We start from the raw sequence: 57,671 nt of genomic DNA, 5'->3' as shown, positions 1-57,671 counted from the left end.
CTATCGCTGCAAACCTCAACGACTCTATTCACTTTTCGTTCCCTGGTTATTTACCAATCAAACTAAAGGTAACCAATGACTGGTTGAACAACGATAATCTTAAACTGTACCTGACAGAGCAGTCTATTGAATTAGCTGAAATCTTCATAAAGAAATACGACTTAACTGGAATTCTAGAAGTCGATACCAAATTAATTGAGCTCAATGATAAGCTACAGGTTGACTTTTACAGACGCACAAGTATGCCAACATATAACATTGCGGTAGGTAGCTACTTTAGCCCTGTAGATGCGGTATACAACTTATTCAAAGGAAAAGCCAAAGAACTGAAAAAGATTGAGGACATCCGAGAGGATCAAAACATGATTGCCTTGATGCAAACACGCTATGACCGTGAAATTGTTTGTGGTTTATTGGGTATCACACAAGAAGATATCATAAAAACACTAAAAAACTGCAACCAATCAGATCGCTTCATTTATACGGCTACTGATTTTCAAATTTATCAAGCGTTAAATGAATGTTTTGAGAATTCGAAAATATTAGTGAAAAAACAAAATAATACATCCAGATAAGGGGTGTATTTTTTTTGTTCTTTTCTTCGGATACTTCCTCGCAAAACCAAAAAATAAAAAGTATTTTTGTACGCAATAACTACACATAACTAATTTTAATTCTCGCACTAAAATGAATATCATTTTAAAATCTGCAAAAGTCATAGATTCAACAAGTCCTTTCAACAATCAAGTTGTGGATATACACGTAAAACAGGGAAAAATTGAAAAAATAGGAGCTTCAATTACAGATACTGATGCTACTGTTGTTCAATTGGATCATTTATGTGTTTCTCCAGGTTGGTTTGATACTTCTGTTTCCTTTGGTGAACCAGGATATGAAGAGAGAGAAACCTTGGTTCATGGTTTAGAGGTCGCTGCAAAAAGTGGTTTTACACAAGTGGCTATTGAATCCAACAACAACCCAATCACAGACAATCAAAGTATTGTGAGTTTTATCAAGCAAAAGGCATTCGGACAAACAACGGAAGCTTTCCCGATTGGTGCACTAACAGTAAAAAGTGAAGGAACGGATCTAGCAGAATTATACGATATGAAAAACGCTGGTACTGTAGCATTCGGCGATTATAAAAAAGCGATTGACAATGCAAACGTCTTAAAGATTGCGTTGCAATATGTACAGGATTTTGATGGATTAATTCTTGCCTTTTCTCAAGATAAGAGTATCAAAGGAAAAGGAGTAGCACACGAAGGAGTAACGAGTACTACCTTAGGTTTAAAAGGAATTCCTCCTTTAGCTGAGGAGTTGCAAGTAGCACGTAATTTATTCTTGTTGGAATACACTGGTGGAAAAATGCATATTCCAACTATTTCAACTGCTAAATCAGTGGAACTAATCCGAGAAGCTAAAGCAAAAGGACTACAGGTTACTTGTAGTGTAACAGTACATCAATTGGTATTAACGGATGCTAAATTAACAGCATTTGATAGCCGTCATAAAGTATCTCCTCCTTTGCGAGATGAGGCAACAAGACAAGCGTTATTACAGGGTGTATTAGACCATACAATCGACTGTATTACTACAGATCACACCCCATTAGATATTGAGCATAAAAAGCTGGAATTTGATTTGGCTACGTCAGGAACTATTGGATTGGAATCTGCTTTTGGAGCCTTGAATACCGTGTTGCCTATTGAGATTATCATTCAAAAATTAACAGCAGGCCGCGCTATTTATGGCGTACCAATGGCTAGTATCCAAGAAGGAAATGAGGCCAACCTTAGCTTATTCTCTACGGAAGGTACCTGGACGTTCGAAAAGGAAAACATCCTGTCAAAATCTAAAAACTCAGCGTTTTTAGGAACAGCAATGCAAGGAACAGTATATGGTGCTATTCGCCTTGACAAGCAAACATTTAATTTTTAGTTGAACTAAAAAAACAACTTATATTACTCAAGTATTATGATTAAAACTTTTACGGCCAAAGAAATTGAAAGCGGAAAGAATATGGCACTTGCCTCACACCTTACTATTTTAGGGTGTATGATTGTCATCTTTATGAATATTGAGCCGAAGAACAAATACGCTGGATTCTACATCAAGCAAACATTTGGATTGCATTTGATGTTTTATGTTTTTGGGTATTTTGTATCCAATGTGGACTCCCTAATTGCAACAGTTCCCTTTTATCTTTGTTTTGTTGTCTTGTGGTTCTATAGCTTTTTAGGTTCTATTCAAGGCGATGTACGTGTACTACCTGGAATAGGGGGTTATTTTCAAAAATGGTTTGACAAATTATCTGCATAAATATGGAAACATCGTTATCAATCAATTACTTGATTCAAGAACCTAAAGTAAAAAAGGATAAAAATCCTTTAATTCTATTGCTTCATGGTTATGGTAGCAATGAGGAGGATTTATTTTCATTTGCAAGTGAACTGCCTGAAGACTATTATATTGTATCTGCTCAAGCGCCCTACCCTGTTCCACCGTATGGATATGCTTGGTATGCGATTCACTTTGATGCTGATGCTAATAAATTTTCTGATGATCAACAAGCAATTGAATCCCGCGATTTAATCGTAAAATTCATCGATGAATTAACAGCAAAATACGCGATTGATTCAAACAATATCAACTTAGTTGGATTTAGTCAAGGAGCTATTTTAAGCTATGCGATTGCTTTATCTTATCCAGAAAAAATCAATAAAGTGGTTGCGCTAAGTGGTTACTTCAATGCTAATATCATCACACCTGGATTTGAACAACACGATTTCAGCCAGCTGCGCTTATTTGCCTCTCATGGTACGGTAGATCAGGTCATCCCGGTTGAATGGGCTAGAAAAACATCGCCTATTTTGGATGCCCTACACGTTAAACACCAATACAAAGAGTACCCTGTAGGCCATGGCGTTCATCCGTTGAACTTTGCAGACTTTAAGAAATTTTTGATCGAGTCCTAAAAACGAATTGTCATTCATTTGATTCTAGGAATATTCAAAATACAGTATAGATAAAAAAAGCTTGAGTTTAAAACTCAAGCTTTTTTATTGGATGAGGGGTGTTGTTTGTGAAATCGTGGATTTTGTCGATTAAAGAAGGAACTCTATTTTAATTAGAAAATTTACTTCTCTCCCTTTTCCTCTCTCCAGTTTCTGGTTTGTGAGGTCTGTTGTAAGAAGTTTTTTGCTTTTTTGTGAGAGGCTTTTTTGCAAATTCTCTTTAATCGTTAAATCTTACGACCTCACAAAAAACAAAAAAGCAACCTACCTATCATATAAGTTAAAAGATAATCTTTTTCTTAGCAGATAATAGAAAACCAATTTACTTAAAAGCAAAAAACACCTTTAAAAAGAAAGCTAAAAAATGGAAAGAGAGCCAATCCTTGAGATAGGATTGGCTTTTTAATTTCAGCATATCTTCTTAACCATTAACCATTAACCATTAACCATTAACCATTAACCATTAACCATTAACCATTAACCCAATTAATAATTCAATTGAATCCAACCTGTTCTCAATTTTCCATGGGAAACTAATACATAATAGTACGTACCTGCAGGTAATTTATTCCCTGATTTGTCTTGTCCTTCCCATTGGTTGGTATAGCCTAGACCATGGGTATATACTTCTGTTCCACTGCGGTTAAAAATCTGAATTTTTGCAATGCCATATTCGCTCAAATCGAGCGTATCATTCAGTCCGTCTCCATTGGGTGAAATCCCTCTTGGGATAGGGCAATCTTGAAAACTAATGGTAAAACTACTTTCATCCCAACAAAACGTATTGCTCCCTCCTCGTTTGGCATAGATATACAACGTAGTGGGTTCTATGATCACCTCTCCTTCTTTTAATTCTACTCCTTTTCCCTGAGGCTCGGTATGATATGAATTACCTGGAGATAAGGAAGGAAGCACGTAATTTGCACAATATACTACTTGATGATGCAAGCGATCGGCTACAATAGGTTCATAGATGGTGAGTTGGAAGGAACTTTCTCCATCACAGCCGCGCTCCCCTACTTTATAGATGTAAAGCGTTGAGTCGCCTTTAACGGTATAAACCTCCCCTGGTTGGTAGCGAGTTCCTTGTCCCTCTTCTTCTGCATAATACCCCTCTCCTTCTTTTAATTCAGGTAGTACATAGCTTTCGCAAGCCTGCACGGCATTTAATTTGGTTACTTGAATAGGAGCTGTTCGAATCGCTTCAAATGTTCCCACCTTGACACATTTTGTTTTTAAATTCGTCACCTTAACATAAACCGTCGTACTGCGTTTTACTTCAATGCTATCGGGCATCTCTTGGGTAAGTGCCTCATCTTCATAATACGCAATCGCATACTTACGTGTACTTTCTTCTCCTAAGGCCTCAAAAATACGATCTTTATGCTCAGCGATATTTATACTTACTTGCCCTTGTGGATCTTTTACACTCCCACAAACAACATAATTTGGTAGATCATTCACTTGAAAATCATCTTTTACGAAATGGAATGAACGTTCCATAACAAATTCTTCTCCTTCACAATTTTGATAAATCGCTATAGCCGTATAATTAACGTCTTCGGTAATGACTACATCGATGACTTCTTCTCTTGAAAACGGCATGCCATTTTTATACCATTGAAAGTTGACTGATGATTCTCCGTCGGGAATGAAACGCCACGCTTCATTTGTGGTGGTCCATGTTCCTGTATTACGCCCTGGAGGTACTTGAAATTGTGTTCTTGTTCCTCCTTGGATTCCAATCAGTCCATTTCCGCTATTGTGATTGCGATTGACGGGTCTATTTTTAACGTAGACATCAATGATATTTGTTCCTTCATATAAAACGATTTGGGAAGTTTGTGTACTCCCCTCAATATCATTTGGGTTAAAGGGCACATTAAACAACCCCATATGATACATATTGACTACCAACGCTCGACAAGGGTATGTACCCAAAACCTGGTAATTAAATGAATAGTCTTCTGGAGAAGTAGCGGGATACAAATCTTGATATACGCCAAATACAGCTTGAACAAAAGGCCCCGATAAAGTTCCTGTCGGTAAAGAAGGAAGCGCTTGATTGAATTGCCATGCACTAAATGTATTGGGTGTATACATCCCCCCAGGCACTTCATTTTTAATACTAAATGAAAGTGCTCCATTAGTAGAGACTAGTGCTTTGTTGTATTGCTTGTCATAAAAACAAAAATCAAAGCCTAGATGAATGATATCCGACCAAATATCATCTGCTGTTAAGGCAATCCCATTTCCTCCAAAAAAAGGAAAAGGAGGATTGTAGTCAATAGCTTCGACGCGATACTTATCTGTTTTTTTAATGTCCACATATTGAACCGCTAATCGATGAGTTACAGGCCCTTCTTCGCATATGTAATAGGTATCTGTTGCTGAAGGAGGCAATCCTTCTACTCCACCATCTAAATTAGCACACATCGGAGGGATGAAGTAAGAATACGGCAAGGGGCCTCTCCACTTCGTTTTGGTTTGCCCTGATTCATCTTGACAAATCGCTCGGACATAAAATTCAAAAAAGGCCCCTTCTTCTACCTCTTCCACTACGAGTGTTGGTGTATTTTCTACCAGGATTCCTCTTGTCGTATCGGAAGGAGCTGCTTGTCCTTGCACAGTTGTGTATACTTCCCAAGCGCGTTCTTCTCCACGGGGAGTCCACGATAAGCGCACATCGGAGGTTCTACCGATAAATTCGGCTTGCAGGTTTGTGGGAGCAAAACAGGTCACTTGTTCGCCAAAAGTCAGTTTAACATTGGGTCTATTCGAACTCGAACTTAGATAGTCTGTCGGAATAGCATTATCTCGAGAAGCTGTAAAATGCATCGCTGCAATAGCTGTAGCTGCGATTCTAACTCCATCGACTCCATCTCCATTTCCACTGCCCCCAGCATTTGCCTCTACTAGAACCAATAAGCTTTTGGTACGGTCTAAAAAGGGAAAGGATTCATCAAATGCGATAGAGTTAAACCCCAAACCTGCAGAGGTAAATGGGCCATCATACATCAGCGTAGCTCCTTCTATGAAGGTATTCCAATTGGCTGCAGCAAGCGAAGTTGCATCTACCGCTTTCAAGTAGATTTTAATGGGCCTTGTCGGTTTGGTTGCTCCAATAGACCAAGCAATCTCGTTGATATAGCCCGTACGACCTATTTCTGCAGCGGTATAGAGTGCCGCTGAGCGTTCAAAACCATACCAATTACTCAAGGGTTGTCGGATCGTAGTTGTCCCCGTTCCGATGGTTACCTCTTGCCCAAACACCTGAACAAGATGGAATAAGAAAAGAAAAAGCAAGGTAATTTTTTTCATCTGTAGTTATTTTGGTTTTTTAGTTATTTCCCAAATATATACTAACAAATTATTATTATTAACATAAAAATAACAGATTAAGTAAATTTAATTTCGCTTTAATCTGTTTTTAATTACATTTTAATGCTTTTCTAATCTGTACATTAGATAATCTATAGCTTACAAGAAAGAAAGCCTCCAAAAAAGTTGATAAATCTCCTTGCTGGTTGACAGTAAAACCAAAAAAAGAGGGTGACCTGTTGGAACACCCCCTTTTTATTTTAACTTATCTTCTGTCAACCGTTAACTGCAAACCGTTAACCGTTAACTCCTTAATAATTCAACTGTACCCAGCCTGTTTTTAATTTACCGTGGGATACAATCACATAGTAGTAGGTACCAGTAGGTAATTTATTGCCTGATTTATCCTGTCCCATCCATTCATTTTTATACCCTAAACCATGGCTATATACCTCTACTCCATTTCGGTTAAACACTTGTATTTTGGCTACTCCATACTCTGTTAAGTCAAAAGAATCATTGATTCCATCGCCATTTGGTGAGAATCCTTTAGGTAAAGGACAATCTTCAAAGTCAATGGTAAAGCTACTTTCATCATAACAGTACACTGTTTTATTTCCGTTTCTTGTTACAATATAAATAGTCATTGGTACAATAACCTCATATCCTTCAAACAGCTCTATTCCAGTTTCTCCTTCTCCGGTGTAATATTTGCTATCCGCAGGAAGTCCTGGTAGGGTAAACACCTCACAAGTAAGCACCTTACTTTCCAATACAGGAGCAAATACTTCAGGTAAAACCTCTATTTTAAAATTCGATTCTCCATAACATTGCCTCTCATCTTCGTGATAGACATAAAGCGTGTTGATTCCTACCACATCGTATCGATCGCCTGCATTGTATCGCGTACCCGCTCCATACGGTGCTGTATAATACGCTTCTCCTTCTGCTAATGCTGGGAGTATGGTCTCTTTACAAATGAAAATATCTTTTATTTTCGTTGCTCCTAGCTGTCTATTAATACCCAATTTAAAGTTTACTGTTTTGGAACATTCCGTAATGTTGTTGATGACCTTCATAAAGATGGTTTCTGCCAATGGATCCAAAGTTGAATGTATGGCTTCCAATTGATTTTCTCCATTTTCAGCATCTGCTTCAGTGGCATAATATTCAATAGTAAAATCCTCTACATCTAACTGCTGTAACACATTTGGAATATTTTCATCTAAATTATACGTATACGTACTACCCGGTTTCTTCGCACAATCGAATACCGTTTTTGGTGTTCCTAGAATCATTGGTTCTTTCAAAAACTTAAAGCTTTTTTCGATGACCATCTCTTCACCATTACAGTGTTCATAGGTAATTCTACCGGTATAGGTTGTAGACTCTTCAATGGTTACGGTGATATCTGTATCTGTAGTAAGCACCTCTCCATTTCTCAACCACTCAAAACTAGCAATGGACTCTCCGTTTGGCGTAAAGCGCCAAGCTTCATTTTGTGTCTCCCAATCCCCAGTATTTCGATTTGGTGGAAAATGCGCCAAGGTACCATCTTCATTTTGCATTCCTAGTAAACCAGCCCCATCAAGCCAATCCATACAAGGGAGTCTATTTTTCACATACACCTCTACAATATTCGTTCCTTCATAGAGCACCATCTGTGTTGTAGTTGTCGTTCCTTCAATATCCTCTTCATCATACCCACAATCAAACATACCCATATGGTACATATTAAAAACTAAAGCTCTACATGGATAAGAACCTATAATTTGATAATTTACAGAATAATCAGCAGGTGATTCCCTTGGATTTGAATCTTGTAAAACACCAAAAATCGCATTAACAAAAGGTGGATATCCATCCGCTGGGTTGAAAGGTATTTGTTCTTCAAAATCCCATTCACTATTATCATTAGGTGTATAGCGTCCTCCATCTACCTCTCCTGCAATACTAAATGAGATAGCCCCATTGGTACAAATAATTGCTTTATTATAACTTTTACCATAAAAGCAGAAATCAAACCCTAAATCAATTACTCCAGACCAATAATCATCTTCCGTTAAATCTACTGCATCCCCTCCAAAGAATGGGAATGGTGGCGCATACTCAATCGGCTCAACTAGATAATCTGTCGTTGCTTTGATATCGTAATAGTTTGCTTTTAACTCCAACGTATAAGGGTCATCTGAGCATATAATATACTCCCCATCCACAGAAACATTCAGTTCAATATCATCTAAGGTAATCCCTGCACATCCTGGAGGATGAAAGATTGAAAAATCCTTAGGTCCTGTCCACCACCCTTTATCAGTATCCGAACAAATTGGGCGAACAAACACTTTATAGAACGTTTCTTCTGGTACGTCTTCTACGATATAAGAAGGAGTACCTTCTACAATAATTCCCGTATCTGTTGCAGTTGGAAAAGGGTCTCCACTTTCAATAATAAATACTTCCCATTTCGTTTGACCAGGGCCCGGTGTCCAAGTGATTTCGAAGTCGTTTGTATTCTCTATTAACAACGCATCCAAATTGGTAACATCTGCACAGTTGTAATTTTTAATCACGAGGTTATCTATAGCGGCAGGAGGTTGTTCTTCATTGGAAAAATCTTGAATCCATTCAAATACAATTCGCTTCGTTTGACCCGCTATTGCCGTAGAAGGGATTATATTGCGTTGGATCACAAAGTTTCTTTCTAAGAAAAACGCTCTATTCGGTTCTATTTCAAAACGATCGGCCGAAGCGGTGATTAAAGTTCCCGCTGTCGGTGTATACGAAGTAGGCACAATCCAAACCTTCATAAAATCAGCTGGAATATCTTCCCATGTATCCCAATCCAATCCTTCGTCTCCTACTGCCCTCCAAGTAAATGAAATATCCAACTGTGTACTCGTAGCTGGGATAACAAAATCTTTAAAGGCGTGAATAGCCGTCTCTTCTTCCCCATTATACGTATTACTTATTCCTTCTGTACGCGTTACATAGAGCGATCTTGAACCATGCGAACTCACAGCATTTCCTACCACCCATTTATTATTTTCTGTATGCGTTGTTCGGAAGAAGGTATCTCCTTCAAATTCTTCAATATAAGGCAATGCTGCGGAAGTACTATTTGGAATATTAACGGCTATTGGCCCAATCCATTTACTCTTTGTAGTCGCATCGCAAGCCGTTCTCAACCAAACATAGTAAAACGAGCCTTGTGTTAAATTGGTAAAGGCATACGTTGATCCTGTAGCGGTATGTGTTGCTACATCCGCATCTGTTGGTTGCTGCAATGGATTGGTACGCAATAGTAGATCATAATTATTTACCCCTGTAACAGCCGTCCAATTCGCCGTAAAGCCCGTGGCTGTAATTCCGTTGACACTTAAATTCTGCGGTCTACTACACAATACATTGCGTAAATCTACATTATCAATCGCTGCAGGGGGTTGTGTACCACCACTTCCATCATTAATCCATTCAAAAACCAAACGCAGTGTTTCTCCTGCATAAGGCGTTCCATCAAAAAAGATCAATTCATTGACGAACGTATTATTCATTTTATAGCCTGATTCTCCAATTTGCATTACTCCTTCAACATCTTCATCAATTTCTTCGTTAGGTATAATCACATAATCCGTTGGGACAATCCACACCTTAAAATAATCACTATTCCAAAAATCGCCTTCTCCCATACATCTCCAATCGAACGACAATTGCAATTCATTCGTATCCGCTCCAATAGTGAAGTCTTTATAAGCATGAGATCTAGTAGAATCCCAGTTTTCATCATCGGTTGTATAGCGATAATTCACTCCTTCATCATTGCTAATATACATGGCCTGTGTTCCGCCGTTATTTACTGCAGTTCCGCGATTCCATTTGTTTTCTTTTTCACTTATAAATACAAAATTGTTTCCTGTTTCAAAATCATCTTCAAATGGCAATGCCACTGGAATCATATTCGTTCTAAAGGCAATAGGCCCAACCCATTCCGAATCTCCATCTGCTGCATCACATTTAGCGCGTACATAAACGTCATATACCGTATTAGGAGTTAATTGAGTCGCTGTAAACGTTGTTTCTTGTACGGTAGTTCCAGTAGTTGGAAGAGTTCCTGCCACTGGAATCGCTACTTCCCATTCCTCTTCTTGATAACCTTGTTCCCAATCTACCTGAACACCCGTTGTAGTGCGATTAGATAGGGTTATATTTCTAGGTGCTGGACATGGAGGAATATCTTCAACAATGACATTGTCAATATATAAGCGCCATCCATCTAATCCATCAGGTGGAACATGCCAAGCTAGGTTTACCTCACCCGTAAATGGAACGCCATTTTCATCCACTAAATAGATCATTTCCTCTTGGTATGTGGTATTATCATACTCTCTTAAGGGTAGTAATTCATGCGTAAAATTAGCAACCTCAGTCCCTGAGGTTGACAACATGACTCTAAAATCATTGGGTTCAAATCTCGATTCTACCTTATAATAGTATCTCAATCGTTGATTTCCATTCAACTGAATCGTTGGTGAAATAAGCCAATCGTCATTATCTCCACCTAACCCATCTGTTGTCATCACGGGATTGGCATCTCCAATATAGGGACCATTACCATCATTGAGATCCCAAGTACTAAAATCTTCATTATGATTCACAACAGTCCAACAAGCTTTAGTAGGGCTTGCGGAATCGAATGTTTCCACAAATGGAAAAGTGGTAATTACCTCACATTCGGGATCATCAAAAAGTACGACTGAGTCGCGATTTGCGCTATTTTCATCCGAAATAACACGAAGTTCAAACCAATGCATTCTTAAGTCCTCCATCCAATTTTTCAATGTGGGGGAAGCCCAAACAAATGCAGGAATTATCAAAAGCATTAGTACAACACTTCTAAACCCTCTTTTTTTCTTTGTCATAAAAACATATTTACTATTACTACTATGCGCGAACTAAATTAAATAAAATTTTAGTTAAAAAAACATTCTTGCAATTAAGTAATCAAAAAAATATTTGACTTTAAAAATGAAAACAAACAAAATATCGCAAAATATAAGAGAATATAATAATTTATAGTCGCTTAAAGTCCATGTCTTATTTTGATTTTTTAACATTTCCATTTGATTTATTCACCTTTTTAAGGTTGTAAAACAGCAAGGAAAACAGTTATAAAAAAGAAAGAGAACACTACAATTGTATATCTTTTTCGCATATTCTAGAGGAAAAAGCATCGTTCCCAACGATTAATAATTACATTTGTTAGAAATGAACGAAACATGACGGAAGAACACAACGATAATTCTGGCGTACAGCGCAAACTCAAAGCTCGACACTTAACGATGATTGCCATAGGGGGTTGTATTGGAACTGGTTTATTTATGGCCAGTGGTGAAGCAATTCATCAAGCAGGGCCTGGAGGAGCGGTACTCGCTTATCTTGCCATTGGTGTAATGGTTTATTTCTTGATGACTTCCTTGGGTGAGATGGCCACCTATTTACCTGTATCAGGATCATTCAGCACCTATGCTTCCCGATTTGTAGATCCTTCGCTTGGATATGCTTTGGGCTGGAATTATTGGTTTAATTGGGTCATTACTGTAGCGGTAGATGTCTCAATTGCCGCCTTAGTTATTTCCTATTGGGAACCCTTGAGTTTTCTTCCTCCTTGGGCTTGGAGTTTACTTTTCTTTGGTATTATATTAGGGTTAAATACCTTATCTGTCAAGGCATATGGAGAATCTGAATATTGGTTTGCCTTTATTAAAGTGATTACGGTTATTGTCTTTTTAGGTGTTGGTCTATTGACTATCTTCGGTATTTTAGGAGGTGAATACATTGGGTTTAAGAATTTTACCCTTGGAGATGCCCCTTTTATAGGAGATGGATTTTCAGGTAAATTTCTTACCGTTTTAGGGGTATTCCTCATTGCGGGATTCTCGTTTCAAGGAACAGAACTTATCGGGATCACAGCAGGAGAATCTGAGAATCCTGAAAAAAACATTCCCAAAGCCATTAAACAGGTCTTTTGGCGTATTCTTATCTTTTATATCCTTTCTATTTTCGTGATTGGATTGATTATTCCTTATACTAGTCCGGAGCTTCTTGGTGCTGATATAACTGAAATTGCCAAATCTCCTTTCACTTTAGTTTTTGAAAAGGCACATTGGGCATTTGCTGCAGCTCTGATGAATGCAGTAATCTTAACTTCAATTCTCTCTGCAGGTAATTCTGGCATGTATGCTTCGACACGTATGTTATATGCCATGGGAAAAGATGGTATGGCTCATCGTTCATTTGGTAGAACCAATAAAAACGGCGTTCCTATCCTCTCCTTACTAGCCACAGCTTTGGTGGTATTGCTTATTTTTATCGTTCAATCCATCACGCCAAAAGCAGTTGATTTTATTCTAGCAGCTTCTGGTTTAACTGGTTTTATTGCCTGGTTGGGTATTGCCATTAGTCATTACCGCTTTAGACGGGCCTATGTTGCACAAGGCCACAACCCAAAACAATTGGTGTATCGCGCAAAACTTTTTCCATTTGGTCCCATCTTTGCCTTTATCCTTTGTTTATGTGTCATTATTGGCCAGGATAGTAAGATGATTTTTGAAGGAATTGTCGATTGGCATGGTATCTTTATTACCTATATGGGAATTCCCTTTTTCTTATTCTTCTATTTTTATCATAAGTTGAAATACAAAACAAAACTCATTCCTTTAAAAGAAGTGGATTTGAAAAGATAGTTTTTTAGTTTACAGTGGACGGCAAACGGTTTACTGTGGACGGCAAACGGTTTACTGTGAACTGTAAACTGTAAACCGTTAACTATTATTCTTAGATGCAAGAGCAAGCAGCTCCGCTTTTGTTTTGTTTTCCTTAAATACATCTTCGTGAAACTCCATCAACTTGTTTAGAAGATACAGCGACTGTTGTTTTTCACTCGGGCATAAATCTCCCGCAACAAGTGAAGAAACACGCTGAATTTCATTCATTTGACTGAGTAACTCTCGTTGCCCTACTGGAGTAATTGCTATAATTTTACTTCTTTTGTCTACTTCCGAATCCTTTTGAAGGACAAATTCTAATTGTATCAAACGATTGATGATTTGCATTCCCGTAGGTTTTTCATGGGTACTCCTGCGAATTAACTCCATTTTAGTCATTTCCCCATAGAGCCACAAATTCAATAAAACAATCCAATTATCTTGATTGGCTATGGATCCATCTGCCAATAACGTACGCCAATACATTTTACTGTAATTGGCCATTTTGAATAGCGTTAATGCAATCTCTTGTTCTGGTGTTAGCTTTGTAGCTGTAGGTGCTAAAACATCATTTGGTATTTCTTCTTCTTCTTTTGTTTCGCGAATCCACTTCTTAAATCCATCAATAGTTTGAGTATAGGTCGGCAATAACCCTCCCGCTGTTTCCTTTTCAAATTCGAAAAGCAGATGCATAAATTCCAATAATAATTTGTGGTTCATGTTTTCCTAAAACATTTAAATAGTACAAAGCAACCTTCCCATTTGCTCAATCAAATATATCTATTTAAAAACATCGCTTATTTTATTATATCTTTACTAAATAAAACACAGTATACTTCTTATTAGTAAGAGTTTTTTCATTCTCTAGTGAAATATATAGCATTGTTAGTTATAAATTCGCAATTTGAGAATGTTTTGTTTTTACAAAAAAAGTAGGTTTACCCTCATTTAGAAGTATTCCTTCTGAAAAATAGCTTTTTTCTGTCTCTATCCTCCCCTTTTTTGCTCTTGTTTTATCTTTTATGTAAAAGATACAGCAGTCAAGTGAACCATCATATTAGAGAAAAACCCTACCTTAGTGCGCGATAAAACTAATCACACATATAGAATGAAAAAAATACAATTACTCGCTCTAGCTATACTTTCAAGCCATTTTCTCTTTGCTCAGCGCAATTTGACGATGCAAGAGGCAACTTTAGGGCAGTATACTTCTTTTGCTCCTCAAAAACTTACACAACCGAGTTGGAAATCATCAAATGCTTTGACGCATTTGAATACCAAACGAGATAGTATGTTTATTCGTACTTCGGCTGTACAATGGGGGTCTTCTTTTTTATTTACGGCGGCAGACCTTAATCAGGCGATTGGTCAATCGATCCTAGACACTAAATTCAAAGTAGCTACTTTTCCTTCTGATATGCGTTGGAAAAACGAAGGAACCTTAACATTTTCTATTCTTGATACAGAGAATAAATTCAGATGGTTCTTGCAATACCATATACAAGATAAAAAAGTAGACGTACTTCAAAAAGTACCAGCAAAAGGTCAGGAGTATATTACATCTAGAAACAGCGATTACGTTGCTTGGTTACAAGACAATAATATTGTTATTGGCGATAAAAAAGGACAACAAATAGCAGTTACTCAAGATACGGATGCAGCGATTGTTAATGGTAGTTCTAATACACACCGCAATGAGTTTGGTATTAACCAGGGGATGTGGTGGAGTCCAAAACAAGAGCAATTATTATACTATAGAAACGACCAATCTCAGGTAACCGATTACCCCCTGGTACAATGGAATTCTAGAGTAGCTGAAAATAAAAACATCAAATATCCTATGGCAGGCATGGCGAATGAACGTGTTTCCTTGGTTATTTTCGATGTATACACACATGCTAAAGTTACGTTACAAACGGGAGAGGCTGATCAATTTTTAACCATGGTTACTTGGGATCCGTCTGGCAATTATGTGTATGTTGGGGTATTAAACCGCGAGCAAAATCACTTGAAATTAAATAAGTACAATGCAGCAACAGGTGCATTTGAAGGAACGTTGTTTGAAGAAAAATCAACTACGTACACTGAACCTTCACAAGGTTTAATATTCAATCCTGCAGACAGCAAATCGTTCCTTTACTTATCTGAAAAAGGAGGATATCGTCAAATGTATTTGTATTCAACGGATGGAAAGCTCGTTCAAGCTTTAGGTCATGCTTCTGTCATTGTAGAAGAAGTATTAGGCTTTGATAAAGAAGGAAAAAACGTATACTATATTGGAATTACCAATCAAGGGTTAGATCGACAATTATTTAAGGTCAATATCAAGAAAGCAAAAACAGAGCAGTTAACCACTCGTACAGGAACACATGAAATTATATTCAACGAAGATAAAACCTTATTCTTAGATTCTTTTAATAGTATTGAAGTACCTACTACCGTTTCTATTGTACAGGCATCCAATCAAAAAGAAGTTGAGCTATTAAGAGCTAAAGATCCTTACCAAGGAGTGATTGATATGCCTAAGATGGAATTGGTTACCCTTACAGCAGCTGATGGAAAAACACCATTAAATGCACGAGTTATCTATCCAACTAATTTTGATGCTGCGAAAACGTACCCTGTTATGGTGTATGTATATGGAGGACCGCACGCTCAGTTAATTACCAACACATGGTTAGGAGGTTCATCCTTATTCTTCCAATACATGGCACAACAAGGGTATCTTGTTTTTACGGTTGATAACCGTGGAAGTTTCAACAGAGGAAGAGATTTCGAACATGTGATTCACCGTCAATTGGGACAAAATGAAATGGCCGATCAAATGCAAGGAGTGAACTATCTAAAGTCCCTTCCTTATGTTGACCAAGAAAAAATTGGCGTTTACGGTTGGAGCTTTGGTGGGTTTATGACCACAACATTATCTGTTACACATCCTTCTATTTTTAAAGTTGGCGTTGCTGGTGGTCCAGTAATGGATTGGAAGATGTACGAAATCATGTATGGCGAACGCTACATGGATACGCCTCAAGAAAACCCAGAAGGTTATGAGCGTACAAGTTTATTAAACAAAGCGCCTCAATTAGATAATAAATTATTGATTATTCACGGTGCGCAAGATCCTGTTGTTGTACAACAGCACTCTATGTTATTCATCGAAGCTTGTATCAAAGCAAATAAACAAGTGGACTACTTCTTATACCCAACACACGAACACAATGTCCGTGGACTTGATCGCGTTCACTTGAATACAAAAATTGCACAATACTTCTTTGATCACTTGGCTAAACCTAGAAACTAAAAAGCCACGTTGATTCAAACAATCCAATACAACAAGCGGGTAATCGAACCAGATTACCCGCTTGTTTGTTTAAAAAAAGCCTGCATACGAATATACAGGCCTGACAAACTAAAAAAACGCATCAATTCTTACTCCAGTGAATAAGTAATTTTCTTTTTTATCTTTTAAGACAGAAATAAGTCCAAGGAATTAGCCCTTATTTCTACCATTTGATGATCGGTATACAACAAATTAAAGATCAATTCTTCATCCATCCACAAGGGAGATGCACCTAATTGTTCCAGACGTTCTTCGATCAGCTCCTCTAAGCTATCTACATCTGCATAACATAAAGCATTCAGCCAAACGATATGTCCCTTGCGCTTTCCTTTAGTAATTTCTGCATATTGATTTCCCTCCTGATCTTGTGCAAAAACAAACAAGTAATCTGATAGAATGCAATCTTCATTGCGCTCCATAATATCCCATACCTCATCTACCCCATCAAAAGTGTACCACTGAACAACAGTCAATTCAGTTTTAGATTCACCTTTACCGAAATAGTTAGCATTTTCGCTTCCACTTTGCGTTTGGATCAAAATTAATTTGCGCATTTCTTCTGAAAAGCCAAATCGACGCTGTAGCGCATTGATTTCTTTGTCAACTGTAATAGTTACACCGGAATCAACGAAAAATAAATGTTTTTGGTAGTGTTCCATTGTTTTTTTTTTGACTACTTAAATTTCATCAAAAAAATTGACACAAGACTACCCTGATCAATAAGATAACCTTTTGATAACCTGAACAACACATGAAAACAAAGCTGAACTACCTTAGGTTCTCGCTTTGATTTGCTCAATAAAAGAAGAAGGGGAAATACCTTTAATACGTTTGAAGGTAATCGTAAAACGGCTATGAGAAGCGAATCCACACAAATCAGCTAGATAACTAATTTTGTATTTAAGGGTTTCTGGATTCTCTTGTAACAGCATGACAATATAGTCAATGCGCAAGGTATTGATATAGCTAGAAAAATCTTGTTGTTTATGATGTTTAATGATATAAGATAAATACCGGTGATTGACTCCTATCTGACTGGCAAGTTTACTCAGAGAAATTTCATGCTTTAAAAACTCTTTCTTTTCCTCAAATAGTTGAATGCCCTGTAAGATTAGTTCTTCCGTTTCCTTTGCAATATAACCGTGATCTACGGGGGTAATATCTGTTGTTTTGGACGCTACTTCATTTGGTGCAACAACAGGTACAATAACGGGTGTTGGAGTACGATAATCCCTTTTATTTTCATTGCTGTACTTTCTTCTGCGATAATAAAACAAAGAAATAAAAACAAGGATACCACTGCCTATAGCCAAGCTATAGAGTACATACTTTTTATATGCATCTTTTGTCTCTCCTTCTTTTTCATAATATGAACCCACCAGAAAGTCTGCAATTTTCATTTGTACGTCCAATTGTTGTTCAATTAACTTCAAGTATTTCTCATTATAGAAGACATACTGTTGATTATCTCCAATCTGTTTGGCATGTTCTTTCAAAGAAGCAAGTACTTGCTTCTTCAACTCTAAAAAATCGGATTGTTCTCCTACTTGTTGTGCTTTCATTAAGAGTAAAAACGATGTTTCATAATCTTGGCCAATTAAATGAGCCATACCTAAACTATTGTAAATAAAACCTCTTAGCGCGCTCTCAGGATAGGCAGAGCCTTTCAGTTCCTCTAACGCATTGCTCAATACATCAATTGCTTTTGGAATCTCTTTTAAGCGAATATAGTTCTCTCCTATCAACTGATCAGTACTTGCTAAATGGAAAAAACGCAATTTAGCATCTTCTATTTTTTCAAATTCCTTTCTTCCTTCCAATAAGCTGTTAATTGCATCGGTATACAACGCTGCATTCATGAGATAATAGGCTTGCTCTTGCATCAAATTACCTTTTAAGATACTCAGTTCTATTGGATTGCTAATGGTTTTACTCCAATACTTCGCTTTGATTAACGACAACTTGCCTAGAGTTTCAATGCCATTTTCCCGATATAACGTAGATAAAGCTCCTTGTATTCTCGCTTGTAAATTCGGATGATTATATTTTATGGCTAAACTATCGGCTTGTTTTAGTGCGACTATGGCGCGATCTCTATTGCCGTATTGCCTTAACAACGAAGCACGTACCAGATAAATTTCGATTTGTTCTTCGCTAGTCGTAGAGGCTTTTTCAAGCTTCATTAAATGCGATAACGCAATTTGTGGAGTCGATGTGGAAGACACCTTCGACATCTGCTGATACAGGCTATCGAAGGTGTTATTTTGAGCTTGGCTAACCGTTGTAGTAATCAGAATACAAAATATTATTCTAAAGTTCATTAAAATTGCTATTTTCAAGCATACCCAACAGAGGGTATTGCTTATATATTATAAATATTAGTTGATGTTAGGGGTTATTTCTATTGGCAATCAGGTAGATTTAACTTTCCTTAAGGGACGGGTTAAATTGAAGCAACTCAAAAAAAGCCTATGTAATAAACATAGGCTTACTATCAAACACAAATATAATAATACAACAATCAAAATGGGGACCTGAATTTATTTCAATGCAGATTTATTGCCTATCTAAATTTAGTGTTTTTCAATTCAGTATTATGTCACGTATTTTATATAAATAAAATACTCTTTTACATTTCTTTTACAAATATTTAACTAACATTCAACAAATTAAAGAAAAGCAATTTACGAATTGCGTAAAACAACAAATAGCAACAAACTTAAAACAATATAAAACAACAAGTTACACCAGCATTCAATTCAAAAAAAATTAGCATCACTAAACTAAAAATCAGTGTTTTTTATTTAAAAAAATAGATATTTTAATGAGAAGGAGTAAAAAAATAAGAGTCTCTCTTCCTATTTATATTATATAACAAACAAAGACAAAACAAGGCATTCCCGTGTTTTTCGCCTCCTATGCACTCTTATTCACCCCAAGCTTCCGTTTCAAATTCTCAGGAAAGCATTAAAAAAAAGCGTATATTTAAGTACAAAACCAAAAAAAATCTGCAATGAAAACAACTGAATTAACCACCCAAATCCAACTATTTCTGGATTACAATGAGCCAATTGTGCTACAAGTGTACGCGATTATTGGCGACAATTTAGAACTAATTCCTTTATTTCTTACCCGAGATGAGGCTACCCATTTAAGCTCCTTGTACAGCAATCAACTTTCTAAATTACTCAAGAAAAATGAACATCACTTAGATGCCTCTGATGGCTCTATATCTGATATCTTTTTTCAAGGTCAAGGCTTTTTAAAGGGAAACAAAACATTAAACAATAGTGATCTACCTACGGTGAAATACTTATTGATTGAATTAAAAAAGGAGAATCAAGAGGTACAAATGCTCAAAAAAATAACACATAAGCAACTCATTGAAGGTCGCCACCAACAGCTCATTACGCCTGTACCTAAAATTAGACAGCGCAACGTATTAGACTTGACCCCAAAAGTAAAGGCCATTTCCATTAACAATCAGACTTTTATTGCCTAAGCAATTGAATGAAGAAAAGAGCTAGTCCCCACTCTTTTACTCTCGCATCGCATATACTGTATAGTTTTTCCCCTCACTAACAAACAATATCTCCAACTTATGGCGATCCAATCGGATGTAGTTTGTTTCTTCTGCATCGATCGTAATCATTGCTGTTCCGTCTATTTGCTTCATCGTTATTTCAGCTAATGTTGGAATATCATGGCTAAAGAAAAAACTTGCTTTGTTTCCAATCTTGACCACTTTCACCCAACCTTCAGGGCACTGAATTAAGGTATCAACCTGTTCAAACAGAACAACTCCACAATACTTACCGATAAAAAAATCTGCTTTAGTCACCTCTCTTTTCATGGATTTTGTCGCCAATATAACCAGCAATACGATACTTAGTCCTAGTACTGCGCGACCTATTCTAACTTTCATTTTATTTTTATTTGATTCTTTTATTTAGAATCAAATAGTATACTAAAATTCATTTTTTATCTGTAATTTAACATTTTAATCGTAAGGCCTATGAAAGTAGTAAAGGGAGTGAATTTTTGAATGAAAAAAAACAAAAGCATCGACCATATGAACAACTATTTTTACTGTATCGTAAATTTTACTACAAAAAAGAACGTAAAAATGCATTTGAATTATTTTTTTTACATTTGACAAACAAAACCATAAATAAACTTCAAAAACGATTATAGCATTCAAGAATTAACCGCTGTTGATTCTCCCCTTAATTTATTGGACATGAAGAAGAACAAAACAACAACAATACAAGACACTGATCAAGCCGCTGAGCAAGTTAAAGTCAGAAAAGTGTCTTCTGGGCCTATACGCGATAAAGCGCGCACCATGAACAAAATGATTGCGGCAGTAGGTAAAGTATTACAAAAAAAGGGTTACACAGGACTTACGGCACCCAATATTGCTAAAGCTGCTGGTGTGGATAAAAAATTAGTATGGACCTATTTTGGAGGGATTGATAATTTAGTAGAAGAATACATCAATCAAAAAGACTTCTTTAAAAGTACGGCGAAATCTGGTATTGATGACCTCTTGCAAGATCCAGAGAAATTGACGCAAGATCATATCAATCAGCTTCTTCAAAATCAATTTGAAACCTTATTGACTAACCGAGCGCTTCAGCGTATTATTCATTGGGAAGTAGGAGAAAGCAACGAAATTTTACGCAAAATTGCAGACAAAAGAGAAGAGATTGGCGAGGAATTATTTTCAAAAACAATCCCCTATTTTGAGCATTCTGATGTAGATGTTCGCGCGCGTTTTGCTATAGTTATCAGTGGTATTTACTATTTGACTTTACACGCAAAAAATAACGGAAGTAAATTCTGTGGAATTGATATCAATACCGATGAAGGCAAGCAACGTATCTCAGACATTATTCAAGAATTAATTTTTGATGCTTACGACAAAGTAAAATAAAAAGAGGATCTATTGATAGTAGATCCTCTTTTGTTATTTTCTAACCTGTTATTCTTTGTCTATTTCTTTTCGAATTTCTTCTTGAACAGCTTCCCATTTCTTCTTTAATTCCTCACTAATTTTACCTCCTCTATTCTTAAGTTTTTTCAACTTCATTCCATACAGGATACTAAATAAACCTAGCGTCATAATAGAAAAAGCGGTCCAATATACAATGGTAAAAGCACCTGCTTCCAAATTTGTCATCATGAAAATTGCAAATAGCAGACCTAAAATTCCAAAGAGTACCATAGAGGAAATCCCCTTTACTCCATAGCCATTTAGTTCTACAGCCATACTCAAACTACGCACCGAACGGAATAATAAAACACATCCAACGTAAATTGGCAATACTTGTAATGTAATTGCAGGTTGGCTCAATAAAATCAAACCTAATACGACATCTACAATTCCGGAGAATAGAATCCATCCCCAGCCATCCAATTGTTTTCTATTGCTCAGTGCAAACACTATTTCTGCAATTCCTGAAAAGAAAAACAGCCAACTAAACAATAGGGCTAGTGATAAATAAGATGCAACAGGCGTCATCATGATGAAGATTCCAGCAATAATGAATACTACTCCTAAAATTACAGGAAGATACCAATGCTTTACATTTTGCTTAATGCGATTTAAAATAATACTACTCATATGTTTATCTTTTCTTTTAAAGATACAACTTTATTAGCTTTTGTGAAAAAAAAATCAAAAAATAGCCTTTAAAATAAAAACACAATTAGTATTCATATTAAATTTCCTTAATTAAATAGATTATTAATCACTTTCTACGTCTTCATAACGAACGACATTAAAACTAGGGGAAAGAACTTTTAAGGCTGTATTAGGGTCTTTGCATTCCAATCCTTTCACTCCCATTAAATCACTGACAATCGAATAGATATTGGTCGTTGAGATTGGAGTCTGATTCCTGCCTACTATTTTATAGCCTTCCGCCACTGAATCGCTATGCCAAATAACAAAAGGCACCTCTAACCCCTTTTGTGTAAAACCGTGAACAAACTTATCCTTGCGTTGGGTTTGTCCGTGATCTGAAACATATAATACGATGCTTTTTTGGTGATCCACCTTTTTAATGATTTCATCTAACACATAGTCGGTATAAAGTATACTATTGTAATAGGCATTAATGAGTGGACGATCATCGCTATGAAAACGCTTAAAGGCTTCAGGGTAACGTTCGCTTACTTTCATATGACTTCCTTTTAGATGAATAAACACCAAACGCTTCTTACTCGAATCCTGTAGTGCTTGCTCTAACATTGGAAGTACAACCTCATCATGCGATTTCTCTTTTATATGTTGCTTATGCTTTGCATCTTTCGTTATAATACTGTACAGATTTTCATAGATTCCTATTTCATCTTGATTTGACAACCAATAGGTTTCCCATTGTTGCGTACTATTTGCTAGTCCGATAATATTGTCATTCAACGCCTCCAATTTAAAATCTTTCTTGTCCACTGGCACTCCTTTGGACAACATGAAGGTTAAGGCTGTATTTGTAAATGAACTTGGAGCAACGGCGTAATCGTAAATCAATATATTAGACAATCGCTTGTTCAGTAAAGGTGTTGTTTCAAGGGAGGAACCATAAATCTGCAATGCGTCTTTACGCGCTGACTCTCCTAGCACGACGACAATGGTTTCCAAATCTGTATCTTCAACTGAAAAATCCGGATACACCATGTGCTGTTTTTTGATCTCTGCCAACTCTTTAATAAAACGATTGGCTTCATAAAAAGAAGCCATATTATATAGGGGAGTATTGGTCAACATATTGTATTTCGCCATCCATCCCATCGATTCACCAGTCAAAATTTTATCTTTTTGATAAAAACTATACGATTTAAATCCGATAGGGTATATCAACAAAACCACAGTTAGAAGAAGTACATATCTCGCTTTCAGTTTATGCTGAACCAATCGATACATTCCGAACAACAAAGCAGCATAATACAAGAATAGCAATACAATTGTTACTTTAAATGTCAATAATGCTTCTAATGCCTCTGACTTATTCGTTGTTAAAAAATTATAGGCCAACGCTACATTAAAGGATTCTTTGTACAGTAGAAAGCTCATAATTGTCAAACCGTTATTTGCAACAAATACCATCAACAACAAGGCTCCCAAATACTTTCCTATATGTGCGATCTTCCAACAAGCAAGAATGATACCTAAAAGTACTACATTGTTTAAAAAGAGTCGAAACTCCAACATAGTATACCGTATAAAGTACAGAATATTAGGTAAGAAAACCAATAAAAACAAACCGATGAAAAGATACTGTTCTTTTCTTTTTTTCGTTAAAATCATAAAGTAATGCAAATCGATAATCAAGTATTGGACCTTTACTTTCTCAATTCAAAACAGTAAATCCCTTTTCTTCCTGGTTTCAGGAAATCGGCTGCAAACTTATTAGAAAAAAATAAATTTAACAATTATTTAAAACTAGAACGCTCTTTTTCTTAAAAAAACTAAAGTTTAATTTTTAGTTCGTTTCCACTTTCTATTCGCTTTTAGTGTTTTTTGATTTAATAAAGATCATAACAATAGCAGTGGTAACCACGCCCATCATCAAAGCCATCAGGAACCCTTGTCTGGCGTAATTTCCATAATTAAAATAACTAGCTGCATCAGCTTCATTGGCGTAATATCCTAATTCAACTGATCGCTTAATTACGACAGGAAAGAATTCAGGTGTAATTACATAGCTCGTAATCCACTGTGTTAAAGGACTTAGTATCGCAATAATCAAAGAAAGTACTATACCGGATAACATTCCTTCTCCATAATTCATATCTCCGTCATAGAAGTTCTTTTTCTTATCCTTTAAAGCAAGGACCATAATTACGATAGCAGGAATAGCGAATAAATTTGTTAAGTATAAATGATAATCAATATATTGATCATGTAGTCCCGTTACTTTTTCGAGCACCATCCACAGCAATCCTACAACAGAAAAAATAACGCCCCATTTTACTTCGATACTAATATTTTTCATTGGTCTATTTTTATTTTTTGTTTAGTAGTTTCTCAATTTTCTTTCCCAATTCCAAGCACTAGCTAACATATCATCTAGGTTCTTTGTGGGTTTCCAACCTAAAACGCGTTCGATTTTATCTGTATTTGCCCATGCTTTATCTATATCGCCAGGGCGGCGTTCTACTATCTTGTAGTTAATGTTGATTCCACTCACTCGTTCAAATGAATGTACAAGTTCCAATACAGAATATCCTTGACCATTCCCTACATTAAAAGCTTCTACTTGTTCCTTATTTTCTTTTTTCAACAAATATTCCATGGCACGTACATGTGCATCTGCCAAATCAACCACATGAATATAATCTCGTACACAGGTTCCATCAGCAGTATCGTAATCGTCTCCATAAATAGATAAATAAGGACGAATTCCCACTGCAGTCTGTGTGATATAAGGAATCAGATTATAAGGTACACCTACTGGAGATTCACCAATGAATCCCGATTCATGTGCTCCAATAGGATTAAAATAACGCAATAAAACCGCTTGCAACGGGTATACTTTGGCTAAATCCACGATAATCTCCTCCCCTACTTGTTTGGTATTTCCATAAGGAGAAAGTGCAGTTTTAATCGACTCTTCTTCTGTAATTGGCATCACTTCACCTTGTCCATACACGGTACAAGAAGAGCTGAAAATGATTTTATCCAATCCGTTATGCTTCATCGCTGAAAGCACATTAATTAAAGAGAAGAAATTATTTTCGTAATAGGCTAAAGGTTCTGTCATACTCTCTCCTACTGCTTTTGAAGCGGCAAAGTGAATGACTCCCCCAATATCTTGATGCGTTTCAAAAAACTGAAAAACGCTTGATTTATCACGTAAATCTATTTTTTCAAATAGAGGTGCGTGCCCCGTAATATTTTTAATTCCCTCTACCACATCTACAACTGCATTGGATAAATCGTCAATAATCACTACCTCATAGCCTTTTTGCTGCAAAGCAACCACTGTATGAGACCCTATAAATCCTAGTCCACCTGTTACTAGTATTTTCATCCTATTTAATATAAAAATTATCTCTCAAAGATAACAGATTTTTAAACGTTTGAATTGTAAAATTTCAATCCCAAGCAGCAAAATACAAAACGCTACCTGAAAAAAAGAACCAATAATAGGCTCGAATTTCTATTTTTCTTCTGCTGAGCTCCGTCTGGTATTCACTATTTGTGCATTTTGTATTCCTTCTTTACTAGCAGTACAAGAGCATTTTCCCTACTATCTGATGTTTCATTTCTTTGGAATGTATCTAAACAATGTGTTGTCCAATTCAACAATATGGGGAAGTGAGGAAGCCAAAAACACTGCAAAACCCCAGTAAAATCGAATGGCACACATCTTGCATTACTAGTTACATGAGATTAAGATCTCCTCAGGTTTCTTGTTTTTCACTCCATTCAGGAGCAGAATCAAGACACAATCTATTCCACTAATTCAAACACATATGAAAACAAACAAAGTCCCCCAGCTTGCGTATTCATCTCTCGATACTTCGCAAAACTCGAATAAACAGCAACGCTTTAGTCTAACGGATTATTTGGTGTTAGCGCTAACTTTTGTCCTATTATTTAGTAGTGTGGTTATACTTTATCACTTCCACCCCTACTTTGAGCGTATGCAATTGAAACGACTAGAAGGTTGGGGAGGACAATTATTCTTTGGACTTAGTATGGCCCTTTTAGCTGTACAGGTACTCTTCTTATGCTATATTTTTTATCAATACTTTAGATATAAACCCGTTGCTCCAGTTGGGGATAGTGAACTACCAACTTGTACTGTTATTGTTCCCGCCTATAATGAAGGGCGTTTAGTGTACGATACCTTATTAAGTTTGGCGCAAAGTGAATATCCTGCAGAAAAATTAGAGCTTATTTCTTTTGATGATGGTAGTAAAGACGACACTTGGATTTGGATGCAAAAAGCGAAAGCAGTATTGGGATCTCGTGTTGAAATTTATCAACAACCTCGTAATATGGGGAAAAGACACGCCCTATACCGTGGATTTAAATTAGGTCAAGGAGAAGTATTTGTAACCGTAGATAGTGATTCGATTGTACGAAAAGATACCTTGAGACAATTAGTAAGTCCATTTGCTCATAATGAATTATGTGGAGCCGTTGGTGGTAACGTATTGGTATTAAACACTGAAGACGGAATTATTCCAAAAATGCTGAATGTAAGTTTTGTCTTTAGTTTTGAATTTATTCGATCAGCACAAAGTGCATTAAACAGTGTATTGTGTACACCAGGAGCGCTTGCCGCTTACCGCAGAGAAGCTGTAATGAATTGTTTAGAACAATGGATTAACCAAACGTTTATGGGAACGCCTTCTGATATTGGAGAAGATCGCGCGATGACGAATATGATCTTAAAACAAGGATACCATGTATTGTTTCAGAAAAATGCTTATGTACTAACCAACACGCCAGAAAATTTCAAAGGTTTATACAAGATGTTTATCCGTTGGGAACGCAGTAATGTGAGAGAAAATATCATGATGAGTAAATTTGCCTTCCGTAAATTTAGAACAGGACCTACAATTGGACCTCGTATTTTACTCTTGAATCAATGGTTAAAAGTTATTTTAGCTTATCCTATGATGCTCTTGATGTTATATCTAATCCTTAGCTATCCGATTATGTTTATCAGTAGTGCTTTGGCTGGTATATTAATCTTCTCGTCTATTCAAGTTCTGTTTTACGCGAAGAAATACAACCTGAAAGATTCATTTTGGGCTTATACGTATAGTATTTTTTACACCTTTACTCTCTTCTGGATTACGCCTTATGCAATTGCTACAGCCAATCGAAGAGGCTGGTTAACACGAACACTTCCTACTAAATAATAGTAGATATCCATAGTTGAAAAAGCGAGCTACCGGTTAGGATAGCTCGCTTTCTATTTCTATTCTTCTTTTAATCGAATGGCTAGAATTTCACCTGTAGCACAAAGTGTATCATTGGCTGATAAGGTCATATCCACCCACACCTTTCTGCCTTCTATACTTCTCAACTTTCCTTTCAAAACTAAAGGAACCCCCATAGGAGTCATCGCTTTAAAATCTACTTTGAGTGAAGCCGTTACACAACGTACAGGAATTGGTTCTTCCAACGGTAGGTTTTCTGCCAAACAGATAAAAGCAGCTGCTGATCCTGTTCCATGACAATCCAGTAAAGAAGCAATTAAACCGCCATATACACTTTCTGGTAAAGCTGTAAATTCTGGTTGGGGCGTAAAATGAGCCACAGTCTCCCCTTCACCCTCTACATACGTTTTCAGTTGATGTCCTGCTGGGTTTAATTTTCCACATCCATAACAGTGGGCTAAGTTTTCTGGATATAAGTCCTGTATTGCCTTTTTCATATTCTATTTTTTAGTTGAGCTAAAAAGGTTACTATTTTAGCTGATTTGTAACATTATTGTGCTTGGAATTCTTCTAAAATCGCTTTGTACAATTGGTACCCGCGTTGAAAATCCCCATCCTCTACATAGCGAATCGCTTGCGCCAATAATTGCTCTTCCTCTGAAGCATTACGACTAACATAACGCTGCATTTCCTCTTGAAAGGTTTGCTTACTTGTGCGAAATCCAGCAATGACTACCACTCCTTCTTCTTGAATATAGAGGTATTCAAATTCTTTTAGATAAGCCTCTGCCAATTGCCATTTTTGATCTTCAATAAAGGTGTGCAAACGGCGTAATAATTCATGAGGATAACTCGCTTCTACAATGGAAACCACAGATTCAAGATTCCAATCTTTGTACTTTTTTTGTTTAAACGTCATGTGATTGGGATACAGATCTTCTCTCGTGGTATAGGTCTTTTCAATATAATGTGTAAAATCATCCTGAAGGGCTTGTGGCAATTGAGTCAACTGATTTTTAATGCGGCGTTTTTTAAATACAGGAGTACACGTTCCCCATACTTCAGGTTTACATTGAAAAGAGAGGTGAACAACAAGCATTTGCTGATTGTATAAAATAAGATAGGACAATGGCATGGTTGCTCCATGCTTTTGACTGCAGTAAAAAAGAGGGATAAAAACCGCTTGTTTCCAATCGTACGTCTTAAACCATACAGCTTCACTATAAAACATGAGCATGGAAGATTCATACCGCGGATGTTCATACACGAAATTTGCTTCGCCTAAATCATTCTTCAATTTTAATGTAATAGCCGAGGGCAAACCAATGTAATCAAAGGCTCTTTTACCATCATAGTTATTACACGCAGCACTCACCTTTATGTATAAACTTGTGTCACCATCTTCATCTAACCACATTTTAACTGCTGTCAACTCATCCTGATTCAAGGATTGAGCAGAAAGAATAGTCGATCCTAAAAAGAAAATGCCCAAGCATAGCAGCATGCGGTGGATGTTAGAAAAGAAATTTTCTATCATTTGTTCTCAATTTTACATCAAAACTAACGTAATTAAATTCAAAATGGTATAAAATGTATCCTATTTTTCGGCAATTCATTAATTATTCAAACAATACCCTCTATTTCCTATATTAAAACTATAATTTTTCACAATAGTTCTAAAAATAAAAATAAAATTATCTTAAAAATTTCCTTTCACAACTCTTTTTTATAAAAATAAATAACTTATCTTAGGCCTCTATAAAATTGTAATACAAAAAGTGACTCAATGAAAAGAATAAAACGTATTTTACTACTTGCCTCCCTAGCACTAACAAGTACTGTTTTTGCACAGAGCAACGTTAAAACCATTACAAATCAATTCTCTACTTTGTTTAATACTTCATCTAACTATCAGAATTTTAAAATTGTTGATAAACAAAGTCTACTGGATTTACAACATAATGTAGAGGATTCTCTTCGTCAATATAAAACCAATACAACAGCGAATCAAGCGCTTATTGATCAGCATAAACAAGACCTAGAAACGGCAACGCAAAAACTTGCTAAGGCTGAAGAGGAATTGAAAACTTCTTTAGCCAAGGAAGAACACTTTGAATTTTTGGGTATTACTGCAAACAAAAACACGATACAAACCGTTATACTTGCATTATTTGCTTTTATGTTTGTCTTGGTGGCTCTATTCTACTACCGCTTTAAAAAATGTCATGTAGATACGAAAGAGGCGCTTCTCAAATTAAAAGAAACAGATGAGGAATTGGAAGAATTCCGCAAATCTTCTTTGGAGCGAGAACAAAAAATAAGAAGACAACTGCAAGACGAAATCAATAAAAACAAAATGGAGTAAGTGGTTTTACAGCCAAGTACGCCATAAAAAAAGTCGTAAAGTAAATAATACTTTACGACTTTTTTTATGGCTATTCCTCATGGAAGGCTATGATCGGCACATGAGTATGGTAACTTAATTTTTTTGTCATACTTGAAGTGAACAATTTTTCTAAGAAACTTCTATTGCGCTTCACCGATACAAGCAAATCAATATTTTCTTTATCTAGGAACGTAAAGATTTCTTTTTCTACGTCTTTTCCTTCTACTAATGTGAAGGTAATTGGATGTCCGTCGTAATACTCTAACCAGCTTTCTACAACTTCGCGATTTACTTTCTCCACATCTTCAATGACATGAATACATTTAATCGTAGCATCATATCCTTTGGCAATCTTTACCAATTTGTCTAATACAATTTTGTCGCTCGCCGCAAATAAAGTTGAAAATGCAATGGAATTGATTCCATTAAAAACCGCATCGTGTGGTACACTTAATACGGGCGCTTTCAAAGAGTTAATTGCATTCACGGTATTAGATCCTAACAATTTTCTATCCCATCCTGAATTCCCATTGGTTCCCATTACCACTAGGTCGATTTCTTCTTCTTCTACTCTTTTCTTCAAAATTGTATTCAAGAAACCTTCTTCAAGAATGAAATGCATCGGTACGTGATCTAAGTTATTTTCTTTAGCGATATCGCGGATGAAAGGTACTTGATCTTTAAAGTTTTCAAAATTGCTTAATTCAATCGATTTATATACATCTTGAACCATCACAGGATTAGCTGTTGCAGAAATTACTGGCATTTCATAAGCATGTAATACAAAAAGGGTTGCTTTTTGACTATCTGCCATTTTTAGCGCGTATATTAAAGCGTTATTTGCTGTCTCTGAGAAGTCTGTTGGAAAAAGTATTTTTTTCATAGTAGTGTTAATTTTGATTTCTATAAAGATAAGAATTTAAGCTTAGTTTTTGAGTTTCCTGCACTCAAAAAACACAGTATTTATTGGTATCTTTTTGTTAGTGTTATTCGTTGTTTGTTGCTTTTTTGTTCTTTGCACTTTGTTCTTTGCACTTTGTGCTTTGCTCTTTGTGCTTTGCTCTTTGTGCTTTGTGCTTTGCTCTTTGTGCTTTGTTACTTGTTGTTTGTTACTTGTTGTTTGTTGTTTGTTGTTTGTTGTTTGTGTAGTTTGATTAATTTATCAAAAAACAAAAAAACAAAGAGCAAACCGTGCAAAGAGCAAATAACTCACCTCTTTATCTCTTGATGTATACCAAATGTTTTGGCGTAATTCATTTCCATATTGCCCTTCGTAATCGTTATTTTATATTGATTGGGAGCCACAGCACTCAATACGACATAATCACTCATCACCTCCTTCGATATAATATAGCCATTCGCTGGGAGTACGTCATAAATTTTGGTCTTCCAATATGAAACAAATAATTGTACAACGAGATCTGGATCTCCAACGATTTCTACTTCTTTAATTTCGGTTACTCCTTCTCCAAATGCTCCCATCCAATCGGGATGTTCTTCTATGGTATAAATTACGCGGAGGTACTCGTCTTTTTTAATAGAAATTCCCGGAACATAGGTGTCTATAAGGGTATTGCCTTTTCGCTTTTGGTCTTTATATGCCATGCCTTTCGTAAGCTGCAAATAGACGCCAAAACGGGAAACAACAAAATTGTAATCCAACTTCCTAAAAACGGTAAAATCTGGGACAGATGACAAAACATCTAGCTGTCGTTCTAGTAAATCATAACCACTCAAATCTGTCTGCTCTATTTTCCTCTCCGTTTTCGTCTTTTTTTCTTGCATTATGCTCTTATCACCAGTGCTCCCATCGCTCTGGTTGATGATTCTTGTTTTTTGATACAGGCTATCGCGATTGTAGTTTTTTCCTGCTTGTATAAATTGCATCTCCAAGAATTGGTTTTTCCACTCTTCTTCATAACACAGCAAACAGATTTTTTCTTTTACTTGGGTCTGTACGTTTGTTGTATTCTTTCTCAATCCTTGTTTTACCACCTCTCCAACTGCAGGGTTTTGGATGTTTACCTCTCGCTGTTTTAATTTCAGGTGATTGGCATCTAATACTTTTTCAATGCGCTCTACAAACACCAAACCATCGGAGGATAACGCTCCTACCTCTTCTCTTGTTTTTTCTGACATTCGATAGGTTTGAGCAAAAAATACAAGGCTGTATAAACAGCACAAAAGAAGCATTATCTTTTTCATTGGTTATGACTTTACCCTCAAATATAATGAATTAAATGACATCATTTCTTCGATGAGGGTCCTGGTATTAGATTGCCGAATAAATAGTATCTTTGTCCATATTTTAGAGGTACAAATGATATTACAAGATACTATTGTTGCTTTGGCAACGCCTTCGGGTGCTGGGGCAATTGCCATTATACGTGTATCGGGGAAAGAGGCTATTGCTTTGGTTAACGGCATTTTTCAATCGATCAAAAAGAAAGATTTAACGAAACAAAAAACGCATACCCTACATCTCGGACATATTGTGGATGGGGAACGTGTATTGGACCAGGTTTTGGTTTCTGTATTTAAAAATCCGCATTCTTATACGGGTGAGGATACGATTGAAATTTCGTGTCACGGCTCTACCTTTATTCAGCAGCAAATCATTCAACTTTGCTTGCGCAAAGGGGCTAAAATGGCACAACCTGGTGAGTTTACCATGCGCGCGTTCTTAAATGGAAAATTAGATCTATCGCAAGCAGAAGCGGTTGCGGATTTAATTGCTTCGGATAATGAGGCGAGTCACCAAATTGCCATGCAGCAAATGCGTGGTGGTTTCTCCAATGAAATCGCATTATTGCGAGAACAACTGCTGAACTTCGCTTCGCTTATTGAATTGGAATTGGACTTCTCAGAAGAGGATGTTGAATTTGCTGATCGCACGCAATTCAAAGCACTCATCGATCGTATTGAATTTGTCCTAAAACGCTTAATCGACTCTTTTGCGGTTGGAAATGTAATCAAAAACGGTATTCCAGTTGCCATCGTAGGGGAACCTAATGTGGGGAAATCAACCTTATTAAATGCTTTACTAAACGAGGAACGTGCCATCGTCTCTGATATCGCCGGAACTACACGGGACACCATCGAGGATGAATTGGTTATCGACGGCATCGGTTTCCGCTTTATTGATACGGCCGGAATTCGCGAAACGAAGGATGTGGTAGAGAGCATCGGTATTCAGAAGACATTTGAGAAAATTGAAGCGGCTCAAGTAGTCATCTACTTGATTGACGGTGGTCAGTTAACGGATCAATCCATCGAACAAATCAATATCGAACTGGAGAAATTAAAGAATAAATACCCATTAAAGCCTCTTCTTGTGGTGTGTAATAAACAGGACCTCCTCACACCAGAACAAATTGACTTATTTCAATCGCAAATTAATGGGTTGATGCTAATGTCTGCAAAAGCAAATCTGGGTATAGACGAGCTAAAACAAACGCTATTGGGCTTTGTAAATACGGGAGCGCTACGCAATAATGAAACAATTGTAACCAATACCCGCCACTACGACTCACTCCTCAAAGCATTAGAGGAAATCGAAAAGGTGAAATGGGGCCTACAAACGAATCTCTCCGCAGATCTCATGGCCATCGATATTCGCCAGGCCCTCTACTTCTTCGGGGAAATTACAGGGCAAGTGACCAACGATGAGCTACTGGGGAATATTTTTGCGAATTTTTGTATCGGTAAATAACTTGTCTTTTTAATACTTTTATTTGATTCAAAATACTTTGAAAATCAAATAGTTAAGTGTTAAATATTTTTATAAGATGTCCTTATTTTCTATATTAGTCTCAACATATTCACAACATAATAAAAAAGTGTTGTGAAAGTGTTGTGAAAAATTGGTCTCCCTTAACCTAATATAGATTACTATGACTATCACACTGAAACAAAGAAAATTACCAAGTGGAAGAATAAGCCTTCTAATTGAGTATACAAAAGGAGTTGAAGTTTCTTCTTCTGGAAAAAAGAAGTATATCAGAGAATTTGAAAACCTAAAACTCTTTTTGCATGGTGCTCCTAACAGTCCAAAGGAGAGAAAGGAAAACAAAGAAGCGCTACAAATGGCTGAGAATATCTTAGCCATCAGACAAAGTGAAGACCTTCGAGGTAAATACGGAATTAAAAACAAACACAAAGGACAACGTTGTTTCCTAGACTTCTTTCACGAAAAAATGGAAGAGAAGTACGAAAGTCCTAAAAACTATGGAAACTGGGCTGCTAGTTTTCTTCACTTAAAAAAATGTATCTCTACTACTTTTACTTTTGATGAAGTAGATGATGAATTTTTAAAAAAAGTCAGACATTACTTTGATACAAAGGCCCTTACTAAAAGTAAACTTCCGCTTTCATTAAACTCAAAGTACTCCTATCTCAATAAATTTAGAGCTGCACTTCGATTAGCCTTTGAAGAAGGGTATCTAACGATTAACTATGCTCAAAAAGTAAAGAGTTTTAAACAAGCGGAAAGTCAAAGAGAGTATCTTACGTTTAATGAGGTACAACGTCTGGTAAAAACAGATTGTAAATACGAAGTGCTTAAACGTGCCTTTTTATTCTCTTGTTTAACTGGTCTTCGCTGGTCGGATATTAATAAGCTTGTTTGGTCTGAGGTAAGAGACGAAGATGATGCTTGTAGAGTCATCTATAGACAAGAAAAAACAGAAGGTGTTGAATATCTTTATATCTCTAAACAAGCAAGAGATCTCTTAGGAGAAAGAGAATCACTGAATCAACTCGTTTTTACTAATCTTAAATATTCTGCTATTTACAATAATGAAATTGTCCGTTGGTGTAACCGAGCGGGTATTCACAAGCATATTACCTTCCATAGTGCGAGACACACCAATGCGGTACTCCTCTTAGAGAATGGCGCGGATATTTACACGGTTTCTAAACGTTTGGGACATCGTGAAATCCGTACGACTCAAATCTATGCCAAGATCATTGATAGTAAAATGAAAGAAGCCTCTGAGCTTATTCCAGAACTTAAGTTTGGGTTTTAAACTAAGGGCTTAATTTTAAAATGATAATTACACTAAAGCCAAGTGGTACTTGAAAGTACACTTGGCTTTAGTCTTTTATGATATAACTGTAGTTTGCTTCTAAATTTAAAAACAATTGACTATGGAGGCTATTAAACTTATTCTTGAAAAGCTTGACTATTTAGAGCAGCTCATCATTTCTAATCACAAGGAAATTCTGTCTGTGGAAGAACTAGAGAAATATACTGGTTTTAAAAAATCGTATATCTATCACCTGGTTCACTACAATAAAATCCCCTACTCTAAACCTAATGGTAAATACTTGTTCTTTCAGAAATCTGAAATTAATGAGTGGCTGCTAAAAAACAAGTATTTGTCTGATGATCAAATCCAAGAAAAAGCGCGCGAATATGTCTTAAAAAAGAAGGATACTTAGGTTAATTTTTGAGGTTTTAAATGTTGAGGCAAAAAGTTAAAGAGCTTTGGTGGTCGAGGGTTACAAAGAATGTAGTACGTCTGAAATTTACATTTGAAAAAAATGTTAGCGTAAAATTGTAAAAAGTAGATTAGTACAAACATAAAAAAACCGATAGCGTAGGCTATCGGTTTTTGAGGATATTAAAGAGGGATTTACACCCTACTCCGTATGTCTTATAAATTGCGGCTTTCAGGTTTTTATATTTTTTATGGCATAAACTAGTCGAGTTTTTAAATTAATGATTTTTATTCATTTTAATCAGAGTATAATTAAATGAACCATTAGTATCCCGATATTCCATTCACAAAAGTATCAACGAATCCCATAATTTTTCCTAAAATACGATCTCCTGTTTCTTTAAATTTTAGAACACTTGGTTTACCATCTTTTCTTAAGCTCAGTAAATCATCTCGCAAAGGTTCTCTTTCAGAGAATAAATAGTTTTCTATTAGTTTTTCTGTTTGATCTCTGTATAAATTTTCTGTCTGAACTAATTTAACCAATGCTGATTCTTGTTCCTTAACCCAGAATTTATCGAACTCTTCAGTGATATTATCCGTATCTTCAATTAAGGGTAAATTTTCTTGAATAAACTTCTCTATTAATTCTCGTTTACTTCGAAGAGATACTTCCGTATTTAATAAATTAGAAATCTCTTTTTCAATAGTTTCTTTATCCTTATCTGTTTGTTTTGATTTGAATGTAATTAATAACTGTAGGATATAATTTACATTAATTGTATCTCTTCTTATAAGTTCAAGTTCAAAATCAATATCATTTAGAATTGAAGTTTTCTCTGGTGTAAAATTATCAGAACCTAATTTATCTTTTAAATCTAAATACTTACTAGTATAATCAGCAAATATTTGTTCTTCTAAATCTAAATCTTCCCAGTTAAACTCAGTAAAATGAGTCATCTTCTTATGAAGTCTTATAAGAGTACGAAATGCTAAGATAAATTTCAATTTTTCATCCTCAGAATATAGTCCATCTACAGCATCAACTCTCGGAACAAGCTCTAATAGTTTTTCTGTAGCCTCATTAAATTTATCAACATATTTCTCATAAGGTTCAACTATAATCTCATCAATAGCTTCTTTATTACTAAATAAAGCAATTGCTTGATCTGTCTTCTCCTTCAAATTGCGGAAGCATACTATATTCCCTTGTGTCTTATTCTTATCTAAAATTCTATTTGTACGACTAAAGGCTTGAATAAGGCCATGATACTGTAAATTCTTATCTACATATAATGTATTTAAATATTTGCTATCAAATCCGGTTAAAAACATATTGGCAACCAAAAGAATATCTGTTTCATTTTGCTTAGATTTCTTTGCCACAGCATTGTAATAGTTATAGAAACCTTCTGTATCCTTTATATTGTGTTTCTCTTCAAACTGATTATTAAAATCGTCGACATATAACTCAAGCAATTCTCTTCGATGAGGAACATAATTGCTCTGATATTCAAGAGGTGATTCAGCAGTCATATTTAGCTGATTTACAACTTGCTCTTCCATCTCATCTTCATTTTGAGCAAAACTAAATATAGTAGCAATCTTTAAATCGTGTTCTCCATCCTGTTTCTTTCTTTTAAAAATCTCATAATATTTGATAACTGCGTCAATATCCTGTACACACATCATCGCACAGAACTTTTTATTTTGTGTTTTTTGATTGTGATATTGCACAATATAATCTACAATAGCTTCTTTACGCTCAGGAGCTTCATAAACTTCAGCTTCATTAATTTGCTCTATTTGTAAATCAATGATATGATCCTTCTTCTTAAATGTTTGAATGTACTCAACCGAAAACTTCAAGACATTCTCATCGCGTATTGCATCAGTAATAACATACTTGTGCAAACAGTTTCCGAAAAGACTAGCTGTTGTTTTCTCTCCATTAGCATTCTCAGCTAATATTGGGGTTCCTGTAAAACCAAATAATTGAATATTAGTAAAATATTGTACTATATTTTTATGGGTATCACCAAATTGAGAGCGATGACATTCATCAAAAATAAAAACCATACGCATGTCCTTTATGGATTTCATCTTTGATACATTTCTACCAGATATAGCATTGTTTAATTTCTGAATCGTAGTTACAATAATACTAACATTCGGATCAATAAACTTCTTAATCAAATCGTCTGTATTGGTAGCCGAGCTAACAGATCCCTTACTAAACTTATCATATTCTTGATTGGTTTGATAATCTAAATCCTTTCGATCTACAACAAACACAACTTTTCTAATAGCAGGTATTTTAGATAAAATTTGACTCGCTTTAAAACTTGTCAATGTTTTTCCACTACCAGTAGTATGCCAGATATATCCATTCTTTTCAATATTATAACCATTGAGCACTTCATTTTCTGTTACTTTTTTAATAATACTCTCCACAGCATAATACTGATAGGGACGAAGAACCATTAAACGCTTATCTGTCTCATTAAGAACAATGTATTTACAAATCATCTTACTCACGTGACAAGGTTCTAAGAATTGATCTGTAAAACCGTTTAAAATATTATTTAAAGGATTATTAAGCTCGTCTGTCCAATGAAACGTCTGTAGGAATTCTGGTAAGTGAGTTCCAAAATTACTGTAATACTTCGTATTAATTCCATTACTTATTACAAACAACTGTACATATTGAAATAAAGCTTTTCCTGAACCATAACTATGTTTTTGGTATCGGTTAATTTGATTGAAAGCTTCTTTTAATTCAAGTCCTCTTCTTTTTAATTCAATTTGTACCAAAGGAAGACCATTAATTAAAAGTGTAACATCGTAGCGATTTACATATTTTCCTTCTTGCGTAATCTGATTTGTTACTTGGTATTCATTCTGACACCAATGCTCAACATTTAGAAATTCAAAATATAGATTATCTCCGTTATCTCTAATAATATGGTGCTTTTTCTCTCGTAAAGTTTTTGCTTTTTCAAAGACAGATCCTTTGTTAAGTATATTTAGTACTTTCTCAAATTCACTAGCACTAAATTCAATTCGATTATGCTTTTCTAATTGTACTTTTAAATTAGCCAACAACTCTGCTTCATTGGCAATAGAAACGTATTTATAACCCATTTTCTGCAATTGGATTACCAATTGCTCTTCTAAAAACTGTTCAGACTGCTTACTCAAAATAATTATGAATTAGGAGTTAAAAAAGGTGAATATTTGATTTGTAAACAAATTTAACAAAATATACATACTCCCACTCATTTCTCCTAATTCATAGTGATAATAATTTTACCTTAATGTCTTAAACATTTGTTCAATTGCCTTTTTTTTCTGCTCCATATTAGGATGAACATATAAATTTAAGGTTGTACTAATATTTGAATGACCTAAAAGCACACTAACTGTTTTATAATCACAATTACTCTCAATACAACGAGTCGCAAAACTATGTCTTAATCCATGAAATTTTAATTCAGGCATATCTAATTCATTCATCAGTTTTTTATAATAGCTACGATATGTTCTGGGTTCTGTAGGTTTAGCATCATTAGTTAGTACAAAAAAAGTAGGGTTAACTATTTTTTTAAACGGTTTTAATATTCTTAATAAATCCTTACTAATAGGTATATCGCGAATGGAATTTTTCGTTTTTGGTGTATCTAAAATTAACTCTGTTCTTCTTACTCCATTCTCAATCAAATAAATCCTTTGAATAGTTCTATTAATACTTATAACACCATTATCAGTATCAATATCTTCCCAAGTAAGGGCACAAACTTCTCCTATACGGATCCCTGCGCTTAAACAGATATAAACTCCTAAATTCTTAAATGTAAAATGCTCTTGTATGTAGTTCATTATCTTTTTTTGTTCAGCACGACTAAGTACTTCTAAATTTTGCTTTTCTCGCTCTGTTGGGAACTGTATATCAAAAGGCGTATAACTCAACCACTTATTCTTAGCTCCAAACTTCAATACCATCTTTAAGACAATCAAAATATCTTTAATTGTTTTATGACTCAATCCTCCTTCTAATTTTTGAAGTACAAAGTTTTGTACATCTGCTTCTTCAATTTCATATTGTTCTCCAAAAATGGGTAATAAGTGATTTTCAATCAAAAGAGTATAAGCTGAAAAACTTGATTTTTTCACATATTGCTGTTTGTCTATTTTCCATAGCTCAATTACTTCTGAAAGTTGTTTTTGTGTATTCATTCTGTATTTATATTTTAAAACGCCAAAGGAAAACAATTAAGGATATTTAATCCTAGTGATAGCTTAGGTTCTAAGGTTCCTAATTTGAGATTTCCAGAGTTTGAAGGAGAGTGGGAAACGAAGAAGTTGGGGGAGATTGCTGATAAAATTGGAGATGGATTACATGGAACTCCTACATATTTAAGTGATTCAGAATTTTATTTTATAAATGGAAACAATTTAGTAAATGGAAAAATTGAATTAAATGAAAATACTAAAAATATAGATATAGAAACATATGAAAGAAACAGAAAAGGCTTAAAAGAAAATACATTATTAATTTCCTTAAATGGAACAATTGGTAATATAGCAAGGTATAATAATGAGAATGTAATGCTTGGAAAGAGCGTAGGTTATTTCAATTTTGATAAAGCATCTGATTTTATATACTTCAGTTTGCAAACCAAAGCAACTCAAAATTATTTTAAATCAGAACTAACAGGATCTACTATTAAGAATCTATCTTTAAAAACACTAAGAGAGACTCCTATAACTTTGCCATATCAAAATGAACAAAATAAAATTGTTTCGTTTCTTTCGTTAATAGATGGAAGGATATTAACCCAAAACAAAATAATTGAGGAGTTAAGTGTGTTAAAAACCAACATAGCGAAAAAGATATTCTCACAAAAAACTAGATTTCAAGATAATGGCAATGTGTTTTCTCCTTGGAAAAAATACAAATTAAAAAATATAGCTAATAGAATAGTAGAAAAAAACTCTGAAAATAATCAAAATGTATTGACCATTTCTGCACAGCATGGTTTAATAAGCCAACTAGAATTTTTTAATAAGTCTGTTGCTGCTAAAAATATCTTAGGTTATTATCTACTGAAAAAAAATGACTTTGCATATAACAAAAGTTATTCAAATGGTTATCCTATGGGGGCTATAAAACGACTAAATCAATATGAGAAAGGTGTAGTTTCAACACTTTACATCTGTTTTGAATTCAATCATTTAGTTAATAAGGACTTTATGGAACATTATTTTGAGTCAGGAATTCAAAATTCAGAAATTGAGAAAGTAGCACAAGAAGGAGCTAGGAATCATGGACTATTAAATATAGGTGTTTCAGATTTTTTTAATATTACAATTAATTTACCAAGTATTGATGAACAAAAGGCAATAGCGAGTTTACTATCTTCTTTAGTGAGTAAAATAGAAAATGAAAAGCAAATTCTAAATCAATTAAACTTACAGAAACAATTTTTACTAAAAGAGTTATTCATATAAGCAATTAAGGCAAGAAATACTCATTTTATTTCTTGCCTTACTATTTTAAACGAAAAGATTATCTAAAAGATATTTTTTTTGCTCTTCTAGTTTTTGCAAAAGTATTTTTTCAGTACTTATTTTTGAGTCTATGCCATGAAGGAAATCAGCAATCTTTTTTTGTTCTTCAATACAAGGAACTTTAATAATTATAGAGCCAATATCAGAACTATTGACAGAAGTAAAGGTACTTCCTTGCTCTAAAGATTTCCATTTATTTTCAAAGTATAATAAAAACTGGTAAATGAATTCATTACTTGAGTGTTTATTGTTTTTGACTGAACATATTCCTCTTCCTATACAAGCATTATGAGATGATTTAGAAACATAACCAACAGGAGCTCTTACTGTTAAGAGAATATCACCTATATCACATTGTTTAGTAGGATTTTTTGTATATTGTCTTGGAGCAGATAATCTATTTACAATATCTGCATTTCCTTGTATTAGAGGAAGTCCAATACCCTCTATGTTATAAGATGTCGATTCTGGAGATTGTCCCATAATTATAGTTGCAATTTCTCTAAATCTCTTGTTTATCCATTCGGGAAATTTACTTCCATTGTTGTTTTTAAATCTCAATTCTCGAGAGAATATCTTCTTTGATATACTTGTCTTTAAAGTTTCTAACTCCTCAATTATTTTGTTTTGGGTTTGAATTCTTTCGTCAACAAGTGATAGAAAAGATGCTATTTTTTTTTGTTCTTTCACAGAGGGAAATGGAACTTTGAAATTTTTTAAATCACTGCCGTTTATTGAATTAATCGTTGCCCCTAAATTTTTATGCACAATTTCTTTATATTCATTTGTATCAAACCAATGAAATAGGAATCTATTAAAAGAGCTTCTATAAATAGACATAAAAGCACCAAAAGCAACCCCTTCGTTTTTTTTATTAATTAGTGCATTTTTACCAATTAAATTTTTACTACCATTTCTAACACAAATTAAAATATCATTTTCTTGAACAGGATTATAATTATCTGTTCTCACATAAACATTATCTTGAAAAGCTAAACTTCTATTCTGAACATTAGATGATCTAAGAACTAGCACACCATTTTCATCTATGTCATTTGGACTATATGTTAAACCATTAACAATTTCTCCGATCTCCCCCAACTTCTTCGTTTCCCACTCTCCTTCAAATCCTGGAAATCTCAAATTAGGAACCTTCTTATCTTTTAATCTTTTACTTGTCATTTTAGTCATTTAATTTTCGTTAGTAATAACATTAAGGATATAAAAAATTAAAAAACTAGTCCTAGTTCTTTGAAATAAACATCAATTTCCTTGTCTAATTCAGCACGTTTAGCTTCCAAAGACTTTATTTCCTTCATTACAGCATCTATATCTATCTCTTCTTCTTCTTCAAAAGTATCAACATATCGAGGTATATTTAGATTATAATCATTTTCTGCAACTTCCTCTAAAGTAGCTAAATGACTATATTTTTCTATTACTGTTCTGTTTCTATAAGTATCTACAATTTTTTCAATATGTTCCTCACGCAACATATTTTGATTTTTTACTTTCTCAAAGTCTTTACTTGCATCAATAAATAAAATATGATCTGGGTCTTCTTTGCATTTCTTAAACACTAATATACAAGTTGGAATACTTGTGCCGTAAAAGATATTAGCAGGAAGTCCAATTACTGCATCTAAGTAGTTCTTTTGCTCAATAAGATACTTACGTATATGTAATTCAGCGGCCCCTCTAAATAACACACCATGAGGTAAAACAATAGCCATTGTACCATTCTCAGCAAGGTGATAAATCATGTGTTGAACAAAAGCAAAGTCAGCTTTACTAGCAGGCGCTAATTTACCATATTGACTAAAGCGATCGTCACTTAAAAATAGTGGATTCGCACTCCAATTAGCTGAGAAAGGTGGATTTGCAACAATAGCCTCAAAAGGCATATCATTCAAATGCTGAGGATGCTCTAATGTATCTTCTTGTTTAATATCAAATTTTAAATAATGTACACCGTGTAAGATCATATTCATCCTCGCAAGATTATACGTAGTACGGTTCATCTCTTGTCCGTAAAAATTATTGACATCTTTCACTTCACGGGCAACACGTAACAATAAAGAACCAGATCCACAAGTAGGATCATATACAGATTTTAATCTATTCTTTCCTGTTGTAACAATCTTTGCTAAAATCTTAGATACTTCTTGAGGAGTATAAAACTCTCCAGCTTTTTTACCAGCACCACTTGCAAATTGACCAATTAAATACTCATAAGCATCACCAAGAACATCCAATTCGGTATGTTCTAATTTAAAATCAATTTCATCTAAGTGAACTAAAACCTTTACGATAATTTCATTACGTGCTTCAGCCGTTTTACCAAGTTTAGTACTATTAAGATCCATATCTTCAAACAGGTTATCGAAGTCTTCTTCACTTTGAGTTCCCATAGTACTTAACTGAATATTAGTTAAGATTTTCTGTAAGTCTTCTAAGATAAAAGTGTTAGTACTTCCACTTCCTCTTTTTGCTATCTCACTAAAAAGCTCAGAAGGCTTTAAAAAGTAACCTAATGTCTCAAGAGCTTCCTCTCTAATTGCATCAATATATTCTTTTCCTACAGCTGAATTTTCATCAATACTGCTAAACTCAATATTATCTTCTTGCAAAATGGAGTTCGCATAGATTTCCATTTTTTCTGCTAAATACTTGTAGAAAATAAATCCAAGAATATAATCTCGGAATTCATCTGCATTCATCTTTCCTCTCAGCGTATTGGCGATATTCCAAAGCTGTTGTTCTAATATTTTCTTTTGTTCTTCTGACATTTTTGTAATGACTATTTATAAATTGAGGATATACAATCCTTAAATTGGCACTAAAATAGTAAACTTTTACATCTAAAGTATAATCTAATAAATAAATATACTTCTTAGATTGTATATACTAAAAAAAGCCCTTAAAAAAGGACTTTTTGATTAGTTAAATCTTTAAATAGTCTACTCTTTTTGATCTTAAAAGGTCTGAATTCTTCACTTTCAAAATCTGGCTCCTAACACCATTCTTTTCTTTGATTTCAATTAAAAGCACCTGTTTATCAGACAGAGTAAACTGATCTAATATAAAAACATTATCTTGCTTACTTTGGCTATTTATCGTTTGATAGTCAGAATAACTTCTAATTAGCTTTAAAGTCATCTCTTGAATTGTCGTTCGTTTTGAAGTTCTTCTATCTTTGATTTTAAAGCTAATGTATTCAACTGTGTATGGTAAATTGCTTTTGTTGTTGATAGAAATATAAAAGTAGAGTTTGCCATCTTGAGTATAGATACTCTTTAACCTTGCTTCTACTGCGTAGCTTTTGCTTTTAATGTTTAACTCTTTCTTATTCTTCTTGATAATAGCTTTCATAAAAAGATTAGCTAGACTTGAGCTAGTATTACCTAGATCTTTAAAAAGCACTTCACTTTGCTTTTTACTTACTTGTTTTTCAAACTTGATTAAATCATAACTCAGTTGTATTGGCTCTTCTTTATAGGTAGCATTGAAACTATAGTATTTACCATCGCTTGTAATAACTGTGAAATTTGTAGCTGTGATGTCTTCTTTTATCGTTTTTAAGCGAAGTACATTTGATGTTGCCTCAACTTTATTGGCTATAATTTCATTGCTTCCCAAGTCTACATATTCAATACTACTTGGAAATAGAATATGAGTTGTTTTGTTTTGAGTGAGCTCTACCTCGTAAGGAGTTACCTCAGCATTTGATAGATTAATAGATTGACTACCTTCTTGAGCTGTCACTGTATTTACTGTTATTAGACACAGTAGTATATATTTCATGAATGTTTTCATAATGATTTGATTTTTTTGTTATTGATTGTTATTCTTTAGGTACAAGAAACAGCTCTTGTCCTTGTTTTAAGGCTACTCTTTGAGCTTTTACTTTTTTTGAAAAGTATCCTGACACACCTTGAATGAGCCCTTTGGTTAAATCTCCTGCTATTTGATCTGAAGCAGATCTACTCATTGAGATACTTGTGCCTGCTGTTTGCCCCATATTGGCAATGATTTCTTTTGAGGCGCTTATTTCTTGAAGATCTAATACCTCTAAGCCTTTTTGCCCATAGTTATCATAACCGATAAGCTCTGTTTCTATGATGGTCTCTTCAATCTTAATAGAGTTTACAATAAGCTCTAACCTGCCACTGTTTACTTTTACTTTAGCAATGAGCGTGCTTTCACTAGGTAATAAAGCTCCATTTATTACAATACTTTCTAAGAGTCTTAGTTTAATGTAGCCTTCATTTATAATGACCTGATCTTCTTTAATACTAACTCTTATACTGTTTTTGTGGCTTTGCGTTTTACGCTCTCCTTCTGCTGTATAAAAGGTTTGATTGTCTTGAAGATTATCTGGTAAGAAATCCTGAAGACTCATTGGTTTTACAAGTGAGGATACAATCTCTTTACTTGTTTTATCTATCACAGTAATGGCCTGCTTCTTACTTGGAATTGTTTTGGCACTTGGAGTTTGATTTACGGGTAATGACACATTTGGAGTTTGTCCACCTGGTAAATATTTAGCTGCCATCTGAAACGACTTTTCCATAAGCTCTAATTGATTGTCCATCGTAAGAGCAGTTGGAGTATCTTTTTCCTCTAAACGCTTTTCTAACTCTTCGATCTGTTTTTTAAGTCGATCCGTTTCTGGATTTTCAGTACTATCGTAAAAACTACCAAGCACATCTTGAGTTTGCTTGTAGTTCTGATAAGACCGCTCGTAGGGCGTATAAGTAGGTTCTACATTATAATCTTTATGATTATAAGTAATATTAGACTCATCTTGAGGCTCATTCCAATAATCTGCTAAGGAGTGAATCTGATTTTCATTTTCCTGTTGCTTCTGTTCCCATAACTCTTTTTCATAAGCCTTTACCTTATCTGTTGGCATCCCTTGTGTTATAGCCTCTGGAATGGAATCATTGTGGATAATTACCTCCTTTTCATCTGGTTTAAACAAAAGGTACATAGCCCCTAAAAACACAATCCCCATTAAAGCAAAGACAATGTGCTTTTTGTGTTTTTCTATCAAATTTTGAATTGCCTTGTTTTCTTTGGGTACTTTCTCAATCTGATGACTCTTATTTGATGTTTGATCTTGATTCATAATGTTTTAGTTTTACTAGTTGGGTGTGATTCTATCTTTTGCCTATCAAGCAAATACTTAACAGTCTTTATATTACTTTGCTTCTGCCTACTTGTTGCTTCCTTTATTTTAGAGGTAAAGCTTGTCTTTACAATAAAAAGACAGACAAGTGTGTAAAGAGTAAAAGCCGTAAGTAATAAAGCGCGCTGTCTCAGCAACGATTGATTATTCCAATAGGCTAGAAACCTACTAGAATAGCTATGTCTTAAAACTTGTAACTTATTCATAGGATTTGTTTTTTAGCGCTTAACAACTTCTAAGTCTCTGTTCTCAACAACTGTAAACTTTTCGATAATAAACCCTTGCGGGTTATTATCTGAGCGTACAGCCGAAACAAGCTGGCTACTTGTTATAAGGTTTCTTTTAGTGAGATTACTTGATCGGATGATATACTGGGTAGCATAGGTCATTGTTTTATAAGGATAGTTATTAAAATCTATTTTAATGCTATCCACCTCAATTCGTTGCTGGATATTCCCTGAGATCACTCTGCTGTAATATCCTTTTTCAAGTAAGTCTTTGTAGTAGTCAAAGGCTGTTTTATCTGCAAGGTTAAACGCCCGTTGCATATTACCCTCAATGGCTGCTTTTTCAGGCGAGAGAGTAAAGAACAGCTCGTGAAAGCGTCTTATGTGCTCTCTGGCCTCTACTGGCCTATTTATACTTGCATCTTGAGACAGGGCAAGCATAAGTGATTTACCCTTGTCCAGTACATAGATTTTCTCTCGTTGCTCTTTTGCAAAGTCGTAACTTTTGTAGATGGAAAAACCTACTACTAAAAGGCAAACTGCGACAAATACAATGGCATAGAGTCTAATCTGTTGGAAACTATTTTCTATATTTCGAAGTGATTTAAATTCCATGGTTTTATTGGTTTTAATAATTGATTGTGTCTATTTCTTCATGAGTTTACCTGCAATATTTCCAGCTGCAGCCCCTGCCCCTGCTGTTGCCATATTTCCAACTTTCATTACCGTTTGATTCATATTGCGCATAAAGTTTCCAGCTCCACCGGCTTGAATTACCCAACCTGTTACCGTTGGAATCGTAAAGTATCCCACAATGCCAATGATCATAAATATCACATAAACGGTATTAGAGGTATCGGGAATAAAGCTTGGATCTGAAAGCATCTGCATATCTCTTTCAATAATTAGCGATTGAATCTTAGCGAGCATAGCACTGAATAAATCCGCTACTGGAAGCCAGAGATACACGCTTATATACCTTGTGAGCCACTGGGTAATTGTAGATTCAAAACCACTCCATATTGAGATGGCAAAGGCAATGGGACCAAGTATGGACAGCACTACTAAAAAGAACGTGCGAATGGTATCAATAACAAGGGCTGCGGCTTGAAAAATCATTTCTAAGAAATCTCTAAAGGCGTCTCTAATTACTTTCTGAGTTTCATAAATTCCCTTTTCTATATACATCCCGCTCATGGTTGCTAAATCTGAAGGAGACCATCCTAGCTCATCGAGCTTTTTGTCAAACTCCTCTTTTGAAACTAAATAAGCCGTCTCTGGATTTCGAAGCATAGCTTCTTTTTCTAAAACATCTTTCTGTTGTTGCAAATTCGTTAGATCAATCACTTGATTCTCCAGTATCTGATGTGTCCCTTTAACCACAGGACTAAGCACCGTGTTTAAGGTTCCTAGCACAAGGGTTGGAAAAAACATGATACAAATACCCAAAGCAAAGGGTCTTAGCATCGGATACACATCAATAGGTTCTGCGCTTGCTAAGGCTTGCCATACTTTCAATCCGATGTAAAAAAGAGCCCCAAGACCCGCTACACTTTTAGCCACTCCCGCCATTTCTGCCGAGAGAGGCATCATATCGTAATAGAGATTCTGAAGTACTTCATGTAAATTACTCTCTCCCATAGCTACCAGTATTTTTGATTGGACGCCCCATAGAGATCAAGTACTCGTTGAGTATTGTTTTTCTTTTTAGCCCTTAGTATACTTATGCCTATATTTTTTCTAGTATAGTAACTAACAAGGTTGTGATAGTCCTTCACTTCTTTATACACTCTATCGATTACATCCATGCGTTCTTTGTCATTTAAAGACAAACTCGAAGCGCTTACAATTTGTTTGAGTTCTTTTAAAAGCTCTGTACTCTCATTTAAAAGAATGGCATATCCATTGCCAATAGCGACAAGCTCTTGAGCCGAGAAATTAGGATCATTTAGCATTTTACCAAAGTTCTTGACATAGAGCTCTGACACGTCTCCAACTAGTAGCACGGTTTGTTGTACTTTTCTCGCGTCTTTTATTAGATTATTGACCGCTTGTAGCTTGTCATAGTATTCCTTGCCTTGTTTATAGACCTTCTCTACTTCTTTGAAGTTCTTTATTACATTATCCACTGTGGCAGAAGTTTGGATAATTTCATTGGCGCTATTTAGTATACCTGAGGCTAAATTTCCAGGGTCACTCACCACCCATTGGGCGTGAATTTGTATGGGTAGAACTAGTAGCACAGCTACCATAACTACCTGAATTAGTTTTTTCATTTTGAGTGTGTTTTAGTTGATTGTTTTGTTCCTCTTTTTTTATCCTTTTAGAAGTTGGATTAGAGCACTGTTTTGTCTTACTCTTTCTGTCTTTCTTGTACCAAGCGCTTTATTGCGATCTCTACATTACCGTCAAGCTTTTTAGCCAGGTTCATTACCTGTAGCTTTTCAGTTTCTTCTGTGGTATAAGCGAGATACTCTGAATAGCTAACTTCTGTAGCATATACTCCAGAGTGAGTACCACCAAGACCAATCCATACTTCTTTGTACAGGCGGTTTGGATTGTTGTTTAGGTTTATCGAAAGTATCTGAGCTTTTTCTTTATCTGTCAGTCCAAGCATAGCCTGTATATCATCAAACTTGTTCATGTACTTACGCTGATCAAGCAGGATCCTACAATCTGAGTTATTGATAATACTCTCTTTTACAATCGGAGATTGAATAATATCATCTACCTCTTGGGTAACCACAATTGCCTCTCCAAAGAACTTTCTAACAGTCTTAAACAAATACTTTAAGTAATCCGCCATACCCTCTTTAGCGATGGCCTTCCACGCCTCTTCAATTAAGATTAATTTGCGCTGTCCTTTAAGACGTCGCATCTTATTTATAAACACCTCCATAATGATGATTGTCACTATAGGAAAGAGAATTTTGTGATCCTTGATTGCGTCAATTTCAAAAACGATAAAGCGTTTGTTTAAAAGGTCAAGCTCACTTTCTGAGTTTAATAGGTAGTCATATTCCCCACCTTTGTAATAAGGCTCTAAGACATTTAAAAAGTTATAAAGATCAAAGTCCTTTTCTCTAACCTGTTTTTGTTCTAACTCCTTTTTGTAATCTGTTTTGATATACTCATAAAAAGTATTGAAGCTTGGTTTTACATTGCTGTTTTGAAGTTTTTGAATGTATCCACTAACCGCGTTTGAAAGCGCTACTTCCTCAGCTCGTGAGGGCGGCTGGTCATCGCGCTTCCAAAGAGTCAAGATGAGCGTTTTAATACTTTCTCTTTTTTCAATATCAAACACCCCATCATCGGTATAAAATGGATTAAAAGCAATGGGGTTTTCTTCAGTATAGGTGAAATATACTCCGTCCTCACCTTTTGTTTTTCCTTTAATAAGCTCACATAAACCTTGATAGGAATTTCCAGTATCTACAAGCAACACATGAGCATTTTGCTCATAGTATTGCCTTACCATATGATTGGTAAAAAAACTCTTACCACTACCCGAAGGCCCCAAGATAAACTTGTTGCGATTGGTGATAATTCCCTTTTTCATAGGTAAATCAGAAATATCCAAATGAATCGGTTTACCAGTGAGTCTATCTGCCATTTTAATTCCAAAAGGAGATAGCGAGTTTTGATAATTGGTTTCCCCTGTAAACAAGCAAAGTGCAGGTTCAATGAAGGTATAAAAGCTCTCTTCACTAGGAAAGTCTGCGCTATTCCCTGGCATACCTGCCCAGTAAAGTGTGGGAGCATCCACTGTGTTGTGTCTTGGTACGCATTCCATGGAAGCAATTGCGCTCCCACAGTCGTTTTTAAGCTTTTTAAGCTCACTATGATTATCTGACCATGCCATTATATTAAAGTGAGCTTTAATGGATGTTAGCCCTTTACTATGCGCCTCATTTAGGTATTCTTCAATCCACTGCTTGTTGATCTGATTAGCTCTGCTGTATCTGGCCAAGGAATGCATATTCTTAGCTGATTTTTCAAACTGTTTTAAATTGTAATCACTGTCTTCTATAAACAAATATTGATTGTAGATATGATTACAATTAAGTAAGAGCCCAACAGGAGATGCAAACGACAAAGCCATACTACTTTTATCCGTTGACAGCTTTTCATAACGAGACAAATAAGACACCTCAGTAGGTAAATCATCTGTACTTGAAAGCGTATGGACAGAAAGCCTATTATCTCCTACTCTAACCTGTTCAGCATTGATAGCAATATCCTGAAGGCTTCCTCTTTTACTAGGACTTAGCGTTAAGTACTGCTCCAAGAGTCCGCTTTTATCTTTTGAGCCGATAATATCCTCTTCAGATAGTTTAATTAAGTGAATCAGTCCACTATCATTCAAAATCTTCTCAAACTGAGTCGTGGCTTCCAAAAAGTTTTGAACCGAGTCTTTATCTCTTATTTCTTTGGGAATCAGCTCCCCTTTTGTGAGTGATGAAAAGTTGCTTTGGCTTTTGATTTGCTCTTTGGTAGTCTTTGTGATAAACAAATAACAACTGTGATTAAGGTGGGGACGTTCATTAAAATGCCGTTCAAAACTTCTACTGAGATAGCTTTGTTCTGCGTCTTTAAAATCCGCTTCATAACTTTCTTTTATAAACCAATCCTGCTTGTGAATAACCGTAAATTCCGGAAGCGTCTTAATAGCCTTATGCCATACGCTGTGAATAGTTTCATACTCCTTGTCTGAAATTGTAAATATCTCAGGTAAGATCACTTTATAGCAAACCGTGATATCTCCTTGCTTAGAGACCATACAGTTATTCTCAACCGATAAAATCGGAAACATCCGCTCAAGGGTGTTTGTCTTAGCTGTATTTCTCATAGGTCGTTAGTTTTAAATTTCTATTGAAATACCCTTTGATATCTTTCCTTGAGATGATATACCTTGGAAAGTATTTTCTAGCTTGAAGTTTCATAAGGCCATACTGACCGTATTTCTTATTTAATGAAAATACTTTGTAGATCAGATAACCCGAAAATCCAAAACCAAAGCTCAAACAAATAAAATTGTTTACTCCTGCCATATACAAAACCATTACAAGAATAAGATTACCCAAAAGTCCGCCTGCAAAATAAAACAGGTACTGCGCCTTGAGTCCTTTAAACTCAACACTGGCTCCAATACCTTTATTGATACTATACTTTTTCATAAGCGTATCGTTTAGAGGAAAAAGGATCTTAGAATGGTAGCAGCTACAATTAAGAAAATACAAGCTCCAAACCAGCTTGCAGCTGTTTTGCTTGTATCGGGATCACCACTGGAGAATTTGTTGTACACCTTTACTCCTCCAATTAAACCGACTACTGCTCCAATGGCGTAGATAAGTTTAGTGGCTGGATCAAAATAAGAAGTGACCATTTGGGTTGCTTCTGTAATACCAGCTGCTCCGTTTCCTTGAGCCAATAAGGGTAAACTACTAAGGACTAGAAGTAGTAAGAATAATCGTTGTTTGATTGTTTTTGTTTTCATAAGAATGACATTTACTTGGTTATAATCATGCCCTTTGCATGATACTTTGGTAAATGTCTTTGAAAAACAAACTGAGGGATTGATTGTGGAAGTTAGTGGATGCTCATGGCGATAAGTTGTAATAAAAAAGGCGTTAAGTATACTTTACACTAACGCCTTCACAGTTTTTCTTTACACAAAATCATTAATATTAAAATCTTCACTATCTATTACTTCTTCCTTTTTTGATGATTTTTCGTTTAATGATTGATCTAATAGTTTTGCTATTGTCTTAGCTGAATCAGGCATTGCTTGTTGAAGTAATTCAAGTAAATCAGATCCTTCTATTTTCTGGGCTGTTTTTATTGCAATCTCATTAATAAACTCTTCTTCAATAGAGTTCACAAAACTAGTAAGTTCATCCAGGCTGACTCGCTCAGTAAAATCATGATCCATTGGTTGTAAACTCTCACCTAGTTCTTTTTCTTCCTCTTCTAAATCAATATATTCTTCTTGGTTAGTAGATAATGATTGTTTTAGCATAACTGGTTTACTTTCTCCTATAATGCTGAAGGACACATCTTGCTTAAAAGGTAACTCTTCTGTTTTAGATTGGTTCTTCTGTTTTGTGATTTTATTTTTATCTAATAACAGAAGAGCAATTATAATAACAAGACTGATTATTATGACTATTTCCATAGATTATAGAATTGGTTTAAAATGTTCTTGAAAATAAGCTTTGATATCATCAGTGTGATCTTTTAAATGTTGTTCTAATATATTGTCAATATAAGCATAGAGCGTTGTTTTATTTTCTTTAGATAATTGAACAAGGCGAATGAGTACTTCATGGTGTTCAGGACGGATGTACACTACTTTTCCTTTACTATTTGCAGGTAATCGATTAACTAAAAACTGATCCTCGTATTTCTTAGTATCGTTTTTTACTTCTGTTTTCTTAAATAAATTTTTCATGATTTTTGATATTAAATTGGTTTATATTTTTCATTGTAACTCTTAGTAATCTGCTGAGCAAACTCATCAAAGTGATTGTCTAACAAATTATCTAAATAGGCATAAATCGTTATTTTATCCTCACCTATTATGTGAATGATTCGAGTTAGTTTTTCGTGAAATTCAGGTCTTATATACACTGTCTTACCATCTCTTGCATTGGTGTCTGATTTTTTAAAAAAAGTACTCTCGTAATCAGTTTCAACAGATTGCTTTGTTTGCTTCTTTTGTTTTGAAACAGGACTCTTATTTAATGAAATATCTTCTGTCTTTCTCTGTTCTTCTACTTTTTCAATATCTAACTGAAGTGGTTCTTTGATTCCTTCTTTTCTCACTCCATCTACCATTAGACTCATCATTAGTTCTTCATCGATATGCGGTTGTTTTTTGTCTTCTTTTTTCATGGTATTATAATTGGATGATTGCTAAAAATTCTTCTATAAAAAGGTCTAAACCACTTGCTTTACTCAGACGTTTATCTGGTGGTAGTAAAGTGGAGCGGAAAACAAGTTTGCTTGTCGCTTCGCTCTCCTTTCGAAATCTGCTACTACTTTTAATATGACTTTGCATCAAACTAAAATCTAATTCCTTAATAGCTTGGTTATAGATACTATACAAAGGAGTGCTTTCCCTGCCATCCACTTGGTTCCAAAATAGATTGATACAGTGGATTGCTGTTTCTGATTTTTTCATCACAACATCTCGCAAAAGTTGCGTAAAAACAAGCGTGCTTTCCATCACTACTCTATCAGCTGTAATAGGCGTAAAAATATAATGCATGCCCGATAATGCGTTTAGGATTCCAGCGGTATTAACCGTACCAGGTAAATCAAAAAAAACTACATCAACTGGTATAGTTGATTCTCTTATAAATTGTTTAGCTGCGCTTAATACATTATCTGCTTTCTCTTGCAATATTGGGTAAGCTTTTTTATTAATCGTTGTAAACTGTTTATAAGCGAGTTTTTTAAGCACATCGTTTTCCATAACGATAGATAAATCTCGTTCTTTCATTTTCACAAGACTATGCTGTGGAAAATCTGCATCAAAGACAACTATGTTGTAATTCATCTGATAATGTAAAATACTTGCCACTAACGTGGTAAATGTACTTTTTCCTACTCCTCCTTTTTGAGAAGAGAATGCTACAAAAATTGGTTCCTTTTTTGTTTTCATAATTGTATGTATTTAGCTATTTGCATAAGTAAATAGATACTTTAATCTATCAGTATATCTGTGGTCATCTATACTTGTAGTTATTTACTTAGTTAAGTAGTAAACTACATGCCTAATTCAATACTTAGTTAAGTGTTTAATTACCTATTTAGCTTTATACTTTTCTATGCAATACTTTACATAAATAGTTGAATAGCTATGCTTATACTTCACACAATAGATGTCTCTGTAACTATCTGTATCTCTAATTATATACTAATGCGCGTAATGACCTCATTACTTACTTTTTTAGACACCTCAGTGCTTTGTGACTGATCTATCTACCTATGCAAATATGATTATACATACAAAGAAACTTCATAAACCAGCTGAATCTGATTTATGGCATTTTGTGGTAATATTTGGCATTTTAGTATCAAATAGTGGGTGATTTCTTAAAATGAAATCACTTTAACTTTTACTTTGTAAAATTGGTGGAATTACTAATCGAAAGATTAGAGCAAGTTATGTTTTGAGGCACTCGAAATTGAGTTCAAGCTTTCAAAACGACTTGCTCTTGCAGAGGGCTGGAAAACTACTCCGAAGTCGTTAGTTTTTATTTTAACATTAAAAAGGAGAAAACAGAAGAATGTTCGTTCAATAAATCTATATTTATTTGTCTCAACTTAGAAGAAAATGTTCAAATCTTTCCCCTCTTTTACTAATTAAGAGAGAACATAGAAACATGTTTTATTACAACTAATAATTTCAAATAATGATAACTTTTATAAAGTTGATATGACTACAGTAAAATAACTCACAAGGCTGATTGAATTTTTAAATCACTTTCTTGGAATATTCACTAATTACAATTAAATATTAGACACTTTTCTGGAATTGAAACTAATGCTTCTTCCTTGGATAAAATGATTTAGAGAACTTTGTGTAAACAAACTATTTTATATTTGTTTAGGCTATTTAATAATATCTGATGACATTGGAAAAATCAATATCTTTACACGGTATGCAGATTTTTTTTGAGCAAAAGCACTATAAGTGGTTAACAAAACAATTAGAAATGAATTAAGCTACCACTTCAAGGAAGTTATACAAATGAAGTAAGACCACCTTTTGGAAAAATTGCAGAAAAGTTAAATGTAAAATTAACAACCTTAATTTAATAACTAAAATGGAAGATAATAATATTGATATAATTCCTTTTAAAGTATCTGCAAGGACTGCAAGATTAATCGGTCGTGAGAATGTTGCTAGTTCAAAAGGAGCTATTATTGAATTAGTCAAAAATGCCTATGATGCAGATAGTAAAGTTTGTATAGTTTATTTTGATAATAAATACTCAACTTTTTTAAATGAAATTGATGAAGATCATTATAGTGAATTAATAAAATTAGGTATTCCTAAAGAATCTATAGATGATATATATAAAAAAAATGTTGATGGTGATTTTATTTTATATTTAGAAGAAGAAGAAAGAAAATTATTTGAAGAAAAAAAACAAATATTCAAAAATCTAATTTCAAAATTTTCAGCTTTATACATCATTGATTTTGGAGAAGGAATGACTCAAAATATTATTAGAGAACATTGGATGACAATAGGTACTGACAATAAAGCTAATAATATTTTCACAAAACAAGGTAGAGTTAAATCAGGTGCGAAAGGAATTGGTAGGTTTGCATTGGACAAATTAGGTAGCCGATGTAGAATGACTACTATTTTTAATCCTGATCCTAAAATTCATAATATAGATACAGATTTAAATGATAAAGCTACAGAAAATACTGGTTATCTCTGGGAGGTAAATTGGGAAGATTTTGAAGGAGAGTTCAAAACTATAGATAAAGTAGGAGCAAAATTAGTTGGATTAAAATCACAATTTATTAAAAATGAGCTTTTAAGAATATTGCCAGGACTTGATTTGACAAAAATAGAATCTGAAAAAGAATTTAAGTTTGGAACCATCCTAAAAATAACTGATTTAAGAGATAATTGGGAAGATTTCTTTGTAGAACAAGTTTACAATGATTTAGAGGTTTTAGTCCCGCCTAAAGAAGCAGGAGGATTTGAAATATTCCTTTTCAGTTCATTATCCCCTCAAAAGTACGGAGAGGTCTTAGGGTCAGTATGTGATGATTTTGATTATAAATTAGTTGCAATTGCAGATGATAATCAAAATGTAAAAATTAAAATTTTCAGAAATGAATACGATATAGAGTTACTTCCTAATGATTTTTTTGATAGAGAAGGAATGAAACAAAGTAATTATCGAAAAGATGATTTTATTAGGGGTTACTGGGAGAAGATGACCACCTTTTCAGAATTACTGAAAGGATTTAAAGATATTGATGAAGATAATGTGTTTAAGAACATAGGTGTTTTCAACTTTTCTTTTTATTATCTTAAAAGACAAACAAATTCATTGGATTCAAAAAAGTTCTTTAATAAGAGCTTTATGTCAAATAATAGAAAAGATTGGCTGAATAAATTTGGAGGAATAAAACTGGTAAGAGATAATTTCAGAGTTAGACCTTATGGAGAGGTTGATAACGTAGCATTTGATTGGTTAGGTCTAGGAAGTAGAAAAACTCAAAGCCCCGCAAGTGTTGCTAAAAAAGAAGGTGGCTATAAAGTGGAACCTGATAATGTTGCAGGTGCAGTGAATATTTCCAGATTAACGAATGTAGATTTTGAAGATAAATCTAGCCGTGAAGGTTTACAAGAAAATAAAACATTTAGAATTTTTGTCCGTTTAATTACTGAAATTATTGCAGAATTTGAAAAAGACCGTTCATATATTGCCAGAGAAATGGCTGAATATGATGATATTAAATATGGTCCTGAAAGAGATAGGGAAAAAGCAGAAAAAATAAAAAATGATATTTTAGCAAAAAGTAGAGCTAAAAAAGAAGCATCTGCAAATGATTCCAATACAACTATGGGCAGTAATGAAAAATCAGAAGAATCAGAAGCTGAAAAAGAGAAAGAAATACTTGCTGGAGAATTAGATAGAAAAGAAGAAGAGATTGAGAAACTGAAAGAAGAGCAAAAAATGCTTAGGGCACTAGCTAGTAGTGGTATTGTTTTGGCTTCATTTAGCCATGATTTAAGTAAACTAAATGATATGTTAGCAGTAAGGACTGATAGATTAAAAAGTCTTTTAAGTAATAAAATACAAGAGCATGATTATGATAATATTGAGGATAGAAAGAATCCTTTTAAAATTATTGAAAGAATAAAACTTCAGGATGTTAAAATACAAAACTGGTTGAATTTTTCTCTTGGTGCAACTCGAAAGGATAAAAGAACAAGGAGGCAGTTATCATTCAAATCATATTTTACAAACTATAAGAATGATTGGATAACAGTTTTAAATGAAAAGGGGATTAATTACGACTTATCTAAAATCGAAGATATTCAAATGAGAATATTCGAAATTGATTTGGATAGTATTTTCAATAATCTATTGGTTAATACTATTGAAGCTTTTGTAATTTCAAAAGATAATCGACCAAGAGAAATTAGATTGAGTATTTATCAAAATTCTAAAGGCATAATCATAGATTATCATGATAATGGTCCTGGCCTTTCAAAAGATATTACAGAACCAGAGAGAATTTTTGAACCTTTGTATACAACTAGAAGAAACCCATATACAGGAGAAGAAGAAGGAACAGGTTTAGGAATGTGGTTAATAAAATCAATAGTAAACGAAAATGATGGCAAGGTACAATTATTGTATCCAGAAATTGGCTTCGGTTTGAGAATTTCATTCCCAGTAAAATATAAAAAATAAAATAAATTATGTACAAATTACTTTACATCGATGAAGATCAAGAGCAAATAGA

Annotated in this window: 46 protein-coding genes (2 of these 46 cut by a window edge); 16 read left to right on the top strand and 30 right to left on the bottom strand. The window is 34.7% G+C overall.

The window, feature by feature from the left end; translation table 11 throughout:
• The 4 genes from AWV75_RS06280 to AWV75_RS06265 form a co-directional block, all read left to right on the top strand.
• Nucleotides 1–575: the 3' portion of a carboxypeptidase-like regulatory domain-containing protein gene (locus AWV75_RS06280; RefSeq protein WP_060873575.1), read on the top strand. The gene continues 181 nt to the left of window position 1, outside the view; the window shows 575 of its 756 coding nt (coding positions 182–756); its start codon lies off the left edge, out of view; the stop codon is at nt 573–575.
• Nucleotides 576–687: 112 nt separating this feature from the next.
• A complete protein-coding gene (locus AWV75_RS06275) occupies nt 688–1,941 on the top strand; it encodes a dihydroorotase (protein WP_060873574.1) in 1,254 nt (417 codons plus the stop codon).
• A gap of 36 nt (nt 1,942–1,977) precedes the next feature.
• Nucleotides 1,978–2,322, top strand: coding sequence for a hypothetical protein (locus tag AWV75_RS06270; protein ID WP_002991695.1), 345 nt, complete (start codon nt 1,978–1,980; stop codon nt 2,320–2,322).
• Nucleotides 2,323–2,324: 2 nt separating this feature from the next.
• Entirely contained in the window at nt 2,325–2,978 is a 654-nt protein-coding gene (locus AWV75_RS06265) for an alpha/beta hydrolase (protein ID WP_060873573.1), read from the top strand.
• A 525-nt stretch (nt 2,979–3,503) separates the two neighbouring features.
• Here AWV75_RS06265 and AWV75_RS06260 read toward each other — a convergent pair.
• Complete coding sequence (locus AWV75_RS06260; RefSeq protein WP_060873572.1) at nt 3,504–6,338, bottom strand: gliding motility-associated C-terminal domain-containing protein; 2,835 nt, start codon at nt 6,336–6,338, stop codon at nt 3,504–3,506.
• 311 nt (nt 6,339–6,649) lie between these two features.
• Nucleotides 6,650–11,254 (bottom strand): choice-of-anchor J domain-containing protein, encoded by a 4,605-nt coding sequence (locus AWV75_RS06255; protein ID WP_060873571.1) that lies wholly within the window; start codon nt 11,252–11,254, stop codon nt 6,650–6,652.
• A 357-nt stretch (nt 11,255–11,611) separates the two neighbouring features.
• Between AWV75_RS06255 and AWV75_RS06250 the strand changes: the two genes are divergently transcribed.
• Nucleotides 11,612–13,078: an amino acid permease gene (locus AWV75_RS06250; RefSeq protein ID WP_060873570.1), complete on the top strand. Its 1,467-nt coding sequence runs from the start codon at nt 11,612–11,614 to the stop codon at nt 13,076–13,078.
• A gap of 78 nt (nt 13,079–13,156) precedes the next feature.
• Here AWV75_RS06250 and AWV75_RS06245 read toward each other — a convergent pair whose 3' ends face one another.
• Nucleotides 13,157–13,819 carry a MarR family winged helix-turn-helix transcriptional regulator gene (locus AWV75_RS06245; RefSeq protein ID WP_060873569.1) on the bottom strand — a complete coding sequence of 221 codons (663 nt, stop codon included), beginning with the start codon at nt 13,817–13,819 and terminating at the stop codon, nt 13,157–13,159.
• 388 nt (nt 13,820–14,207) lie between these two features.
• On the opposite strand from AWV75_RS06245, the gene AWV75_RS06240 reads away from it, so the two are divergent.
• Nucleotides 14,208–16,400 (top strand): S9 family peptidase, encoded by a 2,193-nt coding sequence (locus AWV75_RS06240; RefSeq protein WP_060873568.1) that lies wholly within the window; start codon nt 14,208–14,210, stop codon nt 16,398–16,400.
• A 164-nt stretch (nt 16,401–16,564) separates the two neighbouring features.
• Here AWV75_RS06240 and AWV75_RS06235 read toward each other — a convergent pair whose 3' ends face one another.
• Complete coding sequence (locus AWV75_RS06235; RefSeq protein WP_060873567.1) at nt 16,565–17,098, bottom strand: hypothetical protein; 534 nt, start codon at nt 17,096–17,098, stop codon at nt 16,565–16,567.
• 114 nt (nt 17,099–17,212) lie between these two features.
• Nucleotides 17,213–18,760, bottom strand: coding sequence for a helix-turn-helix domain-containing protein (locus AWV75_RS06230; RefSeq protein ID WP_060873566.1), 1,548 nt, complete (start codon nt 18,758–18,760; stop codon nt 17,213–17,215).
• Between the two features lie 692 nt (nt 18,761–19,452).
• On the opposite strand from AWV75_RS06230, the gene AWV75_RS06225 reads away from it, so the two are divergent.
• Nucleotides 19,453–19,941 carry a hypothetical protein gene (locus AWV75_RS06225; protein WP_060873565.1) on the top strand — a complete coding sequence of 163 codons (489 nt, stop codon included), beginning with the start codon at nt 19,453–19,455 and terminating at the stop codon, nt 19,939–19,941.
• A gap of 36 nt (nt 19,942–19,977) precedes the next feature.
• On the opposite strand, the gene AWV75_RS06220 is transcribed toward AWV75_RS06225, so the two are convergent.
• Nucleotides 19,978–20,364 carry a hypothetical protein gene (locus AWV75_RS06220; RefSeq protein WP_060873564.1) on the bottom strand — a complete coding sequence of 129 codons (387 nt, stop codon included), beginning with the start codon at nt 20,362–20,364 and terminating at the stop codon, nt 19,978–19,980.
• Between the two features lie 315 nt (nt 20,365–20,679).
• Between AWV75_RS06220 and AWV75_RS06215 the strand changes: the two genes are divergently transcribed.
• Nucleotides 20,680–21,375 (top strand): TetR/AcrR family transcriptional regulator, encoded by a 696-nt coding sequence (locus AWV75_RS06215; protein ID WP_060873563.1) that lies wholly within the window; start codon nt 20,680–20,682, stop codon nt 21,373–21,375.
• A 48-nt stretch (nt 21,376–21,423) separates the two neighbouring features.
• On the opposite strand, the gene AWV75_RS06210 is transcribed toward AWV75_RS06215, so the two are convergent.
• The 4 genes from AWV75_RS06210 to galE all read right to left on the bottom strand — a co-directional run bounded on the left by AWV75_RS06210 (nt 21,424) and on the right by galE (nt 25,477).
• Entirely contained in the window at nt 21,424–22,065 is a 642-nt protein-coding gene (locus tag AWV75_RS06210) for an HdeD family acid-resistance protein (protein ID WP_060873562.1), read from the bottom strand.
• 123 nt (nt 22,066–22,188) lie between these two features.
• Nucleotides 22,189–23,655: a phosphoethanolamine transferase gene (locus AWV75_RS06205; RefSeq protein ID WP_231738017.1), complete on the bottom strand. Its 1,467-nt coding sequence runs from the start codon at nt 23,653–23,655 to the stop codon at nt 22,189–22,191.
• Between the two features lie 289 nt (nt 23,656–23,944).
• Entirely contained in the window at nt 23,945–24,439 is a 495-nt protein-coding gene (locus tag AWV75_RS06200; protein WP_060873560.1) for a DUF4199 domain-containing protein, read from the bottom strand.
• 21 nt (nt 24,440–24,460) lie between these two features.
• Nucleotides 24,461–25,477 carry a UDP-glucose 4-epimerase GalE gene (galE, locus tag AWV75_RS06195; RefSeq protein WP_060873559.1) on the bottom strand — a complete coding sequence of 339 codons (1,017 nt, stop codon included), beginning with the start codon at nt 25,475–25,477 and terminating at the stop codon, nt 24,461–24,463.
• Nucleotides 25,478–25,922: 445 nt separating this feature from the next.
• On the opposite strand from galE, the gene AWV75_RS06190 reads away from it, so the two are divergent.
• Nucleotides 25,923–27,323 carry a glycosyltransferase gene (locus AWV75_RS06190; protein ID WP_060873558.1) on the top strand — a complete coding sequence of 467 codons (1,401 nt, stop codon included), beginning with the start codon at nt 25,923–25,925 and terminating at the stop codon, nt 27,321–27,323.
• A 59-nt stretch (nt 27,324–27,382) separates the two neighbouring features.
• Here the strand turns inward: AWV75_RS06190 and AWV75_RS06185 are convergent, their stop codons facing one another.
• Together AWV75_RS06185 and AWV75_RS06180 are read right to left on the bottom strand one after the other, a co-directional pair.
• Entirely contained in the window at nt 27,383–27,841 is a 459-nt protein-coding gene (locus AWV75_RS06185; RefSeq protein WP_060873557.1) for a PaaI family thioesterase, read from the bottom strand.
• 53 nt (nt 27,842–27,894) lie between these two features.
• Nucleotides 27,895–28,881, bottom strand: coding sequence for a hypothetical protein (locus AWV75_RS06180; protein ID WP_060873556.1), 987 nt, complete (start codon nt 28,879–28,881; stop codon nt 27,895–27,897).
• Between the two features lie 249 nt (nt 28,882–29,130).
• Between AWV75_RS06180 and AWV75_RS06175 the strand changes: the two genes are divergently transcribed.
• Nucleotides 29,131–29,709, top strand: coding sequence for a hypothetical protein (locus tag AWV75_RS06175; protein ID WP_060873555.1), 579 nt, complete (start codon nt 29,131–29,133; stop codon nt 29,707–29,709).
• A 70-nt stretch (nt 29,710–29,779) separates the two neighbouring features.
• Here AWV75_RS06175 and AWV75_RS06170 read toward each other — a convergent pair whose 3' ends face one another.
• Entirely contained in the window at nt 29,780–30,613 is an 834-nt protein-coding gene (locus AWV75_RS06170; RefSeq protein WP_002991673.1) for a universal stress protein, read from the bottom strand.
• A 326-nt stretch (nt 30,614–30,939) separates the two neighbouring features.
• Entirely contained in the window at nt 30,940–31,935 is a 996-nt protein-coding gene (locus AWV75_RS06165) for a hypothetical protein (protein ID WP_060873554.1), read from the bottom strand.
• Between the two features lie 115 nt (nt 31,936–32,050).
• On the opposite strand from AWV75_RS06165, the gene mnmE reads away from it, so the two are divergent.
• From mnmE to AWV75_RS06150, 3 genes are all read left to right on the top strand, one after another.
• A complete protein-coding gene (gene mnmE / locus AWV75_RS06160) occupies nt 32,051–33,442 on the top strand; it encodes a tRNA uridine-5-carboxymethylaminomethyl(34) synthesis GTPase MnmE (protein WP_060873553.1) in 1,392 nt (463 codons plus the stop codon).
• Between the two features lie 181 nt (nt 33,443–33,623).
• Nucleotides 33,624–34,757, top strand: coding sequence for a site-specific integrase (locus AWV75_RS06155; RefSeq protein ID WP_060873552.1), 1,134 nt, complete (start codon nt 33,624–33,626; stop codon nt 34,755–34,757).
• A gap of 121 nt (nt 34,758–34,878) precedes the next feature.
• Nucleotides 34,879–35,172 (top strand): helix-turn-helix transcriptional regulator, encoded by a 294-nt coding sequence (locus AWV75_RS06150; RefSeq protein ID WP_060873551.1) that lies wholly within the window; start codon nt 34,879–34,881, stop codon nt 35,170–35,172.
• Between the two features lie 323 nt (nt 35,173–35,495).
• Here the strand turns inward: AWV75_RS06150 and AWV75_RS06145 are convergent, their stop codons facing one another.
• Entirely contained in the window at nt 35,496–38,372 is a 2,877-nt protein-coding gene (locus AWV75_RS06145) for a type I restriction endonuclease subunit R (protein ID WP_060873550.1), read from the bottom strand.
• Nucleotides 38,373–38,480: 108 nt separating this feature from the next.
• Entirely contained in the window at nt 38,481–39,407 is a 927-nt protein-coding gene (locus AWV75_RS06140) for a tyrosine-type recombinase/integrase (RefSeq protein ID WP_060873549.1), read from the bottom strand.
• Nucleotides 39,408–39,491: 84 nt separating this feature from the next.
• Here AWV75_RS06140 and AWV75_RS06135 point away from each other — a divergent pair, with 84 nt between their 5' ends.
• Entirely contained in the window at nt 39,492–40,682 is a 1,191-nt protein-coding gene (locus AWV75_RS06135; RefSeq protein ID WP_060873548.1) for a restriction endonuclease subunit S, read from the top strand.
• Between the two features lie 45 nt (nt 40,683–40,727).
• Here the strand turns inward: AWV75_RS06135 and AWV75_RS06130 are convergent, their stop codons facing one another.
• The 14 genes from AWV75_RS06130 to AWV75_RS06060 all read right to left on the bottom strand — a co-directional run bounded on the left by AWV75_RS06130 (nt 40,728) and on the right by AWV75_RS06060 (nt 53,826).
• Nucleotides 40,728–41,933: a restriction endonuclease subunit S gene (locus tag AWV75_RS06130; protein WP_060873547.1), complete on the bottom strand. Its 1,206-nt coding sequence runs from the start codon at nt 41,931–41,933 to the stop codon at nt 40,728–40,730.
• A 38-nt stretch (nt 41,934–41,971) separates the two neighbouring features.
• Nucleotides 41,972–43,531: a type I restriction-modification system subunit M gene (locus AWV75_RS06125; protein WP_060873546.1), complete on the bottom strand. Its 1,560-nt coding sequence runs from the start codon at nt 43,529–43,531 to the stop codon at nt 41,972–41,974.
• Nucleotides 43,532–43,685: 154 nt separating this feature from the next.
• On the bottom strand, nt 43,686–44,558 hold the full coding sequence (gene traN / locus AWV75_RS06120) for a conjugative transposon protein TraN (RefSeq protein ID WP_060873545.1): 873 nt from the start codon (nt 44,556–44,558) through the stop codon (nt 43,686–43,688).
• A gap of 28 nt (nt 44,559–44,586) precedes the next feature.
• Nucleotides 44,587–45,873: a conjugative transposon protein TraM gene (gene traM, locus AWV75_RS06115; protein WP_060873544.1), complete on the bottom strand. Its 1,287-nt coding sequence runs from the start codon at nt 45,871–45,873 to the stop codon at nt 44,587–44,589.
• Between the two features lie 278 nt (nt 45,874–46,151).
• Nucleotides 46,152–46,775, bottom strand: a complete 624-nt coding sequence (gene traK / locus AWV75_RS06105) for a conjugative transposon protein TraK (protein WP_060873543.1) — start codon at nt 46,773–46,775, stop codon at nt 46,152–46,154.
• Between the two features lie 30 nt (nt 46,776–46,805).
• Entirely contained in the window at nt 46,806–47,801 is a 996-nt protein-coding gene (gene traJ, locus AWV75_RS06100; RefSeq protein ID WP_060873542.1) for a conjugative transposon protein TraJ, read from the bottom strand.
• A 2-nt stretch (nt 47,802–47,803) separates the two neighbouring features.
• Nucleotides 47,804–48,412 (bottom strand): DUF4141 domain-containing protein, encoded by a 609-nt coding sequence (locus AWV75_RS06095; protein ID WP_440131126.1) that lies wholly within the window; start codon nt 48,410–48,412, stop codon nt 47,804–47,806.
• 101 nt (nt 48,413–48,513) lie between these two features.
• Nucleotides 48,514–51,009, bottom strand: coding sequence for a TraG family conjugative transposon ATPase (locus tag AWV75_RS06090; RefSeq protein WP_060873540.1), 2,496 nt, complete (start codon nt 51,007–51,009; stop codon nt 48,514–48,516).
• On the bottom strand, nt 50,993–51,337 hold the full coding sequence (locus AWV75_RS06085; protein ID WP_060873539.1) for a DUF4133 domain-containing protein: 345 nt from the start codon (nt 51,335–51,337) through the stop codon (nt 50,993–50,995). Before AWV75_RS06085 ends, AWV75_RS06090 begins: the two co-directional genes overlap by 17 nt.
• A gap of 11 nt (nt 51,338–51,348) precedes the next feature.
• A complete protein-coding gene (locus tag AWV75_RS06080) occupies nt 51,349–51,657 on the bottom strand; it encodes a DUF4134 domain-containing protein (protein ID WP_010254270.1) in 309 nt (102 codons plus the stop codon).
• Between the two features lie 171 nt (nt 51,658–51,828).
• Nucleotides 51,829–52,335: a hypothetical protein gene (locus tag AWV75_RS06075; protein WP_060873538.1), complete on the bottom strand. Its 507-nt coding sequence runs from the start codon at nt 52,333–52,335 to the stop codon at nt 51,829–51,831.
• A gap of 3 nt (nt 52,336–52,338) precedes the next feature.
• Nucleotides 52,339–52,611, bottom strand: coding sequence for a DUF3408 domain-containing protein (locus AWV75_RS06070; RefSeq protein WP_060873537.1), 273 nt, complete (start codon nt 52,609–52,611; stop codon nt 52,339–52,341).
• Between the two features lie 11 nt (nt 52,612–52,622).
• Nucleotides 52,623–53,054 carry a DUF3408 domain-containing protein gene (locus tag AWV75_RS06065; RefSeq protein ID WP_060873536.1) on the bottom strand — a complete coding sequence of 144 codons (432 nt, stop codon included), beginning with the start codon at nt 53,052–53,054 and terminating at the stop codon, nt 52,623–52,625.
• Nucleotides 53,055–53,058: 4 nt separating this feature from the next.
• The gene (locus AWV75_RS06060) at nt 53,059–53,826 is read right to left on the bottom strand and encodes a ParA family protein (protein WP_060873535.1); all 768 of its coding nucleotides are present in this window, start codon (nt 53,824–53,826) and stop codon (nt 53,059–53,061) included.
• Nucleotides 53,827–54,994: 1,168 nt separating this feature from the next.
• Here AWV75_RS06060 and AWV75_RS06055 point away from each other — a divergent pair.
• Nucleotides 54,995–57,619, top strand: coding sequence for an ATP-binding protein (locus AWV75_RS06055; protein ID WP_060873534.1), 2,625 nt, complete (start codon nt 54,995–54,997; stop codon nt 57,617–57,619).
• 8 nt (nt 57,620–57,627) lie between these two features.
• Nucleotides 57,628–57,671: the beginning of a hypothetical protein gene (locus AWV75_RS06050; RefSeq protein ID WP_060873533.1), read on the top strand. The gene runs 628 nt beyond the window's last position; 44 of the gene's 672 nt are visible here — the first part of the coding sequence; the start codon lies at nt 57,628–57,630; the stop codon falls past the right edge of the window.

The sequence above is a fragment of the Myroides odoratus genome (assembly GCF_001549985.1).
Taxonomy (GTDB): Bacteria; Bacteroidota; Bacteroidia; order Flavobacteriales; family Flavobacteriaceae; genus Flavobacterium; species Flavobacterium odoratum_A.
This window is presented reverse-complemented; position numbering and strand designations above follow the sequence as displayed.

Bases quoted from the DNA above. Each gene is read 5' to 3' on its own strand.
- traM (WP_060873544.1), bottom strand. From the start codon at position 45,873: ATGAATCAAGATCAAACATCAAATAAGAGTCATCAGATTGAGAAAGTA.
- AWV75_RS06085 (WP_060873539.1), bottom strand. From the start codon at position 51,337: ATGAAAAAGTATAGTATCAATAAAGGTATTGGAGCCAGTGTTGAGTTT.
- AWV75_RS06235 (WP_060873567.1), bottom strand. From the start codon at position 17,098: ATGGAACACTACCAAAAACATTTATTTTTCGTTGATTCCGGTGTAACT.
- AWV75_RS06260 (WP_060873572.1), bottom strand. From the start codon at position 6,338: ATGAAAAAAATTACCTTGCTTTTTCTTTTCTTATTCCATCTTGTTCAG.
- traN (WP_060873545.1), bottom strand. From the start codon at position 44,558: ATGAAAACATTCATGAAATATATACTACTGTGTCTAATAACAGTAAAT.
- AWV75_RS06155 (WP_060873552.1), top strand. From the start codon at position 33,624: ATGACTATCACACTGAAACAAAGAAAATTACCAAGTGGAAGAATAAGC.
- AWV75_RS06095 (WP_440131126.1), bottom strand. From the start codon at position 48,412: ATGGTAGCTGTGCTACTAGTTCTACCCATACAAATTCACGCCCAATGG.
- AWV75_RS06090 (WP_060873540.1), bottom strand. From the start codon at position 51,009: ATGAGAAATACAGCTAAGACAAACACCCTTGAGCGGATGTTTCCGATT.
- AWV75_RS06130 (WP_060873547.1), bottom strand. From the start codon at position 41,933: ATGACTAAAATGACAAGTAAAAGATTAAAAGATAAGAAGGTTCCTAAT.
- AWV75_RS06060 (WP_060873535.1), bottom strand. From the start codon at position 53,826: ATGAAAACAAAAAAGGAACCAATTTTTGTAGCATTCTCTTCTCAAAAA.
- AWV75_RS06270 (WP_002991695.1), top strand. From the start codon at position 1,978: ATGATTAAAACTTTTACGGCCAAAGAAATTGAAAGCGGAAAGAATATG.
- AWV75_RS06215 (WP_060873563.1), top strand. From the start codon at position 20,680: ATGAAGAAGAACAAAACAACAACAATACAAGACACTGATCAAGCCGCT.
- AWV75_RS06065 (WP_060873536.1), bottom strand. From the start codon at position 53,054: ATGAAAAAAGAAGACAAAAAACAACCGCATATCGATGAAGAACTAATG.
- AWV75_RS06230 (WP_060873566.1), bottom strand. From the start codon at position 18,760: ATGAACTTTAGAATAATATTTTGTATTCTGATTACTACAACGGTTAGC.
- AWV75_RS06170 (WP_002991673.1), bottom strand. From the start codon at position 30,613: ATGAAAAAAATACTTTTTCCAACAGACTTCTCAGAGACAGCAAATAAC.
- traJ (WP_060873542.1), bottom strand. From the start codon at position 47,801: ATGGGAGAGAGTAATTTACATGAAGTACTTCAGAATCTCTATTACGAT.
- mnmE (WP_060873553.1), top strand. From the start codon at position 32,051: ATGATATTACAAGATACTATTGTTGCTTTGGCAACGCCTTCGGGTGCT.
- AWV75_RS06255 (WP_060873571.1), bottom strand. From the start codon at position 11,254: ATGACAAAGAAAAAAAGAGGGTTTAGAAGTGTTGTACTAATGCTTTTG.
- AWV75_RS06125 (WP_060873546.1), bottom strand. From the start codon at position 43,531: ATGTCAGAAGAACAAAAGAAAATATTAGAACAACAGCTTTGGAATATC.
- AWV75_RS06080 (WP_010254270.1), bottom strand. From the start codon at position 51,657: ATGAAAACAAAAACAATCAAACAACGATTATTCTTACTACTTCTAGTC.
- AWV75_RS06205 (WP_231738017.1), bottom strand. From the start codon at position 23,655: ATGTTGGAGTTTCGACTCTTTTTAAACAATGTAGTACTTTTAGGTATC.
- AWV75_RS06275 (WP_060873574.1), top strand. From the start codon at position 688: ATGAATATCATTTTAAAATCTGCAAAAGTCATAGATTCAACAAGTCCT.
- traK (WP_060873543.1), bottom strand. From the start codon at position 46,775: ATGGAATTTAAATCACTTCGAAATATAGAAAATAGTTTCCAACAGATT.
- AWV75_RS06180 (WP_060873556.1), bottom strand. From the start codon at position 28,881: ATGATAGAAAATTTCTTTTCTAACATCCACCGCATGCTGCTATGCTTG.
- AWV75_RS06165 (WP_060873554.1), bottom strand. From the start codon at position 31,935: ATGAAAAAGATAATGCTTCTTTTGTGCTGTTTATACAGCCTTGTATTT.
- AWV75_RS06210 (WP_060873562.1), bottom strand. From the start codon at position 22,065: ATGAGTAGTATTATTTTAAATCGCATTAAGCAAAATGTAAAGCATTGG.
- AWV75_RS06190 (WP_060873558.1), top strand. From the start codon at position 25,923: ATGAAAACAAACAAAGTCCCCCAGCTTGCGTATTCATCTCTCGATACT.
- galE (WP_060873559.1), bottom strand. From the start codon at position 25,477: ATGAAAATACTAGTAACAGGTGGACTAGGATTTATAGGGTCTCATACA.
- AWV75_RS06185 (WP_060873557.1), bottom strand. From the start codon at position 27,841: ATGAAAAAGGCAATACAGGACTTATATCCAGAAAACTTAGCCCACTGT.
- AWV75_RS06175 (WP_060873555.1), top strand. From the start codon at position 29,131: ATGAAAAGAATAAAACGTATTTTACTACTTGCCTCCCTAGCACTAACA.
- AWV75_RS06150 (WP_060873551.1), top strand. From the start codon at position 34,879: ATGGAGGCTATTAAACTTATTCTTGAAAAGCTTGACTATTTAGAGCAG.
- AWV75_RS06070 (WP_060873537.1), bottom strand. From the start codon at position 52,611: ATGAAAAATTTATTTAAGAAAACAGAAGTAAAAAACGATACTAAGAAA.
- AWV75_RS06075 (WP_060873538.1), bottom strand. From the start codon at position 52,335: ATGGAAATAGTCATAATAATCAGTCTTGTTATTATAATTGCTCTTCTG.
- AWV75_RS06250 (WP_060873570.1), top strand. From the start codon at position 11,612: ATGACGGAAGAACACAACGATAATTCTGGCGTACAGCGCAAACTCAAA.
- AWV75_RS06225 (WP_060873565.1), top strand. From the start codon at position 19,453: ATGAAAACAACTGAATTAACCACCCAAATCCAACTATTTCTGGATTAC.
- AWV75_RS06200 (WP_060873560.1), bottom strand. From the start codon at position 24,439: ATGAAAAATATTAGTATCGAAGTAAAATGGGGCGTTATTTTTTCTGTT.
- AWV75_RS06240 (WP_060873568.1), top strand. From the start codon at position 14,208: ATGAAAAAAATACAATTACTCGCTCTAGCTATACTTTCAAGCCATTTT.
- AWV75_RS06140 (WP_060873549.1), bottom strand. From the start codon at position 39,407: ATGAATACACAAAAACAACTTTCAGAAGTAATTGAGCTATGGAAAATA.
- AWV75_RS06265 (WP_060873573.1), top strand. From the start codon at position 2,325: ATGGAAACATCGTTATCAATCAATTACTTGATTCAAGAACCTAAAGTA.
- AWV75_RS06055 (WP_060873534.1), top strand. From the start codon at position 54,995: ATGGAAGATAATAATATTGATATAATTCCTTTTAAAGTATCTGCAAGG.
- AWV75_RS06245 (WP_060873569.1), bottom strand. From the start codon at position 13,819: ATGAACCACAAATTATTATTGGAATTTATGCATCTGCTTTTCGAATTT.
- AWV75_RS06220 (WP_060873564.1), bottom strand. From the start codon at position 20,364: ATGAAAGTTAGAATAGGTCGCGCAGTACTAGGACTAAGTATCGTATTG.